Source organism: Collinsella tanakaei YIT 12063 (genome assembly GCF_000225705.1).
In the GTDB taxonomy this organism is placed as follows: domain Bacteria; phylum Actinomycetota; class Coriobacteriia; order Coriobacteriales; family Coriobacteriaceae; genus Collinsella; species Collinsella tanakaei.
In genome coordinates, this window is the sequence record NZ_JH126470.1 from 113,927 (window position 1) to 171,597 (window position 57,671).

A 57,671-nucleotide genomic window follows, 5' to 3' on the forward strand; every position below is an offset into this window, starting at 1 on the left:
TCCGGGGATTTATCGTTCGGCTAGAATAGAGCCACCGGATAGCGCGATGCTGCTCGAAGCGCTTTGGGCTGCGGGAGTGCAACGTTCGGCGGATGCAAAACGGGTTGACGGGGGAATGGGGGTGTTCGATGGCGAGCATGAATAAACCCCTGGGGTCTTTTGTGGCTGCGGACACGCCGCTTGCCCGCGTCGATGCGCGCGTCAAGTTGCTTTTGCTGCTTGCGCTTACCGTATTGGTTTTTGCAGCGGACAAGCTATGGGCCATCGCGTGTATCTACGCCTTTTTGGCCCTTGTTATGCGTCTATTGCGTATGAGTCCGCGCGCGATAGCGTCCACGGCTAAACCGGTCTCGGTAATCCTGGCGTTTACGCTGATGGCGAACCTGGTGTCATGCGATGGCACGGGTGCCGTGGCGTTGGCTGGGCCGGTGTCGCTTGACCCCGCGGGCGGCGTACGCGGGCTTTTGGCGGTCCTTCGCATTGTTGCCCTGCTGGGCTTTTCGCTGTGCGTCTCGGCATCTACCACGCCGCCGCAGCTTAGCGACGCCTGCATCCGGCTCATGTCGCCGCTTGCGCACCTGGGCGTGCCCGTGGCGGATATAGGCTCGGTGTTGTCGCTGGCGCTGCGCTTCATCTCTGTTGTGGGCGAGGAGTTTCAGCGCATCCAGCTGGCTCAGCGCGCCCGCGGCGTCGAGTTTGACCAAGGGACCCTGCGCCATCGCATCAGCGTGTGGACGTCTGTGTTCACGCCGTTGATTGTGGGGCTGTTTAGGCGCGCGGACCGCCTGGCGGAGTCCATGGCCGCCCGATGCTATGCTGAGGGTTCCACGGCCGCTCCTCGTCCCGCCCCGCTTGCCGCGCGCGATCGCGCCATCTTGATGGGCGGGCTGGCATCCATGTTGGCGCTGGGCGCCGCGAGCCTGCTTCTCTAGTGTCGCGGGCTGCGTGCCGTAACGCGCGCCGCGCCCCGCGCGGGGGCATGCGAAGCCCATGCGCGCGGCCAACCTTGTAGTATTCTCGTCCAAAACGCGAACGCCCATACGGGCGGCATCGCTTGAGCTTTGGAGCTGTTGATATGACGCAAACACCCATTACCCAGTACCCCGAGCGCGAGGTTTTGGATGGAACCATCGTGCTGTGCGTGGGCTATGACGGCGCGCGCTTTAGCGGGTATGCCGAGCAACCCGGACAGCTGACCGTGGCGGGCGAGATCCGTCGTGCCCTGCAGGTCTTTTTGCGCCGCGACGTGGAGCTGACGTGCGCGGGCCGTACCGACGCCGGGGTTCATGCCATATCCCAGTACGTGAGCTTTCCTGCCTATGAGAGCGAGCTTGAGATTTTGCGAAAGCGCTGGATGAGGGCCATGGCGGCGCTGCTTCCCTCGGACATCTCGCTTAACCAGGTCTATCATGCCTCGCCCGGCTTCTCCGCGCGCTTCGATGCCCGCGCCCGCACCTATACGTACCGCATCGCCACGGGCGAGTCCAAGCCCTTGTTGACGCGAAACTATTGCTGGTGGCATCGCATGCCCCTGGACGTGGGCGCTATGGAGCGCGCGGCGGCGTGCTTGGTGGGCGAGCATGACTTTAAGAGTTTTTGCAAGGTGGCGTCTGCCGTGGGCAAGCCCACGTGCCGTTTTGTGCGCGAGGTATCGTTTGCAAGCGAGCGTCAGCTGGGTGAGGAACTGATTGCGTTCACCATTACGGGCAACGCGTTTCTGCACTCCATGGTTCGCACCATTGTGGGCAGCCTGGTGGAGGTTGGATCGGGTCGCAGGGACGAGGAATGGCTTGCGCAGGCGCTGGCTGCATGCGACCGCCTTGCCGCCGGTCCCACCGCTCCTGCCCAGGGATTATGCTTTATGAACGTCGAGTATGATGACGGCGTGCTGCTGCCCTGCCCCGTTGCGTAGGAATCCGGGACGTTGCCGAGTTCTGCGCGCCTGCGCTGGGTTGCGCCCGCATCCGCTCGCCCGCATTCGCTCGCGGGCGCTTCGCATGGCGCGGGGCGTGCTTTAAGCGACGCCTGTTTACCGGCATGAGACGAATTATGGTGCATGGGTGTTGAGCCTCTGTACTTGCCGTGCACGGGAGAGTTCATGATAAAGGGACGCGCACGCTGAGATACCATGACCAAAGACATCAAATGCTCAGTCTCTAACGGAGGAATATCCTTGGTTCGTCGTGCTCCAAAGCGTCCCTGCGTCTCGGTGGTTCTTGCGGCCCATAATGCCGGAGAGCACCTAACGCGCGCTATAGAGAGCGTACTTAACCAGGACTACGAAGACCTTGAGCTTATTGTTGCCAACTGCGCTTCGAGCGATAGGACCGCATCGGTGTGCGAACGTTTTGTTGACCGTGATATACGCGTTGAAGCGGTCTCGGTGGACAACAATTCGATGTCGTGCGGCCGCGCCGCCGCATGCAGCGTCGCCCGCGGGCGCTATCTGCTGTTTGTGGGGCAGGACGATTGGCTGGGTGCGGGCTTTTTGGATGCGATGGTCGCCGCCGCGCGCGAGCATGATGCACAGATGGTGACCCCCGAGTTCTCCGTTGATACCGAGCAGGCAGATGGCAGCCGTGTATTTGCAACCCTGTCTCATGAGTCTTGTTTTTGGGATGGTGCGGAGGCGTTTCATCAGGGCGCCGCCCCTTTTGTAGAAAACGGCGTGTTGGCGTTTGCCGCGGGGAAGCTCTTTGCGCGCGAGTGCATAGAGGCCATGGCCGAGCTACCCGATATGTGCCATAACGAGGTCTCCTTTATGACCGGGTGCGTTCGAGACCTTGAGCGCGTCGCCGTGGTAGAGGGCGCCCGCTACCATTTGCTTCAGCCTTCCACCCCCGCGCACGCTGCTTTTGATCCGGGCATGTTCGCTCGCTGCCAAGAGGATTACCGCCGTCTGCGCGATCTTTATGAGTATTGGGGCTTGCTGGATGACGCCGCTGCCATGAGCGCCGTGCACCGCAGGTATCTTCGTGAGCTTATTCGCTGTATTGAGAACGTGTGCGCATCGAGCAACCGCCTTTCCGCTGCGGAGCGTCGAGATCGCGTGCAGGATATGTTGGATGCTGCGCCTACGCGCGAAGCAATCGAGGCCGTCAAGGAATCGAGCCACGAGTTTGGCATCATGTATGCGCCGATTGCCCGCCGCAGCGTCATGGCGTGTTTCATGGGCGCGCGTATCCAGGATATTGTGGGCAGGGCTCTGCTGCCGTTTGTGTCTTATGCCGAGGCGCGCCTATAGCCCTTGCGTTGAGTCACTATATGCATGTTTGTGCATGCACCGCTCGTCCACAAGATAATCACTTATACAAATAGGTTGCAACTTCGGCCTACGGTTATGCACCGCCTACCGACATATCGCCAAATGATTGCCCACTTTAAGTCATCTTTGTAAAATGAATGGGATGAGGACTAATTCGTTTTAGTAATCGTTAAGCTTGAAACGATACACAAGCTAGGTGATCGGGGTGAAGCAAGATGGCTAAAAAGCGCAACGGGCGCCAAGACGCCATTCGCGATATTGTACGCAACAAGGATGTTCGCACCCAGCGCATGCTGGTAGACGAGCTGAAGGCGTGCGGATTTGATTGCACGCAGGCAACGGTGTCGCGCGATATCGCGGACATGGGTTTGCGCAAATTGCCCGAGGGCGTTTACGTGCTGGCAGAGGACCTTCACCTGCAGCGTATGGTCTCCGAATTGGTGACTGGCGTGCAGCGCACCGATAACCTGGTATTGGTTAAAGCGCAGCCCGGCACCGCGTCTGGCATTGCGGCTGCGGTCGACGCAGCGGAGCTGCCTGATGTGTTGGGTTCGTTGGCGGGTAATGATACGATTCTGGTAATCGCCCAGACCGCTGAGGATGGCGAGAAGTTCGAAAGCCTGATTACCAAGTTGAGGAGCGTACGCAAATAGTATGGTCGCCTTTGCACACATCGCAATGATTTCGCTGGTTATATTGCTGCCCATCGCCCTGGTGGCACTGTTGGTGGCGTATTGGATGAAGTCGCGCCGTTCGCGCGGGTAGCGAGGACCTTGCATCTCGCGATGCGGACGTCCCCGCGCGGACTGAGGCAACGCAGAAGTTTAAGCCGGGTTGGGATTGTTCCTAGCCCGGCTTTTTGCGTGCGGCGCGGATTTGCGCGCGGTGTTGAATCCGGGCCGAATGGGCGGGGCGCCGTGTGCGGTTTTGTCCGTAGCTGCGGGCGTGGCCGCGTTTGCGGCGTCGACGCTGTTTTCGAGCTTCAGTTGGACTTCGCCCTCTGCTGAAATGGGCCTCCGATTCACTCCGCTTGCTATTAATGCGGTCCAGTTGGAGTTGCGTGGATTGCGGAATACAAAGAGCGTGGCTTCTACCTGCGCTTTCTCGCAAGAGATTGCATTAGCCCGCTGGGAGAAGTCCAACTGGACGTCATTTTCAGCATCCCCAAGTCCAACTGGACCTAAAAAGTAGCATGAGGGTGCGCACGGACCTCAATTTCAGCAGAGGACGAAGTCCAACTGGAGCTCGAAAATAGCGTGATCATCGAATGCCCGCCAGCGAGGCGAAGAGAAGTCGAGTCCAGGCTTGTCGACGGCGCCGGTGGTGACGACGTCGATGTTGCCGCGCCGCCGTGCAAGTAGGGCCCCGCGCCGGCGTAGTAGGCGCCATGGTGTGGCGGCGAGCAAAGATAAAGAAGAAGGCCCGGGAAGCTCCGAGCCTTCTTGAGTCACCGTATGTATGCGTATTAATGCGGATTAGGATGTGGTGCCACCCGTGCCGCCGCCGGTCTCACCGCCACCGGAGGGAGGTGGAGTTTCGCCACCGCCCGTGTTGCCGCCACCGGTGCCGCCGCCGGTGCCGCCGCCGGAAGGAGGTGTGGTCTCGCCGCCGCCCGTGTTGCCGCCGCCGGTGTCGCCACCGCCAGTATTCCCTCCGCCGGTGTTACCACCACCGGCGTTGCCGCCACCGGTGCTACCACCGGTATTGCCGCCAGTGTTGCCACCGGTGGTACCGCCCGTGTTGCCGCCGGTTGAGCCGCCCGTGTTGCCGCCGGTCTCGGTACCCTCGCTGGGAGTCTCGGTGCCCTCCTCTTCCTCTTTGTTCTCGTCCTCTTCTTCCTCATCCGGGTCCTTGTACTTGCTACCGGAGAAATCCCAGGACGAATTCGCCTTGTAATCGGGTGTGTCGCCCTCGGGGAACTCCTCGCGGGCAACGCCGGAGAGCGCCTGGGTCATAAACGCCTTGAAGATGGGCAGGGGAAGGTCTGCGGTGCCGTAGCCGGAGAACGAGGCGTTGGTGCCGGAGCGCCCGGTCCAGATGGAGCAGACCAGCTCGGGGGTGTAGCCGACAAACCACAAGTCAGAGGTGCGGTTTGCGGTGCCCGCGGTACCGGTCTTGCCCGCGACGGGTTGGTCGATGTTGGGACGGCCGTAGTAGCCGGTGCCGCCGCTGGACATAACGCCCTTAAGAACGTCCGTCACGGCCTCCGCCTCGCCGGTGGTCATGATCTGGTCCGGATTATCCTCATGCTGGTAGATCACCTTGCCGGTGCGGGATGTGATCTCGGTGATGGCGACCGCCTCGCGATGGTAGCCGCCGTTTGCCAGCGCCGTGTAGGCCTCGGCCATCTCCAGCGGGGTGATGCTGGCGGTGCCCAGAGTGAGCGAGGGCACGTCCTGGAAGTTGGCGATCTCATCGGTGGTGTCGATGCCCATGCTGGCGCACATGTCGATGATCTTCTGGTTGCCAATGGCCTCTGCCACCTGCACGTAGCCGGTGTTGGAAGAGACCGCTGTGGCGGAGGCGAGGGTGCGCTCGCCGTAGTTGTGGTTGCCGTAGTTGCTGAACTCGGTGCCCCAGACCTTGAGGGGGGAGGAGCAGTTGAGCAGCACGTTGGGGCTCATGCCGGCCTTGATGGCGGCGGCAAGCGTGAAGGTTTTGAACGAGGAGCCCGTGGAGCGGCGCGACAGGGCGTGGTTCACGTGGTTCTCGTCCGCGTAATAATCCTTGCCGCCCACCATGGCCTTGATGTAGCCGGTCTTGGGGTCAACAACAACCATGCCCACCTGGAGCTCGTCGGCGCCTTCGGCGTTCATGCGCTCGACGGCGGTCTGCTCGGCCAGCGCCTGCAGGTTGGGATCGATGGTGGTCTTTACGGTGAGGCCGCCCTTGAAGATCATGTCGGAGGAGAACTCCTCCTGCAGTAGCGACTTTACGTAGTCGACGAAGTAGGGGTGGGCGAGCGTGCCGCTCTCGGGGATGCTGTTCACGTTGAGGGTGAGCGGCTCTGCCTGCGCGGCATCGCGCTCTTCCTCGGTGATCTTGCCGTTGGAGCACATGCGGTTCAAAACCGTGTTGCGGCGCTGGACGGCGTAGTCGGGGTTGACCGTGGGGTCGTAGCGCGACGGGGCGTTGGGCAGGCCCACAAGAAGCGCCGCCTCGGCCAGGGTGAGGTCCTTTGCGGACTTGCTCAGGTAGGTCTGCGCGGCGGTCTCGATGCCGTAGGCGCCATGGCCGTAGTAGATGGTGTTGAGGTACATCATCAGGATCTCTTCCTTTGAGTACACCTCTTCCATCTTGATGGCGATAAAGGCCTCGCGGACCTTGCGCTCGATGGTGTTGTCGAACTGCTCCTCTGAGAGGATGGTGTTGCGTACCAGCTGCTGGGTGATGGTGGACGCGCCCTCCGAGCCGCCGGTGAGCTGCACCATGACGGCGCGCGCGATGCCGATGAGGTCGACGCCGTTGTGCTCGTAGAAGCGCTCGTCCTCCGTGGCGACGGTGCCGTCAAGCACGTACTGCGACACCTGGTCGATGGTCACGCTCTCGCGGTTCTGCACGTAGAGGGTCGCGATCTCGGTGCCGTTGGCATCGAGCACCGTGGTGGGCTCGCTTACCATGTACTGGTCCGGATCCGTGTAGTCTGGCAGGTCGGACAGCCAGCGGTTGATGTTTCCCAGCATGCCGACGCCAAAGGCGATGCCGGCGATGAACAGGAATCCAACCAGCGAGACGATGATGAGGGGAATGGCGTGTGTCTTTGAGCGTTGGCGCATGTGCCGCTCGCGAGAACCCATAGAAACCTCCAACCGGTTGCGCGGGGCGAAACCTCCCTGCGCGCGGGTACTTACCAAATGAACTACAAATAGATATAGATTAGCGCAAGTGCCAGGTGCGGGTCCGTTGTATCCTGTGGCTGCTACAAACAACAGACGCGCTGCATACGCCGTGCAAGGGGGAGGTTCGCGCACCACATGGCCTCATCGTCCACACCTATACGCTACCGCGCGCCGGAGCTGCTGGCGCCCGCCGGCACGCTCGACGCCTTTCTCGCCGCGCTGGATGCCGGCGCCGACGCTGTCTACACCGGTGCCGGCGCCTTCAACGCCCGTGCCGCGGCAGATGACCTGACCTGCGAGGAGCTTGCCTGGGCGTGCGAGGTTGCGCACGGGATGGGCGCGCGGGTCTACGTGACCATGAACATCTTTGTTCGCGACGATGAGCTGGGGGAGTGCGTCGCCCTTGCCCGCCGCGTGCTCGACGCCGGTGCCGATGCCTTGATTGTGGCCGATTTAGGATTGTGCCGCCGCCTGCGCAGGGAGGTGCCGGACGTCGAGATCCATCTGTCGACCCAAGCGGGCGTGCATGCCGCCGCTGGCGCCGTGCTGGCCGCAGAGCAGCTTGGGGCGTCGCGCGTGACGTGCGGTCGCGAGCTTACGGTGAGCGAGATTGGGGCCATGGCGGCGACGGGCGTCGAGATCGAGGCGTTTTGCCACGGCGCCATCTGCATTTGCTACGCGGGGGCGTGTTCGTTTTCCGCGCGCCGGCGGGGCCGCTCGGCCAATCGCGGCGATTGCACCCAGCCCTGCCGCGTGCCTTACCAGCTGGTAGACGGTGTGGGCCGGCGCGTGGATGCGCGCGACGGCGACCTGTTGCTGTGCCCATGCGACTACCTGTCTGCCGGGCATTTGGACGAGCTGGTCCGCTCGGGCGTCGGGGCCCTCAAGATCGAGGGGCGCATGAAGAATCCGGATTACGTCTACAACGTGGTCTCGTGCTACCGTGAGGCGCTGGATGCCGCGGTGGCGCGCGTGAATGCCGGTGAGAGCGGTGCCGGGAGCGTCGCTGCCGGCGCGACCGCGAAGGCCGTCAGACGCTTGGCGCGCTCCTTTAACCGCGGGTTCACCGACGGCTATTTGACGGGAAGGACCGGGGCGAACCTTATGAGTTGGGAGCGTTCTTGCAACCAGGGCGTGCGCGTGGGCAGGGTCATAGACCGCCGGCATGAGGAGGTGCTGGTGGCATTTGAAGACGCGGTCGACGCCGGCGACACGCTGGAGGTGCGCTTTATACCAGGGCCCAACACCGCCAAGGATGCGCCCAAGCGCTGGCCCATGGTGCCCGCCCCGGTTGATGCCGCAGCCGGCGATAGCGTGTGGGTTCGCTGCAAGCGAAAGGTCGAGGTGGGCGCTCAGGTCAACCTTGTCCGCAGCGAGCGCTTGATAGATGCCGCGCGCGAAAGGGTGGCCGCCCTGCGCGCCGCCGGTCCGGACCCTGCCTCTGGACGCGATGACGCCGCGGGCCATCGCGCCGCCGAGCGGTCCTTGTCCAAGAACCAGGGGGCGAGCATACGAGGGGAGGCGGGCGACGCGGCTTGCGACGCTGCGGCCTGCGACGCCGAGTCGGTGCGAGCCGTCTGCATTGTCGACGACCCCCAAGCGGCGTCCGACCTGCTCGATGGATGTTATCCAGATGCCCTTTTAAGCTGGCGCCCGCAGGGGTTGGACGTGGTGCCTGCGGTGTTTGAGCACCGGCTGCTGGAGGCTGATGCCGACGCGTGGACGCGGCTTGTGCCGGCGCTGGGCGTGGTGCTGGACGAGGTGTCGCGTGAAGGCGATGCCCGGCGCCAGCGCGATCTGTGCCGCAGGGCCGCGTTTGTGGTGTGCCGCAACCTGACGCAGGTCGCTTACGCGCGCGAAGTTGGATGCGCCTTTGAGGTGGCCTCTCCCGTGACCGCCGCCAACGGCGAGACGGTGCGAGAGCTGTCCCGTCTTGGCGCGCGGTGCGTATGGCTTCCCGAGGAGATGGGGGAGGAGCGCATCGAGGAGATCTCGCGGACCCTTTCCGGTGGGGTCCGCCTCGCCGTGTGGGCGCACGGAGAGGCGCGCCTGATGGTGTGCGAGCACTGTGTGCTTACCGCCGAGGGGCCCTGCACGGAGACGTGCCTTGTCTGTCCGCGCCGCCTGGCGCCGCGCCTTTTGGTGGAGCGCGACGGCTCGCGCCTGCCGGTGGCGGTGGACGCCTTGGGCAGGACGCGCATCTTCGACGAGACGCCGCTCGATCTTGCGCACGCGGTGCCCCGGGTGATTTCGGCCGGCGTGACCGAGCTGGTGTATGACCTCACCAAGCTTCGCTCCCGCGTCGAGCTGTGCGCAAAAGAGGGATGAGGTAAGAAACTTTGGAAAGCTCACCCGCATAATTCGCGGCGTGGGCTACACTAAACAAATTGTGTATTCAAGCACCGCCGCGGGGCGCGAATCCCCTTTGGCGAGTATGCCGGGCGAGGGTGCTATTCGATTTAGCAGGAGGACAGAGTCTTGTTGCCAGTTGACGAGCAGATGCGAATCATCACCTCCGGCACGGCGAAGATCGTGCCCGAGGCCGACCTCAAGAAGAAGCTTGAGAAGGGCGAGCCCCTGAACATCAAGCTGGGCGTCGACCCCACCAGCCCGGACCTGCACCTGGGCCACGCCGTGCCGCTGCGCAAGATGCGCCAGTTCCAGGACCTGGGTCATCGCGTGACCTTGATCATCGGCAACGGAACCGCCACCATCGGCGATCCGTCCGGCAAGAACACTACCCGTCCGCAGCTTTCCCAGGAGCAGGTCGAGGCCAACGCGGAGACCTACGTCGCCCAGGCCATGAAGATCCTGGACCCCGAGAAGACCACCATCGTCCATAACGGCGACTGGATGTTCCCCATGGGCCTGAAGGAGCTGCTGGCCGTCGCGAGCAAGTTCACCGTCGCCCGCATCCTGGAGCGCGACGACTTCACTAAGCGCTACCAGTCCCAGACCCCCATCGCCCTGCACGAGTTCCTCTACCCCGTGATGCAGGCTTATGACTCCGTCATGATTAACGCCGACGTGGAGATGGGCGGTACCGACCAGCTCTTCAACCTGCTTGCCGGTCGCGAGCTCATGGAGAAGACGGGTATGGAGCCCCAGGTCGCGCTCACCATGCCGCTGCTCGAGGGCACCGATGGCGTCCGTAAGATGTCCAAGTCCTACGGCAACTACATCGGTCTGACCGATGCGCCTGCAGACATGTTTGGCAAGACCATGTCCATCCCGGACGAGATGATCGCCAAGTACTATCGCCTGGCTTCCTCCAAGTCCCTCGACGAGGTCGAGGCGATCGAGGCCTCCCTGACGGACGGCACCGGCGATCCCTACCAGCTCAAGCGCGCCCTCGCCCGCGACCTCATCACCACCTACCACTCCGCCGAGGACGCCGTGGCGGCAGAGGCTGAGTTCGACCGCGTCTTCAAGGAGAACCAGCTTCCCGAGGATATCGCCGAGGTCTCCCTTGACCTCACCCCCGGCGAGGACGGCACCGTGTACCTTGCCGGTCTTTTGAAGGATGCGGGTCTAGCGCCTTCTGCCGGCGAGGCCCGTCGCCTGATCGACGGCGGCGGCGTCAAGATCGACGGCGAGGCCGTGGCTCCCAAGAGCTATAACATCGATCCCGCATGCCTGAAGAGCGGCGTGGTGCTCCAGGTTGGCAAGCGCAAGTTCGCCCGTCTGGCCTAAAAGCCCCCGTGCCCGCGCGGCATAGAACGCAGATAAGCCGGCGATCGGTTCCCGTAAGGGGCCGGTCGCCGGCTTTATTCATGTATCGGTCCGTATTGTGCGGTTTTATACATGGGTTTTGGAGCATGGAAAACCGTCCTCCTTCGGGTTGGTCAATGAGTGCCACGAGGTGGGTAGGGTTTCTGCTATTAGGCGGTTTATAGGCATGCCTTTAAGGTGGTCCAGCGCTTCCGATGACGTGTGGGGCCGTTCTTGAGCGGCGGTTTAGTCAAGTTGTTAAACACCTGTCGCAAAAAAGTACAGGATAAGGAGGGTTTTGCCTTTCTCAAACGCGATAAGATCGCAATTTTGAAATGTATAAAGAAAGCAGTCCCCGCCTGAAGCGTTTCAATTGCCAAACCGATCGGTTGCGATATAAAAACGCCCCGGAGAAAGGTCCCCGGGGCGTTGCGAAATCCCTATCAGGGTGCAGCCCGCGCTCTAACGGCGATGCGTGGCGCGAGCGGGCACGCGCGCGGTGTGCGGTGCGATCGAAGCGCTACAGCTGGCGAAGAAGCGCGGGTAGCTCCGCTAAGGTGCCGATGACGGCGTCTGCCCCCGCCGCGCGGAACACGGATTCGACGCGCTCGCGTGCAGCGGTCTGCTCGTCGGTGCCGAGTGCCTCGAACTCATCCTGCGTCATCGCCATCTCCGAGGATCCCTCGATAACGCCGATGGAGATGCAGCCGGCGTTTTTACCCTCGCGGATGTCCGAGACGGTGTCGCCCACCTTGGCAACGCGGCGCGCGTCGATGACGCCCAGCGCTTCCATGTTGCGGAACATCATGTAGGGGTAGGGGCGGCCGTGGCCACCCACGGCGTCCGGCGTGATGATGAGGTCCGGCTCATAACCGGCTTCGCGCGCGGCGGGCGCCACAATGGCCATCATCTTATCGTTGTAGCCCGTGGTCGAGCCGATGCGAACGTCCGCCACCCTCAACTGGGCAACGGCGTCCAACACATGCGGCTTCGGCTCTGCGAAGTTGTGCAGAATCGAAAGAAGGCGCTGCTCGTAGGGCTCGTAGAGCGCATGGACGTCGTCTTCGCAAGGGGCCGCGCCGTGCACGCGCTCCCATTCGGCGGCGATGCGGTCCATCTTAAGCATGGTGCGGATGTGGTCGATCTGGAGCATGCCCATGGGCTCGCGCGTTTCCTCCATGGTGGGCTCCACGCCTGCCGCCTTGAAGGTCTCGATAAACGCTTGCACCGGGGCAAAGCACCCATAGTCCACCGTGGTTCCCGCCCAGTCAAAAATCACTGCCTCTACCATGTGTATCTCCTCACCAATCGTTGCGTCGTATTGGATGGCACGCGTTCCTACGCGCTGTGCTGCGCCAAGAAGTCGGCGAGCGCGTCGGTGACGTTCATGATGTCCTCTTCGTAAATCTCGCCGATGTTGCCCATGCGGAACGTCTCCTCGTCCGTGAGCTTGCCGGGATACAGCACGTAGCCGCGGTCCTTGATGTAGTCATACATCTCGGCAAAGCTAAACGTCGCGCCTTGCGGATAGTAGAACGTGGTGATGATGGGTCCCTGATGGTGGTCCAGGTACGCTTTGAAGCCCATGGCCTCCATGCGCCGGGTCAGCAGGCGCTGGTTGGCGGCGTAGCGCGCGGCGCGAGCGGGGATGCCGCCCTTCTCCTCGAGCTCGCGCAGGGCCTGGGCAAACGCCAACACCACGTGGGTAGGCGAAGTGTAGCGCCACTTGCCGTCGCGCTCCATGGGGACCCACTGGTCGTAGAGGTCCATCGACAGGCTGCGCGCTTTGCCCGCGCTGGCCTCCAGCTTGTCGCGGCGGCAGATGATGAACGAGAATCCGGGCACGCCTTGAATACCCTTGTTGGCGCTGGACACCAAGAAGTCGATGTGCCAGTCCTCCACGGGCATCTCCACGCAGGCGAAGCTGGACATGGCGTCGACAATAAAGGTGAGCCCGCGCTCATGGCACAGCTCGCCAACCGGGGCGATGCCGTTCAGCAGGCCCGTGGTGGTTTCGGAGTGCACCATGCACACGTGGGTGATCGCCGGGTCGGCGTCCAGCATCTCGCGGATGCGCTCCACGTGCGGAATGTCGCTGTAGGGCTCGGAGTACACCGCATGCGGCACGCGGGCGTGGCGGCATACCTCCACCATACGGTCGCCGTAGGCGCCGTTGGAGCGCACTCGTTCGGGGTATAATAATCAAAGGAACGGCATGCCGCCCTCTACTGTTGAGGTTTTCGGTGCCGTTCCATTTTATTTGATGGTCAGATAGTTCCCAGATTTAAGTAATAATCGAATCGACTTTACGTCTCGCGCGGGACTGAGGCAACGCAGAAGTTTAAGCCGGGTTGGGATTGTTCCCAGCCCGGCTTTTTGCGCGCGGGGCGTCGCGTGCGGTTTTGGCCATGGTTGCGGGTGTTGCCGTGTCTGCGGCGTCGACGCTGTTTTTGGGGTTCAGTTGGACTTCGCCCTCTGCTGAAATCAGCCTCCGTCTCACCCTGCTTGCTATTAATGCGGTCCAGTTGGAGTTGCGTGGATTGCGGAATACAAAGAGCGTGGCTTCTACCTGCGCTTTCTCGCAAGAGATTGCATTAGCCCGCTGGGAGAAGTCCAACTGGACGTCATTTTCAGCATCCCCAAGTCCAACTGGACCTAAAAAGTAGCATGAGGGTGCGCACGGACCTCAATTTCAGCAGAGGACGAAGTCCAACTGGAGCTCGAAAATAGCGTGATCATCGAATGCCCGCCAGCGAGGCGAAGAGAAGTCGAGTCCAGGCTTGTCGACGGCGCCGGTGGTGACGACGTCGATGTTGCCGCGCCGCCGTGCAAGTAGGGCTTCGCGCCGGCATAGTAGGCGCCATGGCATGCCTGAAAGACGATGTTGAAGCCGCGCTTCTCCATGGGCGTGCGCGTGATGTCGTCGCCGTTCCACAAAATCTGGCCGTCCGCGGCGTCCGTGATGTCGAGCAAGATGTTGAGCAGCGTGGTCTCGCCGCCTCCGGACGGTCCCAGCACCGAGACGATCTGTCCGTCCTCGATGGCGAGGTCGATGTCGTCCAAAACGCGGTGGTCCGCATACGTCTTGCCGACATGCTCGAGTTCGAGCATAGAGCCCCCTTAGTCAATTGGCCTTCTAGCAAACGCGCGCCGCGGGTGCGCGCATACACGGGTACGGCGCGCATGCGTGGGGCGGGCGGGTGGGCGTGAGCGAGTTGCGAGCCATGGCCGTGGGAGGTCGCGTTTGCAGGGCCCCGGGTCCAGCCCGGGTCTGAGTTGCGGGAAACGCGGCAAGGCGAAATTGATTATCCTAGGCGTGATTTATGGGACTGAAAGCCGTTTGTAAAGCGCGGGCAAGGGATGGGCATGAGGTGTTACGCGTCTGCAAAGGGAGCCAGCCGCAGTGTAAGGAAATCAGAGGGATTCTAGTCCAAAAACAAGATTGCCAAATGTCGCTAGCGTCAGATGGGTACCAGCAACGTATTGGGGCGTGTGCGCGCCGGCTCTTTAATGGACGCCGCCGCCCCCGGATCGCCTGTAACCGCAAGTGGCCCTACAAGGGGGAATGCATATGATTAAACTGATCGCATCTGATATGGACGGTACGCTTTTGGACGAGAACGGCGAGGTGCCGCCGGAGACCTTCGACCTTATTGTGGCGCTGCGCGAGAAGGGGATCCATTTCGCCGCGTCGTCTGGTCGCCGCTATGACCGCCTGTGCCAGTTCTTTGCCCCGGTCAAGGACAAGATGGATTTTGTGGCATCTAACGGCGCGCAGGTTTACGTGGAGGGCCGGCAGGTGGGTCGCGAGGTGTACTCGCACCTGTCCGTTAAGCGCCTGGCCCGCACGGTGGCGATGTTCGACAACATGCACCTGGCCCTGTTCGACCGTACCAAGAGCTACCTGCTTGATGATGAGAGTAAGTTTGTGCGCGAGATCGACAAGGACCTGCCCAACGCCGAGCGCATCTGGGAGCTGCCGGACGCGGGCGTGAACATCATCAAGGCGTCTATTTTCTGCGATGACGGCAACGTGATGGACAACGCCTACGTGCTTGCCCGTGAGCTGGGGGACGAGTTTGTGTTCGCGCCCTCGGGCAACGCGTGGATCGACGCCATGCAGCCGCATGTGAACAAGGCGACGGGTGTGGCCGAGTTGATGGACCACTACGGCATCGCGCGCGAGGAGGTCATGGCGTTTGGCGATTCCATGAACGACTACGAGGCCATCCGTTTTGTGGGCACCGGTTGCGCCATGGCCAACGGCCGCCCCGCCCTGCGCGCCGTCGCCGACCGCGTGGTGGGCTACAACTACGAGCAGGCGGTGCAGCAGGAGATGCGCAAGCTGCTGGAGGCTGCCGAGGTATAGCGGCGGCGTAGGTGGACGAGGATCCCACCGAGAAACCCTATGCGCATGGAAGGGCCCGCCGGCCTTTATCACGGAAATGTGTTCGGCACGCTTCGCGCGCCTCAGAGCATTTCCTTAGATAAAGGCCGGCGGGCCTGTTGCCGCGAAAGAGCGTCTTGTTCTGCGCGTGCCAGGTGGGTAGCGTGCGTAGTCGCTAATTAGCTTGTGGGTAGATACGTGCGCTCGCTGGTCGAGGCGTCTTCAAGCTTGATGCTTGTGATGCTGTTTACCTGCTCTGGGTCAACCAGCCCGCTCATTACCAGTGCTTCTCCTGGTGCATCTGGATGGGAATCAACGCCTGACTGCACGTAGGTGTTGAAGATGTTGACGTCCTCCGCGTTGAGTAGGTCATCCTCTAGAACCGTCCACGATGATCCGTCGGAGAGGTTCAGCTTTAGCGAATCTCTGATTCCGTAATGGTCTTTGAACCAGATGCTGAAGGGGCTTACATAGCAGGTATTGCCGCTTTGCTGATCGCGAAATTTACGCGTTTCCAGCAGTCCGCTTGGGGTGAAGACCTCGCTGTAGACCCTGCCTTCCCGTGGTCCGTTTAGATACCATTTCACACCGCTCATAACGGTGGCTGCTCCGGGGGTCTCGTCATCAGCTCGGTCTATGTCGCCAATGGGGGTGAAATACATGGTGCCATCGAGATGGGTGTCGCTGAGCGTTTCTTCGTCATAGAACGAGTAGGTATTGAGGTTTACGCCGTTTGCGCACTCCATGTACATGCCGCCAACGTAGCAGTCGTTCGACCCATCAAAGACAATTTCATTTTTAGCCCCGTATTGCGTGGCAAGGTGCAGGCCGTCTGGGTTGTCGAGGGAGAAGCGCGCCACGCCGCAGCCGTTCTCGTCCGCAATCATATCCCTAATGGTCATGGTATAGCCCCAGGCGTGCAGCTGCTTGCCTACGGCCTCGACCTCATTCTCCATGTCTGATAAGACATCTTCCGCGACTATCGTGCGGTATTCCTGCTTGCACGGGATCCTTTTCGAATCGTCTGCGCCCCCGATGGCATCCCAGGTTACTTGGCTGGATCCGTTGTCGCCGCGTGGCGCGAATGCCTTTGCGAAGAGCTCCGAGTTCGAAACGGCGCTCACCGCGATGCCTCCCATGGCGGCGATCGCGATACCTATGGCTGCGACCACGGGGATGGAGCGTAGCGCCAACCGTCCGGGCTTGGGGACCCCGTGTCCGCGGACTCTCCCCACTCGTTGCCGCGACTCGGCGAGTACGCGGTTGTAGAGGTCGTCCGATGCATGCAGCGTGTGCATGGCCTTGTCGATCTTGTTACTCCTCATGGCGATCAATCCTCCAGATAATCGGCTTTTAGCTTGGCACGTCCGCGCGCAAGGCGGGTTCTGGCAGTTGCCGGAGGGATTTTGAGTAGCGCGGCGACCTCGTTGGTCGAGAATCCTCCGTAGTAATACAGGACCAAAGGCACGCGGTATTTTTCCGGCAGCTCCAGCAGCGCGGCAAGCACATCGCGGACCTCTTGCTTGTCAGGAATAGATAGCGACCGCGCATGGTCGTCGATGTTTTCGATCCAGCGCCAAGACATGCGAAAAAGCGATTTGCATCGGTTGATGGCGACGCGAGCCAGCCAGCGGCGGACGTGCTCGTCGCTCTCAAAGGCGACGTCGCACTTCATGAGTTGGACAAAGACGTCTTGCGTGACATCGTCCGCGTCCGCGGGGTTGCGCAGGTAGGTGTAGGCGATGCGGTATACCAGGTCGCGGTAGCGACCCATGACGTCTTTCAGCTCTGCTGCGTCCATGATGGCGGGTCCTCCCTTCGCTTGGTCGTGTGCGTTGCTTGTAAGGATCCTCAACCAATCTACGTTTGAAGGCGCCCACATGTTTCATGCTGTCCTGAAAAAGCTTGCCGGCACTATCTATGGAAAAGCTCTGAGGCGCGCGAAGCGTGCCGAACGCATTTCCGTAGCTAGTGCCGGCGGATTCAACGGGGTTGCCCAGCGATGTATGGAATGACTGTTATCCCACGCAGGAGAGTATGTAGGCGGGAACGCCGTCTTCGTCGTTGCTGGCCAAGATGACGTCGGCGGCGTCGCGGACCTCGCGCTCTGCGTTGCAGACTGCAGCGCCGCAACCCGCGAGCTCGAGCATGGAGATGTCGTTGTGGTTGTCGCCAAAGCACGTGGCCTTTGAGGGGTCGATGCCAAGGTGTCCGCAGAGCCAGGTCATCGCGGTGCCCTTGGAGGTGTCTGCTTCCATGACCTCGATGTTTTGGGGATAGGAGCGTGTGATCTCGATACCGTCCACGGAGGATAGGCGCGCTAGGATTGCGTCGCGGTCCGCCGGGTCCTTCCAGTACATAGCCACGCGCTCCAGAACGTCGACGCGCTGGATGGTCTGCTCGGGCTCCTCGTCCACGGGCGTGCGCGTGTTGCGCATGGACTGCAGGATAAAAGGGTCATCCATGAACTCATCCAGACGGTTATAGAGGTCGCGGCGCAGCAGGCAGTTGCCGTCGGCGAAGAGGTCGAAGGTGACGTCGTACTCGCGGGCGATCTGGTGAACGGCCAGGGCCTTCTCGCGGGAGAGCGGCGCGCTGTAGATCACGGTTGCGAGATCGGTGTTCTGGGGGTTCTCCGCATCGAGTTTGGCTGCCACGGCGCCGTTTGCGCTCACGGCGTAGTGCACGGATGGGTGGGCGAGCACCTCTGCGGGAATGCCGGAGAGCGGGCGACCCGTGCAGGGGACGAACTCGATCCCTGCCGCTGCCAGCGCGTCAAGGGCTCGCCAGCCCATGTCGCTCACTCGCTTGGTGGAGGTGAGAAACGTGCCGTCCATATCTGAAAAGAAGATCATGGGTGAACTCCCCGGTTTAGCGTTTACAAGGTTTTAGGCAAAAAGTCCGCCCTCACAGGATACATCGTGAAGGCGGGCTTATGGTTTTTATCGGCGATGTTTAACGCGTGCGAGGTGCTCGCGGGTGCTTGGCGACGTGGGCCGACGCGGGCGATGGAGGCGGGGCGTGCGCGTTAGCGCTGGCTTAGGGGCACGTACTCCATCTCGTCGTAGACGGTGTTGTATGCCGGGCGGATGATGCGGTGCGCACCGAAGAGCTCTTCCATGCGGTGGGCCGCCCAGCCGGCGGTGCGGGCGACGGCGAACATGGGCGTGAAAAGCGTCTGCGGGATGCCGAGCATGCTGTAGATGAAGCCGGTATACAGATCGATGTTGGCGCAGATGGGCTTGGAAGTGCCGCGCACATCGCGCATAACTTGGGGCGCAAGGCGCTCGACGCTCTCGATCAGGCGGAACTCATCGCCCAGGCCCTTCTCGTCCGCGATCGCTTCTGCGTAGTGGCGGCAGATCTTGGCACGCGGGTCCGAGAGGGTGTAGACGGCATGCCCCATGCCGTAGATGAGGCCGGAGCCGTCGAAGGCCTCGCGGCGCAGGATCTTCTCGAGATAGGCCGCGATCTCGTCGTCGTTGTCCCAGTTTTTAACGTGGTTGCGGATATCCTCGTGCATGTGCACCACTTTGGAGTTGGCTCCGCCGTGGCGCGGGCCCTTGAGGGAGCCGATCGCCGAAGCGTAGGCGGAGTAGGCGTCCGTGGCGGAACTGGACAGCACGCGGCAGGCGAAGGTGGAGTTGTTGCCGCCGCCGTGCTCGGCGTGGAGCATGAGCATGACGTCGAGCAGCATGGCTTCGCCGCGGGTGAAGTTGTCGTCCCCGCGAAGCACCTGCAGGATAGTTTCCGCTGTGGAGAGCTTGGGGTCGGGCGTGGGGATGAGCGCGCGGCGGCCCTGCTGGCGGGCGATCGCGAGCGCATGGGCCATGGCGGCGATGCGCGGCAGGCGGGAGAGCATGGAGACGGCGACGTCGATCTCGTGCTCGGGCGAGATGTTGTCCGGCTCGGCATCGAAGGCGTACAGCAGCAGCACGGCGCGCATGAGCACGTTCATGATGGAGCTGGAGACCGTGGTGATGGGGAACTGCGCCACGTAGCCATCGGAGATGTGGCGGTATGCGCCCAGGCGCGCCTGGAAGTCCGCGAGCTCGTCTACGTTGGGCAGGGCGCCGGTGATGAGCAGGTAGGCGACCTCTTCGTAACCAAAGCGGCCCTCCGCCTGCGAGCTATTGATAAGGTCCTCGATGCTGTAACCGCGAAGCGTCAGCTTGCCCTCGTCCGGAACCAGCTTGCCGTCCACGATGTTGTAGCCGTGGACGTCGCAGATGCGGGTGAGGCCGGCCACCACGCCGGAACCGTCCGCGTTGCGCAGGCCGCGCTTGACGTCGTGCTCTTTGTAGAGGCTTTCGTCATAGGGCTCGCTAGGGGCACCGTGGTAGAGGCGCTCGCTTTCGGGGGAGACCTGGCGGCTCGCTTCATAGTCGATGACCAAGCGGCTCAGCGCATCGTCGAAGCGGTAGTAGATGTTTTGCGTGGTGTAAGCCATGGGGTGCCTCCTATTCGCAGGGGGATGCGTCGATGCCGCGGGGCCGCCGGCGCGGTGCGGGGCGACGGCGCGGCATCGAGGTCGCGGAGAGCGACTAGAGTCGATACATGAAGTTGAAGACGTCCTCGCGCTGGATGGTGACGGTGACGCCCACCGCCTCGCCGCCGGCGGCCAGGGCCTCCTGCAGGGCGGTGAAGTCCATGGGGCTCTCGGACATATCGGCCAGCATGGTCATGGTGAAGATGTCCTCGATGATGCTCTGGGTGATGTCGCGGATGTCGACGTTGGCCTCGCCCAAGATCTTGGAGATCGCGGCGACGATGCCGGCGCGGTTCTTGCCCAGGACGGTGATGACGATGCGATGGGAATCGGTCTGTGCCATGGTGGGACCCTTCTGGTTGATGCGACGCCGTCTGTCTGTTGGGAGCGTCGCGTGCCCGCGCTCGAGCGGCCGCGCGCACTTTGACTAGGTACAGTGTTCACCATTGTAGCGTGTGTTTTGCGTCACCTGTTGGATAACCGTGAGTATTACAGGGATGTCACGGGGGGCGCGGGCGCGGTCGGCCGCGAGGTCGGCCGCGAGAATTGCTGCAATTTGTAGTTCTCGTGCACGGGCTCCGCCTGTGGTAGACTGTCAAGGCTGTTTTGCCTTGGTCGGAAACCAAGGCACCCCTTAGTTCTGGTCGGTAACCAGAACGCGAGTAATAAGAGGAGCCCTGCCATGAAACAAGGTATCCATCCCGAGTACGTCGAGTGCACGGTGCGCTGCTCCTGCGGCAACACCTTCAAGACCCGCTCGACCAAGCCCGAGATCACCGTCGAACTTTGCAACGAGTGCCACCCGTTCTACACCGGCCAGCAGAAGTTCGTCGACACCGGTGGACGCGTCCAGCGCTTCGCCGACAAGTTCGGTGGCGCCGCTCAGGCCGCCCTCGAGCGCGAGGCCGCCAAGAAGGCCGCCAAGGCTGCTGCTGCCGCTGAGGCTGCTGCCAAGAAGGCCGCCGAGCGCGAGGCCAAGGCCGCCGAGAAGGCCAAGCGTGCTGAGAAGTTCGCTGCTGAGGCTGCCAAGAAGGCCGCCGAGGCTCCCACAGCTGAGGCTGAGGTTGCCGAGACCGCCGAGACCGAGGTTGCTGCTGAGTAGCACCTCGCTGTAACAGGCATTGAAAACCCCGTATCGAGTTTGAAGCTCGGTACGGGGTTTCTTTTTTCTCAGTCGATGTTCGTTGGCGGCGCGAGCGCAGCTGTCTGGGCGACGTGAACGACCCTTTCGCGCATCATCGCCCTGCCGTCGTCGGTGGGGCGATCGTCCTATATATGCGTGCGTGCCTTGCCCGTGAACTCGTCTACGTCGATGCGCCACACGTGCGTGCGGTCGATGATACCCGGGCCGTAGGCGGTGGGGGCGTCCGGCGCCAGGTGTTCCATGATGAGGTCAAGGCCGTAGACCTTGTCTTCGCCGCTGGTGACAGGCCGGAGCGTGCCGGTTCCCATGATGCTGCGATACGCGAACGAATAGTCGCAGGCGTGCTCGCCGGAGATCACGCCGTCCTCGATGTCCATCTCTATGGCGACGGGGCGGCCGGCGTCGCCCGCACTCTTCCATGCGGCGGCCTTGCGTCCTTCGCCGGCAGAATGCAGCCACAGGCTCAAATGGCGCGTTTCATCATCGAGTTCAAAACCAAAACTCATGGGGACTATGAAGAGCCCCTGGTCATCAACGCACGCGATGCGGACCGTCTTGCATGCTTCAAGGATTTCTCGCAGTTTGGCGATATCCGTAACCTCGCGTTTCGACAACCTCATGATGGAGCCTCCTTGGCCGGTCCGCCCACGCATGGGTTCATCCGCGCGGGGCGCGGTAGGGCGCGAACGGGCGCTTTTTTCGAACCACACCATAGTATCAGAGCGGCGCCCGCATCTGGGCACTCGCACTTCGCGTTTCCTTATCATGCGTCTTTCTAAACCCGCATGTTGGTTGCTCTTCCGTGGTGTGGGAGCCGCACGCAGATGTGCGCAAACCGTGTACATGTGTAGACGTTTGCATGGGGGCGCTTGTGGGATACTCCGTTCGGGAATAGTATGAACAGCGTTCAGTTGAACATAGTTCATTATTTGGAGGAGTAGGAATCGGCTGTGACCTGACCGCGAGGCAGGCGGGTGGGGCGCTGCCGGCCATCGTCCACATGCGTATACAAGGGAGGCTCCCCATGAGCAACAATACTGAGAAACAGGCGCGTTCCGCCGGGAAGCGCGTCGTCGAGATCGAGAACTCCATGAGCCCTAAGGCTTTCTACGTGACCAAAGAGGTTCTGCTGGGCATCGCGGGGTTTGTGTGGTGCGCCGCGGGCTTCAACATCGTCCGCATCGGTGTGCTCGCCTACGCCGAGCAGTCGGGCGCGCTGCTGATCGCGGGCCTGCTCGCGGCCAGCGTCGCCGTGTTCCTGGTCTTTTGGACCCGCATCTTCTCCAAGCTGCTGGGCAAGCATACCGACCGCATCGTGGGCTACGGCAACGCGCGCCAGCCGTTTTGGCGCTTCTTCGACCGCCAGGCATTCATCATCATGGCGGTCATGATGACGGCTGGTATCTCGCTGCGCGCCTTCTCGCTGGTTCCCAGCTCGTTCATCGCCTCGTTCTACACCGGATTGGGCATCGCGCTCTTTGGCGCGGGCGTGGGATTCCTGATCAACCTTGCTCGTTTGCTCAAGGCATCGCGCAGGACAGGCACGCTGGCATAAGGGTTATTGGCGCCGAGTTGCTCGCCCTTTATTTGCCGATGACGTGAGGCCACGGCGCTTCCTCGTATGAGGGGGAGCGCCGTGGTTTCTACGTGTTCGCTCACATTAACCGATGGAATGCGCGGGCAAATGGTTAGAGTTATGGTCGTCTGAGTATCTACCGTGGAACGCAGCGCGCCCGTCCGACCTTTGGGGCCCGCTTCGACCCACGTCAGCCCGTATCGCACGGGTGAGGATCATTGAAGAGGAAACCACATGGGATTCGTTTCTAAGCTGCTTTCGTTTGGCTCTGATAAAGATCTCAAGCGCTACTACAAGCTGGTTGATAAGATCAACGCCCTCGAGCCCACCTATGAGAAGATGGACGAGGAGGAGCTCAAAAAGCAGACGGACCTGTTCCGCGAGCGCTACGCCAACGGCGAGTCGCTCGATTCCATGCTTCCCGAGGCCTTCGCCGTCACCCGCGAGGCGTCCAAGCGCGTGCTGGGCATGCGTCACTTCGACGTCCAGATGATCGGCGCCATGGCGCTGCACGAGGGCCACATCGCCGAGATGAAGACGGGCGAGGGCAAGACCCTGGTTTCCACGCTCGCCGGCTACCTCAACGCTATCGCCGGCAAGGGCGTGCACATCGTCACCGTCAACGACTACCTGGCGAAGCGCGACTCCGAGTGGATGGGTCGCCTGTACCGCTATATGGGCATGAGCGTGGGCCTTCTGCAGAACGGCATGCCGCTGGAGCTCAAGGGTCCGGCCTACCAGGCCGACGTCACCTACGGCACCAACTCCGAGTTCGGTTTCGACTACCTGCGCGACAACATGGTCACCTATGCGTCCCGCCGCGTGCAGCGCGGGCATCACTTCGCCATCGTCGACGAGGTCGACTCCATCCTGATCGACGAGGCCCGCACCCCGCTGATCATCTCCGGTGCCGGCACCAAGTCCGCAAGCACCTATAAGGACTTCGCCCGCGCCGTCCGCGGTCTGGAGCGCGGCGAGGAAGTGGTCTACGACATGCTCTCCGATCCCGAGCCCAAGGAGCCCACGGGCGACTACGTGATGGACGAGGCCAAGCACACCATCGCCGCCACTGAGCGCGGCCTGAAGAAGATCGAGCAGCGCCTGGGCATCGACGACATCTACGCCGACCTTTCCGGCCAGCTGGTCAACCACCTGCAGCAGGCCCTCAAGGCCCAGTACATGTTCCATCGCGACAAGCAGTACGTGGTCACCAACGGCGAGGTCAAGATCGTCGATGAGTTCACCGGCCGCATCATGGAGGGCCGCCGCTACTCCGAGGGCCTGCACCAGGCCATCGAGGCCAAGGAAGGCGTGCTGGTCCGCGAGGAGAACCAGACGCTGGCCACCATCACCCTGCAGAACTACTTCCGTCTGTACGAGAAGCTCTCCGGCATGACCGGTACCGCGCTTACCGAGGACGCCGAGTTCCGCGAGATCTACAAGCTGCCCGTCCAGGTCATTCCGCCCAACCGCCCCGTGGCGCGCAAGGACAACGAGGACCTGGTCTACCGCACCATCGACGCAAAGTTCAACGCCGTCGCAGACGAGGTCGAGGCACGCCATGCCAAGGGCCAGCCGGTCCTGGTGGGCACCGTCTCCATCGAGAGCTCCGAGCGCCTGTCCCGCCTGCTCAACAAGCGCGGCGTCAAGCACCAGATCCTCAACGCAAAGTTCCACGAGCGCGAGGCCCACATCGTCGCCCAGGCGGGCCGCGAGGGCGCCGTCACCATCGCCACCAACATGGCCGGCCGCGGTACGGACATCTTGCTGGGCGGTAACGCCGAGGAGCTGGCGGACGAGATGATCACCTCCCAGGGTATCGACCTTGAGGAGGCCACGCCCGAGATGCGCGCCGAGGCCCTGGCCAAGGCAAAGGAGACCTGCGCCGAGGAGCGCAAGAAGGTTCTGGCCGCCGGCGGACTCACCGTCATCGGCACGGAGCGCCACGAGAGCCGCCGTATCGACAACCAGCTGCGCGGCCGCGCCGGCCGTCAGGGCGACCCCGGCGAGACGCAGTTCTACCTGTCGCTCGAGGACGACCTCATGCGCCTGTTCGGCGGCGACCGCATGGAGAGGGTCTCCAACATGATGGTCTCTGCCGAGATGGACGACGATATGCCCATCCAGCACAAGATCATCTCCAAGGCCGTCGAGGGCGCCCAGCACAAGGTCGAAAGCATCAACTTCGCCATGCGCAAGAGCGTTCTTGAGTACGATGACGTTATGAACAAGCAGCGCCAGGTTATCTACGCCGAGCGCAACAAGATCTTGGACGGCAAGGACCTTTCCGAGCACGTGGACGAGGTTATCAACGACACCGTCCGCCGCTGCGTGGCCGAGTTCTGCCCGGTCGACTCCCGCGAGGGCGAGCGCGATATGGAGGGCCTGCACAAGTGGCTGGTCGAGCTCACCGGCAACGTTTCCGCTCCCGAGTTCGAGGAGCAGGATTACGAGCAGCTGTGCGCCTCCGTCCTGGAGTACGTGCAGAAGGTCTATAACGAGAAGGCCGAGCGCCTGGGCGATGAGCTTATGCGCAACCTCAACACCCAGGTCATGCTCCGCGTTATCGACACCCGCTGGATGAACTACCTGCAGGAGATGGATTACCTCAAGCAGGGTATCGGCCTGCGCGGCTTCGGCCAGCGCGACCCGTTGGTCGAGTACAAGACCGAGGCCTTCGCCGCCTTCCGAATCTTGGTCGACACCATGTACGAGGACTACCTGCGCACCGTTCTGCGCGTCGAGCTCAAGCAGGCCCCGGCTCCCATGGAGTCCCAGGCTCTGCGCGGCGCCACCTATTCCGGTCCGGACCAGGTTGATGGCGACTCCGGTTCCTCCACCTTGCGCCGCCAGGCAGCCGAGCAGGCCGCCAACAGCGCCGGTCACGCCCCGCAGGCAGCCGCCAGCGCCGGCGTCCGCACCTATCGCAAGGACGAGTCCGATCCGTATGCGGGCGTGGGGCGCAACGACCCCTGCCCTTGCGGTAGCGGCAAGAAGTTCAAGAACTGCCACGGCAAGGACCGCTAATGGCATCGGCGAACGAGGGCGCCGTCGTGTCGCAGGCCGACCTGACGGCGCTTGCCGAGCGCCTCTCCCAAGTTGAGCAGTATCTGCATGTGGACGAGAAGCGCCTGCGTGTGGCCGAGCTTGAGAGCAGGAGCACCGAGCCCAGCTTTTGGGATAACGCCGACGCAGCCCGCTCCGTTATGGAGGAGCTCGCCCGCTGCAGGGAAGACGTGAAGCTGGTTGAGACCGCGCGCGAGCGCCTGGCGGACGCCTCCGCCGCTCTTGAGCTCGCCGACGAGCTCGAGGGCGATGAGGCTGCCGAGCTTGTGGCCGAGGCATCCTTAACGGCATCCGAGCTCGAGGCTTCTATCGACCAGATGGAGCTCTCCAGTTGGTTTACGGGCGAGTTTGATCACGGCAGCGCAATCGTCACCATCAAGCCCGGACAGGGCGGCCTGGAGGCCCAGGACTGGACCTTCATGCTGTTCAAGATGTACATGAAGTACTGTGCTCGCCGCGGTTGGAAGGTCACCATCAACGATTGCCCCGCTGCGGAGGTGATCGGCATCGACCGCGCGACCTTTACGGTCGAGGGGCGCGATGCCTTCGGCATGCTGCGCGCCGAGGCCGGCGTGCACCGCCTGGTGCGTATCTCGCCCACGGACGATAAGAAGCGCCGCCAGACCACCTTCGCGGGTGTGGAGGTCATTCCGGTTCTGCCGGACGATATCGAGATCGAGGTCGCCCCGGACGATATCCGCGTGGACGTCTACCATGCATCCGGCCCGGGCGGCCAGGGCGTCAACACCACCGACTCCGCCGTCCGTGTCACCCACCTGCCCACCGGCATCGTCGTCACCTGCCAAAACGAGCGCAGCCAGATCCAGAACAAGGCCGCGTGCATGCAGATTCTCAAGGCACGCCTATACGAGCTCGAGCTCGAGAAGCGCGAGGAGGCCCTCGACCAGATCCGCGGTCCCAAGCACACCATTGGCTTTGGCAACCAGATCCGTAGCTACGTGCTGTATCCGTACCAAATGGTTAAGGACCTGCGCAGCGGCGTGGAGACGGGTAACGTCGAGGCCGTGCTCGATGACGGAGACCTCGACCCCTTTATTGTTGGCTACCATCGTTGGGCTACCGGCAACGCCGAGCCCCTTTCGCTGAGCGAAGACGACCTGGACGAGTAGGAGCGTATGGCTAAGAGGATCAATATCCAGGCGATCATTCAGTCCCAGTTTATGCGCGACGTCCCCCTGGTTATGGCGGGCTGTGCTATCGCCGCTTTGGCGACGGACATCTTTCTCATTCCCAACGGCCTGGCTGCCGGCGGCCTGACCGGTCTTGCGACCATCATCGCCGAGCTGGGCCGTCGTTCCGGGATCAACCTTCCGGTCGGTATGCAGACCATCGTTATGAACGCGCTGCTGCTCCTTGTGGTGGTGCGCGCCGGTGGCTTGCGCTATGCGCTGCAGACCGTGACGGGATTCGTGTTCTTCGGCTTCTTCACGGATTTGTTCGCGCCCTTTGTGCTTCCGCTCGATGCAGCGGACCTCACGCTCTCCGCGCTGTGGGGTGGAATCATCTCCGGCTTAGGCTACGGCTTGGTCTTTCGATGCGGCGCGAACACGGGCGGCTCGGACACCATCGGCCAGATCATCTCCCGTAAAAGCTCCCTACCGGTAGGCGGCACGGTCATGGCTATCGACGTGGCGGTCTGCGCGGCGTCCGCCCCGGTGTTCTCCGTGGCCAACGCCCTCTATGCGGCGCTCGCCATGGTGGTCATGGGCTACGTCGTCGACATGGTGGTCGACGGCGGTAACCGCCAGCGTGCCGCGTTCATCATCTCGGACTGTTTCTCCGATATCGAGTACGACATCTTGCATGAGATGGACCGTGGTTGCACGCGCCTGATGGCCCAGGGCTCCTGGACCGGCAAGGACCGCCCGGTGCTGTTCTTTGTGTTCAGCAAGCGCGAGATCTCCATCATCAAGACCATCGTCTACCAGCATGATCCCAATGCCATCCTGGTGATTACGGATGTGAACGAGGCGATCGGCTACGGTTTCAAAAAGGCGGGGGAGTAAGGCCCTTTCGCTGCTTCGACGGGGGTTGCGCCCGCGTTATTTGGGCGGGGCGATTGCGAGCGGCGGCCGCCCCGTTTATTTTGTTTGTATCCCACTGTGCTTTCTGCCCTGTAGCCTGCCCGTCTTCGTCCCCTGCACTCCATTGCCGGACGGGTCGTTCACGAGGCCCTCCTGCTGCCGGCTTTTGCAGTGGATTGTTCGCTGCCACTTTTATGAGAACGCCTTTTGGTCGTTTTTCGATGGGTGCAGGGGTGGAAAAAACGACCAAAAGGCGTTCTCACCAATTTTGAGCGTCGGGTGGCACTGCGCGCGGCAACAGGATCGCAAATTTGGGCGTCGGGCAGGCGCCCTGCGAGCCCGCACCGCGCCCGCGCCGCCTGTCAGACGCGCATCGTTTCGCGGTACTTCTTGGGTGTCATTCCGTAGGCGGTAGAAAACTTCTTGTAGAAAAAAGTCTGGTTCGAGATGCCTACCTTCTTCGCTATGGACTCGATAGATCGTTCCGTATTCAGCAGCAGATACGCTGCTTCGGAGAGTTGCTGGCCAAGTTTTATCTGGCTAAACGTTTCACCCGTCTTGGCCTTCAGCATATTGGAAAGATAATTTGGACTGTAGCCAAACTCTTCCGCCGTCGATGTCAGCGTGCACTCCTTGTAGTGGTGTTCTATATAGTCGAGCACGCGCGCGGTGCCGTCGTCGATACGCGATGCCCTTCCGGTTATCTGGCTTTGGTAGTACAGGCCCCTTATCAGCTCGATAAAAACCAACGTGGCGTAATGCTCCAACATGTTGGGCGTGTAGATGTTGGGAAACATATACTCATTCGTCAGCAGCATGAGCAGTTCAAAGAGGTTGCCGGTATGTTCCGCCTCGATGGTGATGTAGTGCATGGAGCGCCGCCTGTTGGCAATTGCCTCGAACAGGAATGTGGTGAGTATGCCTCCGCCCGGAAGGCGCGAGAGGAATACGGAATCAAAAAAGTCGCGCTCGAACGTGAGGGCGATCACGATGTCGTTTTCCGCCTTGGGCACCGGCGAGGACCTAACCGCCTCTGTGTCGATAAGGATGGCATCGCCGCGCTGTAGGATCACTCGCTTGCCGTCTATTTCGAGCTCGCAGGTTCCATCATAGACAAAATCTAGCTCCATGTTGCTGTTTACGTGGGGAGGAACGGTTGCGAAACGCGTCTCTTTGATCATGCCTATGAAGTTGCGCTTGACAGTGTTGCGCCAGTCGAAATAGTAGACCTCTATTCCGCCCGCATTCACCTTCGGCGTGGTCTCGTAGATCGGGCTGGGTTCGCCCGGATGTTCAAGATGCCATCGCTCGCTTTTTGTGATGCTCCTCATGCGCTTGTCTAACACGGCGCGGTCCATCTGCCGTCCTCCTATCCTGGGCGAGAAAATACGGCTCGTAAAACCACATTACAATCTGTAAAAATGACAGTAAACATACGATCTCATGACATTATATAAAATCGTTATTCACCGTAGACTGTGAATCAGTAAAGCGCGCTGGGCGATGTAGGGCGACGTGCGAATCGGAGCATGCATACGCTGCAAAGATGTCACCTTCTACGGATTGGATTGCATCATGACCAAACTCAAGGCAGGATTTGATGACGGATTCTTGTGGGGCGGCGCTATCTCATGTTCCCAGGCGGATGGCGGCTGGAAGCAGGGCGGCAAGGGTACCTCTACCCAGGACCTGCGCTATCTTGACCCCTCTTGGGACCACGAGCAGGTGGAGCTCAAGCACCATGGAAACCCGTTCTCCCGCGAGGAGTTCGAGGCGGCGCTTGCGGACGAGGGCACCGAGTTCTATCCCAATCGCAGGGGCATCGACTTCTACCATCGCTATAAGGACGATATCGAGCTGTTCGGCGAGATGAGCCTCAAGCTGTTCCGCACCTCAATCTGCTGGAGCCGCATCTTTCCCAACGGCGATGACCTGGAGCCCAACCGCGAGGGCATCGAGTACTACCGCAGCATGTTCTCCGAGTGCCACAGGCACGGCATCAAGGTCTTCGCGACCATCCTGCACTACGACATCCCGGTGAACCTGGTGCTCAAGTACGGCGGTTGGAAGAGCCGTGAGACCATCGAGTTCTTTGTTCGCTACGCTGAGACCCTGTTCTCCGAGCTGGGTGACCTGGTTGATTTCTGGCTTCCGTTCAACGAGTTCAACGCTGGGCGCTTCGCGCCGTGGGACGGCGTCTGCCTGATTCCCGGCGATGAGGAGTGCACCAGCCAGGCGGTGTTCCAGTGCCTGCACCATCAGTTTGTCGCCAACGCTCGCGTGGTCGAGCTGTGCCACCGCATGCTGCCTGGCGCGCCGATCGGTGGCATGATCGCCCGCTTCTGCACCTACCCGGCAACGTGCAAGCCGGAGGACAACATGCAGGCCCTCCAGGATGACCAGTATTCCAACTGGTTCTACACCGACATCATGGCGCGCGGCGAGTATCCCTCGTATATGAACCGTTATTTCGACCGTTTCGATATCGACATCAAGATGGAAGACGGGGACGAGGAGCTCCTGGCTGCAAACACCGTCGACTTCCTGGCATTCTCCTACTACTTCTCGCAGGTTTCCACCACCGAGCAGGGATGGGAGAAGACCGCCGGCAATCTTGTCATGGCAAACAAGAACCCCTATCTGCCGACGTCCGAGTGGGGCTGGCAGATGGATCCCGTGGGCCTGCGCGTCACCCTCAACCAGATGTACGACCGTTACGGCCTGCCGCTCTACATCGCGGAGAACGGCTTGGGCACCTCTGACGTGCTCAACGAGGACGGCACCGTCCACGATGACTACCGTATCGACTACCTCCGCTCGCACATCGAGTGCCTCAAGGAGGCCGTTATCGACGGCGTCGACGTTCGCGGCTACATGGTCTGGGGCTTCATCGACGTCGTCTCATGTGGGCCGCTCACCATGGATAAGCGCTACGGCTTGATCTACGTGGACTACGACAACGGCGGCAAGGGCACGGGCGAGCGCTATCGCAAGGACTCGTTCGCCTGGTACAAGAAGTGCATCGAGTCGAATGGCGAGGATCTTTCCTAGCGCGAGAGAAGGGGAGTGTACCCATGAAAACCAACAAAGAGCTTGCCGCCGATATCTTGGAAAAGCTTGGCGGCGCAGATAACGTTACCCATGCGACCCACTGCATCACCCGCCTGCGCGTGAACCTGGCGGACGATTCCAAAGGCGACCTGGAAGCCCTGAAGCAGATGGAAGGCGCCATGGGCGCCCAGATCAAAGACGGGCAGTGGCAGGTCATTATCGGTCCCAAGGTGGGCGATGTGTTCCTGGAGTTCGAGCCCCTCCTGGGTGCGAAGAGCGCGGGCGACATGGACCTTGATGCTGGCGGCAAGGCCAAGGTGCTCGACATCCTCACCGGTATTTTCTCGCCGATCATTCCGGCGCTTGTCGCGGGCGGCATCGTCAAGGGCGTTCTGGCGGTCATCGCCGGCTTCGGTATCGATACCGGATCGGGGGACTGGGCCATCTTCAACATGATGTCCGATATCCCGTTCTACTTCCTGCCGTTTTTGCTGTCCGTCTCGGCTGCTAAGAAGTTCAAGGTCAACCCGTTCCTAGCCCTGTGCGTCGCGGGATCGCTTATGTATCCCACGCTGGTTTCCGCGGTCGGCACCGGCGAGTCCCCCTTCACGCTGTTCGGCATCGCGCTGCCCGTGTTCAGCTATGCCAGCTCGGTGTTCCCCGTCATCTTCGGCGTCGCGGGCCTGTCTGTCGTGTACCGGGTCATCGACAAGTTCATCCCCGACTTGTTCAAGTTGGTCGTGGTGCCCGCGCTGTCGCTCATGATCGTCATTCCGCTCAACCTTGCTGTCCTCGCTCCCATCGGTGCTTGGTGCGGTATCGGACTTGCGAACGGCATCGTCTGGCTGTTCGACACCTTCGGACCGTTGGCGGGTTTCCTGCTTGGCTTCTTCATGCCGTTGATCGTTTTGTTCGGCATGCACCAGTCCACCTCGCCTATCCAGATCTCCAACATCGCTACCCTGGGCTACGACTATCTTCTGCCGGTTTCCTTCTGCCATAACCTCGCCGAGTCCGGGGCCGCCTTGGGCGCGTCGCTCAAGATGAAGGACCCCGCCATGCGCTCCGCTGGCCTCACCTGCTCGTTCTCTGCCTTTATGGGCATCTCCGAGCCCGCGCTCTTCACCGTCCAGGTTCCCAACAAGACCCCGCTGTTCGGCGCTATGCTCTGCTGCGGTATCGGTGGCATGCTCACGGTCATTCTGGGTGCCAAGTGCTACGGCTTCGTTATGCCCGGCATCACCTCGCTGCCGGTCTACATGGATCCCAGCGGCGCCATGGGCAACCTCCTCTCTATCGCGGCCTGCCTCGTTGCGTCCTTCTGCATAGCTGCGGTCACCTCTTATATCCTTACCAAGCCAATCGAGGCGTAGGAGGTCGCTGGGCGAGCGCGCCGCACGCGACGGCTCTCATCGATCGCGATATCCCTTCACCGCGCCGGTGTTCCCACACTGCTTGATACCGATGAATCGGGCGCCGGCGATATATCCTAGAGGCGCGTCCAGGCTCGTTTGCCCGGGCGCGCTTCTTGTTGGCTTCGTCTTGCCCTCGTTCACATATACAGCGCAACCGAGCGACAGCGTCTTCATCAATCTGCTTTAAAATGTCCCCGTACCCTTGATTGTTTGGAGTCACTATGAGCGACCCGCGCAACAGCGATCGCGATGCGATAGATTCGATTGAGCCTTCCCTGGCAAGCAGCGCGCTGGACCGTACGTTCGGCGCGCATTTCGGCACGTCTACCCAGGTCTTGCCTGATGACCTGGCGACGCGCGAGGCAATGCGTCAGGCAGCGCATTTCGCGCCCCCGTCGCCCCAGACGGTTTCCAACCGTATATCCCGCGTTCCGGAGATATCCGACCCGGTGCCCGCGCCCGGCCAGGTGCCCGCTTCTAGCGAGGTGCCCGCGTCGGACCAAGTGCTTGCTCCCGGCCAGCCGCCCTTGCTCAACCAAACCCCGGCGCGTGAGCTCGCCAAAACCGCGACCTCTACCTATGCTGCGGCGTGCGAGCTGGTCGCCATCGCCCGCAGGGACCTGGCCGAATACAACCAGGCGGTGAACTCGCTCACCCAGGTGCTGCCCACCGCTACGGCGACCCTGCAGCAGGGCGGGCGCGACGGCTGGACCCAGGCCCTGCATCGCCCGGTGTCCGCGGATGCGGTGGAGGCGGATTCTCTGGACGAGAAACCCAAGAAGCGCCGCATGCCTCGCTGGGCCATCGTCCTCATAGTGATTCTGCTGGTGGGCGGCGCGGGCGTCGGCGGCTTCTTCGCCCTGGGCGGCCCCGCATACATCGCGTCGATGCTGGCGGAGGTTGACGAGTCCGCGGTGCGTGCCGTCCTGGAGCAGGATGACGCCTTTATGCGCGGATTTGCTTCGGCCGATTACGTGGGCGAGAGCACCTATCAGCTCTCCGACGTCCGCATCACCCAGGCGGTGACGGAAGATGACGGATCGGTCCTGGTCGATGCGGAGGCCGTGCTTACCAACGAGTTCTTCAAGAGCGAGTGCCTGGTGCACCTGATCTTTGTCCACGCGTCGCAAGCGGACCGCTATCCCAGCATGCAAGACGCCGAGACCGCCACCAGCCCGGACGGCGAGTGGCTGGGCACGCTGAGCCAAAGCTCGGCCACCACGCGCGCCATCGCCGGCGTGACCAATGACCCGGATTTCCCGGAGGGCTTCTCGCCCACGTTTGACGAGGCGTCGCAGACGTGCTCCTACACCGGCGTGGGCGCACTTGACATGTGGTTTGGCTCGCGCAAGACCTCGACCCCGTATACCTATACATTCGATGGGCAGGCGTGGACGAGGAGCGCCGGCGAGGTGACGGAGGAGTTCTCCTACAACGCCGACGCGCTGGCGGGTTATTACTCCGCTCAAGACGGCGACGCCGGGCGCATGACTTCCTTTAGGATCGTCGACTTCGATGCGTCGACCGGCGCGTTCTCCATTGAGTACAAAGCTGCGAGCAGCGGCTTTAACCCCCAGACCATATCCGGTGTCATCGCTTGCCAGATGACCAGCGAGGCGGCGGGCGAGGGCAGCGGCTCGTTCCGTCAAGCGGACGGCTTTGTGTACGCGTTCTCAGGTGACGGTCAGAGCTCTGGCGGCGACGGTGCCGCGCACATCGAGGGCGTTCTGGGCCTGGACGGCAGCATCTTGTTCGATTTCTCGGGCGACTACACCAAGCCGGCGTTTTTGTTTGGCAATCCAAGCAACGAGTCTATGGAGATCTCCGGTTCGGTAGTCAAGCAGCAGGGGTAGGGGAGGCCCGTGCGCAGAGGAGCGCGGCGGCCCGGGGCTCCGCTCATCAACGGGAACCGCATCCTGTATTGCGACCGTTCGCCGGCCTTTGCGTGCTTGCGGCAAAAATGTTCCGTACATCCGTGTTGATTGATTGTGTTCGCCCGCCGTGTTCCCCCACATGGCTGCTATAGTGAAAACCGTTCATCCAACCACCCCGCACATGAAGGGAAAGGCATGTCAACTGAAACGCTCAGGAGCGCGTGCGCGCGCACGGATGATGAGATAGCGCTCATCGCCAATTCTATGCGCCACGACATCATCGCGATGCTCGAAGCCGCGGGCTCCGGTCATCCCGGCGGCTCGCTGTCCGCGACCGACGCCATGGCGACCCTGTTCTTCTCCGGCGTCCTCGCATGGGACCCCCAGGATTCCTCGTCCGCAGACCGCGACCGTTTCGTCCTCTCAAAGGGACATGCCGCTCCCGCGCTGTACGCCCTGCTGGTCCAGCAGGGATTCTTGCCGCATGATGAGATTGTCACCCTGCGTCACATGGGCAGCCGCTTGCAGGGCCATCCCGATAGCAACCTGTGCCCCGGCGTAGAGGTGGGCACCGGCTCGCTGGGTCAGGGCACTTCGATCGCCGCCGGCATGGCGCTGGGCTTGAAGCTCGATGCAGCCGCCGCGGGTACCGACCCCCAGCGTGTCTTCGTCCTCACCGGCGACGGCGAGCTGCAGGAGGGCCAGAACTGGGAGGCGGTCATGTTCGCCGCCCACAACAAGCTGGATAACCTTGTCCTCATGCTTGATAACAACAACCTGCAGATCGACGGCCACGTGACCGATGTCTGCAGCATCGAGTCCGCCGCCGAGAAGTTCCGCGCTTTTGGCTGGAACGTCCTTGCCTGCGACGGCCATAGCATCCCGGCTATCCGAGAGGCCCTGACTCAGGCCGTTGAGCACACCGGCGCCCCTACCGCCATCGTCTGCAAGACCGTCAAGGGCAAGGGCGTCTCCTTCATGGAGGACCAGGTGGGCTGGCACGGCAACGCTCCCAGCGCGGAGCAGGCCGCCGTCGCCCTGGCAGAGATCGATGCGGCGCGCGAGCAGCTCGCTGCGAAGGAGGCGTAAAGACCCCATGGCAAAAGCAACGCGTGCCGCTTTCGGCCCCACCCTTCTCGAGCTTGTGGACGAGGGCATCGACGTCATGGCCGTCGACGCCGACCTCGCCGGTTCCACCACCACCGCCAAGCTTGCTGCAGCTCATCCGGACCGTTTTGTCGACGTGGGCATCGCCGAGCAGAACATGATCGGCGTCGCCTCCGGCCTGGCGCTTACCGGCCGCACGGTCTTCACCGGTTCCTTTGCAGTCTTTGGCTCCGGCCGCTGCTGGGAGCAGATCCGCAACACGGTGTGCATCTCTAACCTCAACGTCAAGGTGTGCCCCACCCATGCCGGCATCACCGTCGGCCCGGACGGCGAGACCCACCAGGCGCTCGAGGACATCGCCCTCATGCGCGTTCTGCCCCATATGCGCGTGCTGGTTCCGGCTGACTACAACGCCGCCCGCGCCGCCATCAAGCTCGCCGCAAAGACCCCCGGCCCCTTCTACGTGCGCATGGGCCGCGAGCCTCTGCCCGAGGTCTACGGCGAGGACTTCTCCGTGGACACCGAGGCGTTCGCCAACGTGGTCCGCGAGGGCTCCGACATCTCCATCATGGCATGCGGCGTCGAGCTGGCCCACGCCCTGAAGGCTGCCGAGCTCCTCGCTGAGGAGGGCATCTCCGCAGAGGTCGTCGACATCATGAGCATCAAGCCCCTGGACGAGGAGACCATTCTCGCCAGCGCTGCCAAGACCGGCGTGGTCCTCACCGTTGAGGAGCACAGCGTCTACGGCGGCATGGGTTCCGCGGTCGCGGAGCTGCTGGCAGAAAAGCATCCCTGCCGCGTGAGCCGTCTGGGCATGACCGGCTTCGGTCAGTCCGGTAACGCCGCCGAGCTCTTGGCCCATTACGGCTTGGACGCCGCTGGCATCGTCGCCCGCGTGCACGAGGTTCTGGGCAAGTAGGGGGCGAAGACGGGCGGGTGCCTGCACGGCTTCTCGTCCAACTAGTCAACTAGAGCTAGACAACTAGAACTGCTTCCAGGGGGGGGTTCTGCGTACGCGCGGACCCCCTCTTGCTATTTTTGGCCTTCAGTTGGAGTTGCGCTCTGCTAAAAAGAGCCTTCATGTTGCCTGAATTGCTAAAAATCACCTCCAGTTGGAGTTGATGTCAATCAGCGATAAGGGATGCGGCTCATCTACCTGCAGATTCTCTAAACCATCGTATCCATGAATCCGCGCCAAGTCCAACTGAAGGTCGATTTCAGCAGTGCCAAGTCCAACTGGACCGTAAAAATAGCATCCAACTCCAACTGGTCCGCGATTTTAGCAAGCCAACTCCAACTGAAGCTCGATTTCAGTACAGCCAACTCCAACTGGAGGCTGAAAATAGCAGGACGAAGCGGACGGCGCAGGTGAAGCGGACGAAGCGGGCGACGCTGACGAGGCAGGCGAAGTAGGCGACGCTGACGAGAAGGACGAAGTGGGCGAAGCGGGCGACGCTGACGAGACGGGCGAAGTAGGCGACGCAGGCGAGGCAGGGCGACACGGGCGAAGCTCTATTTCGGCATGTCGATAACGCGCCTTATCGTGCTTGTTCTGTGCATCTGCGCAGGTCTTGCTAAAATAGCAAACGCATATGTAGTTCAAACGCACGACACGAAGGAGCTCTAGTGGGTAACCACTTCCGTACATCCGGAGACGAGCAGTCCGCGTCTCAGGCGCCTATGCCCCAGGCAAACGGCGTTGAGAGCAAGGATTCCGTGCCGGATTTCCAGAGCGATCCGCTCGCACAGCACGCAGCTTCGGCAGGCGATGCTTCCGCCGCTCAGTCCGCGGCAAACCCCATGCTCAACATCCCTTCGCCCGCCGCGCCCGCGCAGCCGCGCGTCAACGTGCCCGACCCTTTGGTCGATCCCGTTGGTCCGTCTACGCCATCGCTGGCAGGCATTCCCGATCCGTCCGCTCCCGCAGCGGCCCCCGCGGCCACCGCAGCTGCCGTGACTGCTCCGGACGTCTTCATGACGCCTGCGGGCGCCGCCGGTCCCTCCACGGACGCGGACGAGGCCCGTCAGATTCGCGACCTGGACGCAGCGCTCCAGAATCCGGACTTTACCTCGGTGTTCGCCCCGGCGGACCTGGACCGTGCCCAAGAGCGCAAGAAGATTGCGCGTCAGGCGGGCGTCGAGCCCGTCATCCTGACCGAGCACCTCACCAAGATCTATCCCGCGCAGCCCAATAAGCCCGCGTTGGACGATGTCAACATCGAGATCTATCCCGGAGAGTTCGTCTTCCTGGTCGGTCACTCCGGCTCCGGCAAGACCACGCTGCTCAACACCCTGCTGCGCAACGTCAAGCCTACTTCCGGCCGCGTGCTGGTCGCCGGTCAGGACCTCATGCGCATCAAGAACCGCCGCATTCCGTACCTTCGCCGCCAGATCGGCGCCGTCTTCCAGGACTACAAGCTCCTGCCCAACAAGACCGCGTACGAGAACGTGGCGTTCGCCCTGCAGTGCATCGGCAAGCCCCGCGGCGTTATCCGCGCCCAGGTACCCGAGGTGCTGCGCCTGGTGGGTTTGGCGGATCAGATGGATTCCCTGCCCGACCAGCTTTCCGGCGGCGAGCAGCAGCGCGTCTCCGTCGCTCGCGCCATGGTCAACCGCCCGCCGCTGCTCATCTGCGACGAGCCCACGGGCAACCTCGACCCGGCGATCTCGCTGGGCATCATGAAACTGCTCGAGCGCATCAACCGTACCGGCACGACCGTGATCGTGGCCACGCATGACCGCGAGATGGTCGATTCCATGCACCGTCGCGTTATCGCCCTCGAGGGCGGCCGCGTGATCCGCGACCAGGAGAGGGGAGGCTACGGCAACTATGGCTCCTTCTAATCTGGGCTACTCCCTGCGCGAGGCAGGCAGCCACTTCACCCGCAACTGGACCACGTCGTTGGGCGCGGTCATCACCATCTTCTTGTCGCTGTTCATCATCGGCTTGTTCATCATCGGCTCCGCCATGATCAACTCCATGATCGGCAGCGTTCAGGACACCGTTAAGATCTCCGCCTTCATCTCGGACGATGCATCGGACGAGGACGTCGAGGCCTTCATGGAGAAGATCGAGGGCTGGGACAACGTCAAGAACGTCGAGTTCAAGACCAAGGACGATGCCCTGGAGGACTTCCAGAGCAGCTCCAGCGACGCCGACGCAACCATCTCCGCCCTGGACGGCGAGAACCCGCTGCCCCGCTCGTACACCATCGAGATGAACGAGCCCAGCCAGGTCGAGGAGATGGCCAACAAGATCAAGCAGGACTCGGACTTCCAGCAGATCGTTGATGGCGGCAACGTGGACGAGTCGGTCCTCTACGGCCAGGAGGAGGTCGCGCGCCTGTTCCAGTTCACCGATTACATCCGCCTGGCGGCTGTGGTGCTGGTGGCTCTGCTCACCTTCGTAGCGTTCATCTTCATCAACAACACCATCCGCCTGTCAATCACCGCGCGCCGTCGAGAGATCGCGATCATGCGCCTGGTGGGTGCCTCCAACGGCTTCATCCGCGGGCCGTTTGTGGCCGAGGGCGTGCTGCAGGCGTTGTTGGGATCGCTTCTGGCCATCGGTTGCCTTGAGCTGGTCCGCAACTTCCTCATGCCTCTCATCCAGGAGAACCTCAAGTTCATGCCGTTCAACGTTACCATGGCGATGTACCTGGCAACCTACGGTTCGCTTATCCTGGTTGGTATTGTTATCGGTCTTTTTGGCTCGGCTATCGCCATGCGCCGCTACCTCAAGGTCTAGCGCCGCGCTATACTCGTCCAAAAGGTCCTTCGAGTTGGCCGTACGGCCATGACAGCTTGCACGTATATCCCGGGCGGGACTTCGGCAAGGTGAGTGCAACATATGCGCATCGCCATGTCCAAGTCCCGCCCGGGTTTTGTTTGGGTATAACAACGCCTGTTCGCGGTGCCCTTGTTTCTTTGGACGATGATTCGCACGAGGAGCCGCTTTTGATATATCGACGCGCCACCCGCACGCTGCGGCGGGCGCGAAAGGGGGTGCGTCGGTGGGACGCAAAAAGAAGGGGCGCGGCGGTCGCAAGGGTCCGGCGCGCACCCAACACCAAGCCGGCCTTATCGGCACGGTTCATATTACGGAGCGATCTGGCTATGTTGAATGCGCGGAGGGCGAGTTCAAACTCACCAGCCGCGGGCTTCGCGAGGCCATGAACGGCGACCGCGTTCATGCCAGCCTATGCCGCGGACCCCACGGTGAGCGCCGCGCTATTATCGAGAGCGTCATCGAGCATGCCGCCACCTCCGTGATAGGTACCTTTGTGCAAAACGGGCCGCTGGGCGTGGTCCATCCGCTGGACGCGCGCATTAGGCAGGATTTCTTTATCCTCCCTACGGACAATAGCCCCAAGCACCACAAGGTCAAGCCTGGCGACATCGTGTCCGCCCGTATCGAGACCTATCCGTCGCGCTATGAATCCGGCGTGGCGACCATCGAGCGCCGCATCGGCGATGCGGGCGCGCCGGACCTGGGCATCCAGTGCATCATGGCCCGCTATGATTTGAGTGACGGCTACAACCCTCGTGCGCTTGAAGAAGCCCGGGCGCTAGACCTGGATGTCGAGGCCGCTCTTGCGGACCCGCTGCGTCGCGACATCCGCGATCGCTTCCTTATCACCATCGACCCCGTTGACGCGCGCGATTTCGACGACGCCATCTCCGTTGCGCGCACGCCGGATGGTGGCTGGAACCTGGGCGTCCATATCGCCGACGTCTCGCATTACGTGACGTGGGAAAGCTCGATCGACCTTGAGGCGCGCACTCGCTCCACGTCCGTCTACCTTGCCGACCGCGTGCTCCCTATGCTGCCCGAGCGTCTTTCCAACAACCTGTGCTCGCTTGTTCCGCTCCAGGACCGTTTGGCCTTTACGGTCGATATGGTTCTTTCGCCCGCCGGTCGCGTGCGGTCCTACACTATGTTCCCATCCGTAATCCACTCGCGCGTGCGCATGGACTACGCCGCTGCGGACGCGCTGCTGCAAGATCCGCTCGCATTGGGCGATGAGCCTTCGTTCCAGCGCGCTCGCGCCTGCCTTGCCCAGGCGGAGGAAGCCGGCGTCGACCTCGCGGCTTTTCTGCGCGATGCGAACGACCTTGCCCATGCGCGCCAAAAGATTCGCCACGAGCGCGGCGCCATCGACTTCGAGACGGTCGAGGTCCATGCGATCTTGGACAATGAAGGCTATCCGGTCGAGCTGGTGAACCGCATCCGCACCGACGCGACCTCGCTCATCGAGGAAGCCATGTTGCTTGCCAACGAATGCGTGGCGGAGCGTTTGGCGGACGAGGGCGCGCCCGCGGCCTTTCGCGTGCACGAGCCGCCGTCTCCGGACAACCTGGTGGCCGCCGCGCGCGTGCTGGCAGATCTGGGGGCGATCTCGCCGCAGCAGGCATCTGAGATCGAGTTAGGCGACCCGCACGCCATCGAGCAGGGCGTCGAGGCAGCGCATGGCACGCCTTTCGAGGAGCTCACCAACGCCCTGTTGCTCCGCGCGATGCAGCGCGCCGTCTACAAGCCGCACAACCAGGGTCACTTTGCCTTGGGCGCACCGGCCTACTGCCATTTCACCAGTCCCATTCGCCGCTATCCGGACCTGTTGATCCATCGTGCGCTCAAGCTTTCGCTCGCCCGCGAGCATCTGGGTAAAAAGGCCGCGCGCGAACGCACGGACGCCCTGGTGGGCACCGGACGGCAGGCGCTCGACCAGATCGCCCCGCAGCTCTGTCGCCACGCCAGCGATCGAGAGCGCTTGGCAGACGCCGCCGCGCACGCCACGCAAAAGGTCAAGGTGGCGCAGTATTACGGTGAGCGCATAGGCCAGCGTTTCTGCGGCACCGTGTCTTGGATAGACCGCATGGGCGTCTTTGTTCGCCTGGATGATACCGGCGCCGAGGGCCTGGTGCGCATGAGCAGCCTTGGAGTCAACGGCGATTGGTGGGAGCTGGACGAGGACGCGCTCACGCTTGCCAGCTCGTCCACGGGCGATGTCATCGAGCTGGGCCGTCGCATGGTGATCGAGGTCTCAAGCGTCAACGTCATACGCGGGCACCTCGACTTCAAGCTCGTCCACGCGGTCACGCCCTCGAGCACGTTGGCGCTCCGGCAGCCTGCTCGTCCCTAGCAGCACGGCTTGCGCTACACTGGTGGCTGATTGTTTTTACAGGAGGAACCATGGATCTACCTATCGATGCCCATGATATCGAATACGCCGAGAACTTCCTTGTGACCGGCGATCTGGCGACGGCCGTGCCGCTGCTGGAGAAACTCGTCCAAATGCTTGAGGAATACGTCGAGGCCGAATGCTCCGATACCTCCAAGACGCAGTGGTTCAGCTTCGCCGACCCCTTTGAGCGCTTGGCGTACCGCCGCATCGAGCGCGACCCGCGCGAGCTGGTGCAGATGGAGGCGCCGGTCGACCGCCTCTATGGCGCCCTTGGCTTCGCTTACATTCGCCAGCAGCAGTGGGAATCCGCTCGCGACGCCCTTATGCAGGCAGTGCGTTGGAATCCCATGAACTGCAACTACCGTTTGGACCTGGCGGAGCTCTTCCGCGTGCTGGGCGACGTGCAGGAGTGGGCTGCGCTGAGCAATTCCGTGATCGAGCGCGCATCCGACAACCGTTCCGCGGCACGCGCCTACGCCAACCTGGGCCAGTTCTTTTTGGATGAGGACCGCGCCTCCGCCGCATCTGGCTGCGCGCGCATCGCCCAGCGCCTGGCGCCAACGGAGCAGCGCGTGGTCCGCTTGATGAGCCGCCTTATGAACGAGCATCCAGAGGTCGCGGAAGAGACGGACGACCATGTTATGGGCGAGCTGGTACTTGAGGGCGTGCCCACCACACCCAATGCCGAGATCGCGGTCTGCCTGCTCATGTGCGCTTCTGACGCAGCAGCAGAGGGCGATACCGCCATGGCGACCGATCTCACCGTGCGCGCGCACCACCTGGTGGGCGAGGAGGCTTGCAAGGCGCTTATCAAGCTCATCTATGAGTCGGATGCCGAGCTCAAGGCCGAGCGCGCTGCCGGCTCCGTCGATCCGCGTTCCGACGAGGCGGGGGAGTAGCCATGCCCAGCCGCAAAGAACGCAAGACCATCGCCAAGAATCGCTCCGCGCATCACGAGTACTTTATCGACGAGACGTTTGAGTGCGGCGTGGTGCTCGCGGGCACCGAGGTTCGCAGCCTGCGCGAGCGAGCCTGCCAGATAACCGACACCTTCGCCCTTATCCGCAACGGCGAGTGCTGGCTGATCGGCGTTCACATCCATCCGTATTCGCACGGTTCCATTTTCAATCGCGATCCGGATCGTCGTCGCAAGCTGCTGCTCCATCGCAAGCAGATCGATTACTTGGACGGCAAGCTTCGCAACAAGGGCTACGCCCTGGTGCCGCTGGAGCTCTATTTTGATGACAACGGCCGCGTCAAGCTGCTGCTTGGCCTGGGTCGCGGAAAGAAGCTCTACGACAAGCGCGACGATATGGCCAAGCGCGATATGCAGCGCGAGATCGACCGCGCGCTCAAAACCCGTAGCCGCTAGGCTGCGCCGAACAGCCTAATTTGCACAGCGCTGCGCTTTGGAGTCCATGTGCGCGGGTAGAATCTTTGATGCAAATGTCGCGACGCGCGGGCACCATGTTTCGCCTGGCAACACGTCCGCGCGGCGCGGCGACATCTCTACGTTAAGAGGGGACGTCATGGATCTAACTGCCTTCTTCACCATGAGCTACGGCTTGTACGTGGTCTCGTCCGAGGCGGACGGCCTCAAGGCGGGCTGCATCATCAACACCGCAACGCAGGTCACCGCTGAGCCGCCGCGCATGATGGTCGCCGTGCACAAGGACAACGTCACTGCAGACGTTATCGCTAGGGCCGGCAAGTTCGCCGTCACCGCGATCGATAAGACCGCGGACATGCCCTATATCGGCAACTTCGGTTTCCGCAGCTCCAATACGTTCGATAAGTTTGAGAAGTACGGCGAGGAGCGCACGGGCAACGGCTGCCCCTATAGTCCCCAGCATATCTGCGCCGTGTTTTCTTGCGACCTCATCGAGACCGTGGACGTGGGCACCCATTATCTATTCATCGGCGATGTGGTCGAGGCGGAGCGCGTTTCGGACGAGGAACCTCTGACGTATTCTTACTATCACTCCACCCTCAAGGGCAAGACGCCTCCCAAGGCCTCGTCTTACCAGGCATAGCCCCGCTATGGAGGCGCCGCGCCGCGTCGCCCCGTGCTGCGCGGTTGCGCCACCTCGAGGCGTGCGGCCCGCATGCGCAAGGCGCGTGTAAATCCTTATTAGGATTCTGTATTGTTACTTGCAAGGCATCCCATCGAATGGTATAAGAATGGTAGCAAAAGAGGGCGCCGCGAGGGGATTCCGGTGCGACCGCCCGCTTGAGAAGATTCCAATTTCGCGCATGCACCCGCGCGGGATGGATATACTTCTACTATTGTTCATTCGCCTGTGAAAGGAAGGTTCGCCATGAGCGACGAGAAGACCTACAAGTTTGTTTGCGTTGTCTGCGGTTTCGAGGTCGAGGTCGACACCCCCGAGCTTCCCAAGGACTACATCTGCCCCGTTTGCGGCGTTGGTCCCGACCAGTTTGAGGCCGTCGAGGAGTAACCTCGCTTCAACCAGATGTCTGGAATCGCCGGGCGGACCGTTTCGCATATGCGTCGGTTCGCCCGGTTTTTTACCGCGGCGTCAAAGCGATGGCGTTTCTAATGCTGCCGGATGGATTGAGAAGTCGTAGAACATGATTGCTCCGAGGGGGCAATCGGTCCCGAATAGCGAACAAGCCCGCTTCATGGTCCTATGCAACCCCTACGCCGTGCGCACCTTCAGCGTGTCTTGATAGCGGCCGTCGGGAGAGAGCAAGTCGCGAGCCAGGCGGATAAAGTAGCTTGCCGCCTCCAGCTCCGGTCGCGTCTCGTGATCCTCGGGATGAAACTCGCCCGGGCCGTCGGCAGAGGTGGCATTCGGCGCGGCGCGGTCGTACATGCGCACCTGGCCTACCATCTGCCATGCGCCGTCAATGCATCCTATGCGCTCGGCTATGGTGCCGTTCTTCCAATGCTTTACCTCGCATAGGTGCTGGTCGTATACGTCGTAGCAGCGGCCGGTCCGCACGTCTTTGAGCGTGCTGACGCCCGTGGCGGCATCCTTTTTAAGAATGGCAAAGCGCGAGAAGAACTGCGTGTCGCGCACCTGGAGCAGACGGTCCAAAGCCTGCTGCGATACGCGCGCGGGGCGCTCGTTCAAATAGAGCGATAGCGGGGTAAGGCCGTCTCGCAGCGGGCATTCGAACAATAGCCACTCGGTAAAGCACATACTCATGATTACCTGTTTATCATCGTCCAGTTTATCGAGCTCGTTGTGCGGGTCTATGTAAGAAAAGAAGACGTCATTGGTCCAGTCTAAAAACTGGAACTTCCTCAACAGCCAGTAGTTCGCCATCTGGCGAATATCGCGCTCAACGTCTTGGTATGTACTCATCGCTCGTTCCTCCATGACTTCGCTGGTTCAATGGCTCGCCCCCGCGGACGGGCACGGCATAGCGAAACACGGGCGATGCACGGTTTTTATACGCTGCATCTTCCAAAAGTCAGCGCGCAATCTATCCAAGATGTGGCCGCGGCAGGTACAGGGGCCGCCTCGGTCCTTCATCGTCCAAAAACAAGGGTCCGCGCACACAAAGAAACCACCCTGGGGCGCCATGGCCCTTAGGGTGGTTTGGACGATGAAGCGTATCGATCACCGGCTATCGCCGGGCGGCATGAAAGCCGCGTTCGCGTTAGCGGACGATGAGGTTGGCCGGCTGTTCCATAATCCAATCCAGCTCGGCATCCAGCTCGGGCAGGTGCTTGACGCGCAACTTGTCCGCCAATACGCCGCGCGCCATCACATGGGTCACCTCGCGTAGGGTCGAGAGGTCGTCAAGCGGGTTGCTCTTCACCGTGATGATGTCCGCCTCCTTGCCAACCTCGATGGTGCCGCAGACGTCGCCCAGTCCCAGCAGTTGGGCATTGACCTGCGTGGCGGTGTGCAGGGCGAACGCGTTTGAGACGCCGGCGTACTTGGCAAAGTAGGCGACCTCGCGCCACATGTCGTACTGGGTGACGTAGGGGCAGCTCGAGTCCGTGCCCAGGCCCACGGGAATGCCTGCGGCAAGTGCCTGCTTCGCGCTCTCGATAATGCCCGAGCACACAATGTCGCCGTTGATCTTCTGCACTTCGGTGGAGTGGGTCTTTTCCGGATCGAGCAGCGTGAACGGCAGGGCGGGCGAGATGGTGCAGGTGACCGATGCGGGGCGTTCGGCAAGCTGCGCGCCGTTGCGAGAAAGATAGAGCTCGCGAATCTCATCGTCCATGGGCGCGCCGTGTTCGATGGTGTCGACGCCGGCTGCAAGAGCGATGCGCACGCCTTCGGTGCTCTCCACGTGCGCCATGACGGGTATGCCGAGCTTGTGGGCGGCCTCGCAGGACGCTTGGGCGACCTCTGGAGACATGCGCACCACGCCGGGCTCGCCGGGCTCCGTCGCGTCGAAGACGCCTCCGGTGACAAAGAGCTTGATCACGTCCGCTCCGCGCTGGGCGAGCGACCGCACCATGGAAGCGGCCTCCTGCGGGGTGTTGGCCACCTGCGCGAAGAGCCCCGCGCCGTGTCCTCCGGGCACGGTGACGCCGGTGCCGGGCGAGACCAGGCGCGGGCCGGGGTATTTGCCGGCGTTGATGGCGTCGCGCACGTCCAGGTCGCACAGCAGCGGGTCGCCCGCACCGCGCACGGTGGTGACGCCGCTGGCCAGCTGCTGCTGGGCGCTGCTTTTAAGGATGCGGCGGACGATGGCGCGGCCCACGGGGTTGTCGAGCTTCTTCATAAGGCTTCCCGCATCGCCCGCGGAGACCGGCTTGCCCGATCCGCACAGGTGCACGTGCATATTGATGAGGCCGGGTAGCAGGTAGCCTCCGGCAAGGTCGATGACGCGCGCGCCGTCCTCGATGCGGGCGATGGCATCCGGGGCGATGCCCGTGATAACGCCGCGGTCCACGGTGACCGTCATGTTGGGACGAGGCTCCATGGAAGCGGTCCCGTCTAGAAGGGTGGCGTTGGTGAACGCGATGGAATTATTGGTTGCTGACATAACCTCACCTGCTTGTGCTCTGAAACCCTGCGGCCGCAGGCGGGTGCGGCTCGCGCGATTCGCCTGCGGATAATGAGGCAAGTGTACACCCGCGCGTGCAGGGAGGATGTGCGTGCGGGACGGGCGGCCGCGCAGCGACAGCGCGCGGGAAGGGCGCACGGGGCGCGCCCGGGTATCCGTTCGGTTATAGGTCGAGCTGCTGCTCCGCATTCGTTTCGGGGCGCAGCGCGGCTGCCAGGGCGTCGCGGCGCCTCTTATGGAGCGGCGTCAGCTTCAGCTCGTCCAAAGACGCGATAATCTGCAGGGCGCGGTCACGGTCGCCGTGAAACTGCTCCCAGGTGCATTCGTCCAAAAGCCAGCTGGCGTATTCCAACGGGCTCTGCGCGCGGTCGACTCCATCGCGGATGAACGCGGCGTCCTGCGACGTCCATGCCGCGGGGTCCTTAAGTATGACTTGGTAGCGGGCGTGCAGGCCGTCGAGCTCCTTGGCAAGGGCGCTGCCCGCCGACGCTTTGCGCCCAAGCTCATCCAAACGCGACAGCGCGAGGGATTCGCCGGCGGAATCGCCCACGTCATGGCGGCACATGGTCTCGATTGAGAGGACGGCGAGCCAGTAGGGGTTCTTGGGGGATTTAAACCTGACCTGCGAGAGCAGCTGCAGCGCACGCATGGACTCGCCTTGGTAGTAGAGGCCGCGTGCCTGCTCGGTTGCAAGGATGCTGCGGGAACGGTCGTGCACATCGCTGGCGACAAGCGCTTCCATGACGGCGCGGTACTTGGCGGGGTCGCATTCGAGGCTGCAAATCTGGTGCAGGGAGCCAAAACGATTGATCGCCCGCGTTCGATGAAGGAAGGATATTGCAACGGCGGAAGCCAGGAGCGCCAGATAGATGATCCCCGCGGCAGGGGGTTTGAGCGCGATGACGGCGAGCGCCGCCGCGAAGACGGCGATCTCGGTTGGGATAAAGATGAGGCAGCGCTTCTTGATCCATGCGACATGTTGGTCGGCGACCTGTTGCGCGTTCAGGTTCTCGTAAGGCGATCGCTGCCATGACGGGCGCGTCCGGGTTGAGGGCGCGCAGGCGTAAGTTGTGGGTGGGGGCGAGGACGGCTTGGAAGTGGGGTCGTGCATGAGCGCTCCTGTCCTGCAAGGTTTCACTAGCCGCTCGCTGCGTTGGATTGCGTGATGAGGGAGTGTGCGGCAAGGGGTCGGCGGAAACGTTGCCGCATATTGTAGCGCATGCGGGGGTGCTGCCACAATGTTGCCCGTAGGCGCGACCCTCGCCGGTCCCCCACATCGCGAGGCCAGCTAAAAGGACACTGGGGCAGCTGCCTGCTCCGGCGCGTCCGTCAGCTTTCCAGCGCTGCAGCGGTTGTGGTCGTCTTAGCGGCTGTTGCCCCTGCAGCCTCTGGCGATGCCTTCGGTTTTGTCGCCGCCAAAGGCGTCGCTTCATTACGATGCTTGGTTGGTCTGCCGGGATTGCGCGGGCTGTTGAACCGGTCCATAACATCCTGAGCGTTGAGCAGGCGGGAGCTCCCCACCTTCTCCGAGCGGATCGCCCCATCCTTTACCAGCGTGTAGATTCTTGCGCGGCTTACGTTGAGGATGTCGGCGGCTTCCGCTACGGTCATGGTTTCAGTTCGCTCGCACCCCACTTCAACAAGGGCCATGATGCCCATTGCGATGCTGCCGGCGGGTAGGGCCCCCGCAGTTCCAAAGGACCCAATATGGGGGACGTCCTCTCCAGCCTCAAGGCGTTCGGCGATGTCCATGGTAAGTAGGTCTTGTGCCATATAGGCAGCGTCGGCAAGGCTGGTTCCTTGGGTATAGAGACTGAGTTCTGGGAAGTAGACTTCATATATATCGCCGTATGGGGTCAATATCGCCTCGTAGAGATATCTGTCCACAGCTGCTCCCTTCTGCATATCGATTCGGCGCACGTCGCGTCTTGGCGCTCATCTTCTGAGGCCGTCTGCCCTTTTCTTGATATCGTATTCCACGCCGGGCGACAGGTCGCCTCGATGGCGTGGAATACGAATTTTGGTTCCCCAGGGCATAATGAATGTGTCATGTTCTCGTCCATGGTTGAGGAATACGCCCTCCCTTGCGAGAACGTATTGGACGGCGTCTCGATAAGTCATTGGCATCGGACGCCCCTTTAATAATAAATATTATAACTTGTAATGGTTTTTAGCTAGATGATCGTGAGACCCACTAAAAGGACGCTTTTTGCCGAGACGTCGGGGCAAAAAGCGTCCTTTTAGTGGGTTTCGTCAAAACGCCAAGGAAGGAGAGGGCTCGGGGTGGCCCCGCCGAACACCCGGCACGGCAGCACGGCGGCGCAGCGCCTCGGCGCATGCCGAAAAACCCCGCCGAACGGCAGGCCCGCGCCGTAGCGAATTCGGTTACGCGCGCGCCCTTTGGTACAATCCGCCCTATCTGTTCGCCGTCGGTTGCAAGGAGCGCATATGGCGATCGTGGGCATAGACCTGGGCACAACCAACAGCCTGGCGGCGGTATACAAAGACGGGCGCGCGCAGCTGGTGCCCAACCAGTTTGGCGAGTTCCTTACCCCCAGCGTGGCGAGCGTGGACAAGGACGGCCGCGTCGTGGTGGGCCGTATCGCCCAAGAACGGCTGGTGACGCAGCCACAGGACACCATCGCGCGCTTCAAGCGCAAGATGGGCACCGACGCGGTGTTATAACCTGGGCGGGCGCCGCTTCACGCCGGAAGCGCAGGAGTTTTTGGGCGAGCGTGTGGACGAGGCGGTGGTGAGCGTTCCCGCCTACTTCGACGTGGCGCAGCGGGCGGCGACCAAGCGCGCGGGCGCGCGTGCGGGCGTTCGCGTGGAGCGCTTGGTCAGCGAGCCCTCCGCCGCGGCGCTGGGGCATCATTTCTCAAGTGAGGGCGCCGTGGCCGCCGCCGCGGCGGACGGGTACCCGCCGGACGAGACCTTCTGCGTGTTCGACTTTGGCGGCGGCACGCTCGACGTCTCGGTGGTCGACTGCTTCGACAACGTGGTGGGCATCAGCGCGGTGGCGGGCGATAACCATCTGGGCGGGGGCGACTTCGACCTGTTGATCGCGCAGGAGGCGTGTCGCATCAACGGTATTGGCCTCAACGCGCTAGGGGCCTCCCGGCGCGAGACGTTGCTGCGCGAGGCGGAGCGCGCCAAGCGCGAGCTTGCGGACCGCGATTCCCATGCGTTTCTGCGCAGCTCCATCCCCGCGCTGCCCCAGGTGCTCCATCTAACCAACAAGGGGCTCTTCGAGCTCGCCGTGCCGTTGTTCATCCGCATCGAGCGCCCGCTCAAGCAGGCGGTGTATGACTCGGACGTGCCGGCAGAAGAGATCTCGCGCGCGGTGCTGGTGGGCGGATCCAGCCGCATGCCCGTGGTGCGCGACTACCTCGAACGACTGCTTGCGGTTCCCGTGACCTGCGAGGAGGATTGCGATGTGGCCGTAGCGCTTGGCCTGGGCACCTACGTTGGCATCAAACAGCGCGCGCGGGGCGTCGACAGCTTGGTGCTAACGGACATCTGCCCGCATTCGCTTTCGACCGACGTGCGCAACCCTCATCCGCCGTTTGAGCCCCTGGCATCTGTCCTCATCCCACGCAACACCACGCTGCCGGCGAGCAGCTCGCAGGTGTACGCCAATTCGCAGGTGGGTGCGCGCGAGGCTCGCGTGGCGGTGTACCAGGGCGAGAACGTGTACGTGCAGGACAACAAGCAGCTGGCGGAGCTCATGGTGCCGCTGCCGCGTAACAACAAGAGCCATGAGCCCTTTACCGTCACGTTCACCTATGACATCAATTCTATTTTGGGCGTGGAGGTGCGCGTGCATTCCACGGGCGAGGTCACGCGCCGTGTCTACAACGGGTCGAGCTAAGATGAGGGCGAGGACGCGCTGGCGACCCTGCAGGAGGTTCAACTGAGCGCGCGCATGGAGCCGGCACGGGTCGACGCGGAGCTGGCCCTGGAGCGCGCGCTGCGCGTGGCGGCCGAGGGCAGCGATTATGTTCGCGACTATTTAAGCGTTTTGACCTGCGATTTTGCAAGCAGCTTGAATTCTAACAGCTTAAAGCTATTGATTACGAAAACACGCCAGCTCAACGCCGTGCTCGATCGCATCGAGGCTGACAAGGCGGATAACGCGTTCTTTAGGCATGGGGACGAGGGCGATTGCGGCGAGCTCGGTGGTCCTGGCGACAGCTCGGGCAACGAGGCGGGCGACGGTTCGCATGGTTTGGACGATGGCTTGGACGAGGAGCGGCTGTGAATATCTGGGACGTCTTGGAGATCGAGGCAACGTCGAGCGCCCGGGCGATAAAGCGTGCCTACGCGCGGCAGCTTACCAAGCATCACCCCGAGGATGATCCGGAAGGCTTCCAGCTGGTGCAGGCCGCCTACGAGCGCGCGCTGCTTATCGCCCGCGGGGGCAAGGGCGCATCCGAGGACGTGTCGCCCGCGCTTCGTGCAAGCGTCGAAGCAGGAGCCGTCGCGCCGGAGGCCGTAACCACGGCACCCGCAGCGACGGCATCCGCTGTGGGGGAGCCTGCGGCATCGGAGCCCGAAGCGGTGCCGTCCGCCGCTAACGCCACCGTCCCGCGTCCGCGTATCGCGCGCCCGGGCGGCGTTTTTGCTGACGTCAAGGCCGAAGCTGAGGCCGAAGCAGCTGCCGCGGCCTCAGCAGGCGACCCCGCGGGCGCCAGCGCCGGCACCGAGTCCGACTTCATCCGCGAAAAGATGCTGGGCGACATCCGGCATCGTGAGGACGCGCTGCGCTGGATCGACGACCTGGACCGTGATCTGAACAGCAACGGCGACGCGCTCGCGGCTTTGCGGCGCCGGCCTGCAGCGCAGTACATGGACGTCGACGGCGCGGACCAGGCTGCGGCGAACCTTCTTCGTCCATACGTAAGCCGCATGCGCCAGCGCGATTTGGACCAGCTTGAACAGGCGCTGGGAGCCGCGGCAGAACAAGATGCGCTGCGTGCGCTGCTGGCGCGGCGCCGGGCGGAGCACGCGAAGCATCGGCGAGATGTGCTGAGCGTGCTGGCGAGCGTGGTGGTGCTCGCGGTGTCCTTTTCGCTGCGCATGGGGCAGATAAGCCGTAGGGCGGAGCTGCGACAAGAGGCGCAGCAGAGCATGGAGCAGATGAGGCAAGAGGTCTTGAAGCGCCGTGATTCGCTGGATTTAGAAGGCCCATCGTTTGGCGCGCCCATTGCCAGTGAGGATGAGAAGCGCGCGCTCGAGGCGGCGGCAGAGACAAACCGTGCGGCGATTCTGGACTACCTGCGGCAGGCGTTTGGGGCTGAGTTCACGCTGGAGGAAGACCCATCGTTTGTTCCCGGGCATACCGACACGGTGATGGCGATAGCGACCGATCCGGCAGCTGCACGCTATGCGGTGATGGCAGATGTGGACGAGGAGTGCCGCATAACCGAGATTCGCTCCGCCGTGGAGGTGGATGAGAAGGCCGTGCCTGCGCCTGCGGGCGATGCCAGCTAAAGTAGGCCACCGCGCGGGACGCAGGTGCGCGGCTGCGCTAAGGCGCCGGCCATAGCGACTGCGGGCGAAGCACGGACAAGGACCTTCAACCACGGCCGGGCAGTAAAAAGGGGCCGCGGGCTTATCCGGGGATGCTCTGAGACGCAGCGCGTCGAACGCATCCCCGGATAAGCCCGCGGCCCCTGGTTTGTAGCCGACGGCGAGCAGGGCTCCTCGTCCACCTACGCCTTACGAGCGCGACGACGGCCCATGAGATAGGTGGCGACCGCCAGCGTGATGATGTGCGCCGCCACAAACGGCCAGCGCGTGGGGTTGGAGATGCTGGAGAGGCCCACGGCCAGCGAGCTCGCAATGGCGATCACGGGCGCGATGGCGCGGCGAATGCGCGTGGCGCGGTTGGGCGCGGGGCCGGCGGGATCGTGGACTAAGGCCTGGACGTAGAACAGCGGCAGCACCAACAAGGTGAGGCTTACGCTGACTTCCGAGATGTCGCCGTTGGGCAGCAGGTTGAAGGTGGTGACCACGGCGTGCACGGCCATCCAAAACAGGGTGGTGCCCAGCGCGATCGCGGCAGACACCAAGGGGAACTTGAGCGTCTTGTTCATGCGCAGGACGGCCTTGGAGCACGGAATCTCATCGTGCAGGGCAAGCGCGTAGGGCATGCGCAAAAGCGACAGCACCAGGCCGTTGGCGGTTCCCACCACGGCGATAAGTGCGATAAGGTTGGGCAGGGTTGCGGCGCCCTCGCCAAAGAGCTCCACAAAGAGCATCGACAAGCTGGCGTCGCCGGCGGCCATGACGGTCTGCGGGCCCAGCGTGCAAGAGACGCCCAAGAAGTAGCCAACGTAGAGGACCAAGATGATCGCCGGTCCGATGGTGAGCGCCAGCGGCAGGTTGCGCTTGGCGTTCTTGAGCTCCGGCGCGATGCTGGCGGCGGCGCTCCAGCCGTCGAAGGCGAAGGCGATGGGCGCGGCGGCGGCGATCCACCCGGTGCCGGCGGCGCCCGCGGTCTCTATGCCATGGACAATGTGCTGGGCGGGCTGGCCAAAGACGAGGCCCACCGCCAGCACCACCACCAGCGGGGCTACTTTGGCGACGGTGGTGGTGTTCTGCACGTAGCCGCCAAGCGTGGGCCAGCAGACGTTCCATACACAGCAGGCCAGTAAAAACACCAGGCCAATGGCCATCTGCTGGGCAAAGGTGCCCGCCAGGCCAAAGGTCATGCAGGCGTAGACGCCCACCACCCAGCAGATGATGGCGGTCACCATGGGCAGGTACAAAAAGGTGAAGTGCCAGCCAACAAAGGTAAGGCGGTGCGGGCCCAAAAAGCGCTCGGCATAGGCGATGGGGCCGCCGGCGCCATCGGTGCGCGAGGCGAAGCGAGCCAGGGTGAGGCCGCCAAAGACAATGGTGGTCGCGGCCAGTAGAAACATCGCCACGCCTAGGGCGACGTTGCCGCCCGTGGCGATCAAGATGTTGTCAGATTTAAAGAAGATGCCAGACCCAATGCAGATGCCAACGATCATGCACAGGGCGGTAGTGAGCGTGTAGCGCTCGACGTGAACGGTTTGGTTTTCCATCGCGCGGTGCCTCTACGCGTCCTTGGTGGCGACGCCCAGGATGGAGCACATGATGCTCACGATGATGGCGCCCACAAACGCGGACCAGAAGCCGGAGATAGAGATGCCCGAGCCCAGCAGGTTGACGGACAGCCAGCTTGCGAGCTCCAGCATGAAGCTGTTGACCACCAGCTGGAACACGCCCAGCGTAAGGAAGGTGACCGGCAGCGAGATCACGGTGATCAGCGGTTTGACCAGCGAGTTGACCAGGCCCAAAAACAGGCCGACAAAGGCAAAGCTCAGCCAGGCGTCCGTGGGGCCAAACGGCGCGATGCCCGGAACAATGAAGGTGGCGATGGCGATAGAGATGGACGTCAAGAGCCAGTTGAGAAGAAAGCGCATGGGGATCTCCTGTCTGTGGACGAGAATCATCGAATGGTCCGCCAGCCCGTTGGCGGTGCGAGTTGGGGTGAGCCGGGGCGGGTGCGGGCGGACGCGTGGGTACGTGGGTGGACGCACCGAGACCAAGCGGTTGCGGTCTCGAGATTTCAAAGCCTATCACGCCTTTTGTACCCAATCCTTGTCCGAGCGCCCCTCAAACGGAAATACATGAGTGTCCGCAGAAGGGCGGTCGCGCCGTTGCCACGTTGCCGCCTTCGCCCTGCGCCCGCGTGGTTGCGCGGACACGCAAGGGGGATAAGATGGTGGTGCCCCAAGCGTTTGGACGCCGCAAGCGCCCGCGGGGCCAACGTGGCAGCCTAGCCCGCCGCGCCACGCCGCGCGCTACTGTACGACGAAGCAAAAAGAGCAAAGGGAGAGCATGGTGCAGACCTATACATATGGCGATGCCAAAACGGCGATGCCCGCCTGGGCGCAGGACGGCTCGCGCTGCATTTCCTTCTTCCTGTTCAACACGCAGGTGCATATGCACGCGTATGCCGCCGCGCGCCCCACGGGTCGCCCCGCGGCCGCGGACCCAAACGCCGCTGCCGGTCCAAGCACCGCCGCGGGCTCTGAAGCCACCGCGCGCCTGGACGCCGCCCTCGTCGCCGCCCGAGACCGCTGCCTATTTTTCGAGCGCGCCTTCTCGCGCACCCGCGATGACTCCGATATCGCCCGCGCGCACGCCGTCTCGCCCAATGCCGTGCCCGTCTCGCCCCAAACGGCCCATCTGGTCCGACAGGCCCTGGGCTACTGCGAGCGCAGTCGCGGCAAGTTCGACATCACCATGGGCACGGTGACCTCGCTGTGGAACTTCCACACCGGCGAGGTGCCCAGCCGCCTCGCGCTGGCGCGCGCCCTGCCCCATGTGGACTACCGCCATATAGTTTTGGACGAGGAGCCTTGTGAGAAGGAGCCTTTGGGCGAGGAGTCTCTGGATAAAGACTCTCCGGTCCAGGGTTCTCTGGACGAGGATGCTTTGAACGCCGACGTCTCCCGCGTGCCCTCGTCCAAATCATCCCAGCCCACCCTTGCCATCACCGACCCCCAAACCATCCTCGATCTGGGCGGCGTCGCCAAGGGCTACATCGCCGACGATCTCGCTGACCTCTTTATCGCCCATGGCGTCGGTCGTTTTGTCATCAACCTGGGCGGCAACGTGGTGGTGCGCGGGGGCCGACCCGCGGACGCGTCCGCCCGGCCTCCCGTGGCCGCCGGCAGCCCCTGGCGCATAGGTATCATCAACCCGCTCGACCCCGCGCACAACCGGGCCATCGTGGACATGGCGGATGGCTCCGTGGTCACCAGCGGCATCCATGAGCGGCGCTTTACCAAGGGCGGCGTCACGTACCACCACATTCTCGACCCCGCCACCGGCATGCCCGCCAAGACCGATCTCACCAGTGCAACCATTATCGCCCCGCGCTCCATGGACTGCGACGGCTACTCCACCACCGCCCTCATGCTGGGCGCGCGCGACGCCATCGACTTTGTGGAGTCGCTGCCCGGTATCGAGGCCGTGCTCATAGATGAAGCGGACGAGGTCTGGTGGACGTCCGGCATCGAGGAGCGGTTGTCGTTGGTGCCCACGTTGCCCCGGTTCTAGGTCGTAGCGTTTCAATTGCATATGTGGACGAATGATCTGCGCGCCGCCTCGGCTTCCTCCAGGGTATGTTCGCCGCATGCTGCGGCTCAGAACACCCTGGAGGAAGCCGGGGGCGGCTGCTGCTATTTCTCCCGCTGCGACTTGAGGGGTGGCCCGTGCCACGGTCGGCACCCGATTTGGCATGCTTCTCACGTATGAGTGCTGGGGCATGAAGGGTGGCCATCTTATATCATCGGTAGCCGCTGTGGTAGATTGATTCTTGTAAGGGGCCTGCCGACATTTTTGCTAGGCGGGTTTACCGCCTCGCATGTTTGCAATTCTGGGGTTATGCCTAGTGGAAGGAGATTGGACATGACCGGCAAGATTGGGCACGCTTGGGTTCGCGGCAGCGCGACCGCCCTGGTTGCGACCGCCATGGCATTTGGCGTCGTTCCTGTCGTGGCGGCATTTGCGGAAACGAGCGTCGAGGTGAACGATTCGGCTCAGGGGAGTGCCGCGGAGATCCCCGAGAACGCTATCAAAGTGGGCGAGGGACTTACCGGCGAGGGAGCCTTTTCCTCTTTGGCCGCGGCCCTCGCCAGCGATGACGTTGCCGACGGGGCGTATATCGTCCTCGAAAGCAACCTGACCGAGGATGTGACGATTTCCAAAAATGTGACGATTGACGGACAGGGAAAGTACTCGGTTACAGGTCACACTCGGCTGCAAAACGGTGCTCTCAAGAACATGACGATCGCTTCGGAGACGACCTCTCTCCTAACCATTGGCAGCGCACAGGAAAACTCCATCCGCATGGACAACGTCACCGTTAAGTATTCTGTGACAACGCGTGCTGCTGGTTCTGCGGTAACGGTAAGTGGCAACAAGGCCGATATCGTTATCAGCGGCTGCCGTTTTGTGAACGAGCCGAAAAACGACGGGCAGACTACTGACGCCCTACAATGGTCATACGGTCTATATGTCAACGGCCAGGCGGACGAGGGTAGCATCCAGTTTGTGAACAATCGGTTCGATGGCGCGTTCCGCACCATGTTGCCGAATATCAGCGGCAACGTGACCATTCAGGATAACGTGTTCGTGAACTCCGTGTATAGCGTGGTGGACGGTCCCACGTCTGGTGCCGGTGCGGAGGCAACGTGCATCACAACCGCGCAACCTTCTGCGAACGACAATTTCGTTATCACGGGCAACACCTTCGACAACGCCGGAGCGTTCTACTTCCAGCAGACGGAAAAGGCCAATGTCCAGGGCAATGAATTCAAGTTCGATACATTCGAGCACTATATTCAGGCGAGGGGTGCCGCTGCACACCCCCTCGATTTGACTGATAACACGTTCGTGATGGGCGAGAATGATCTGGTGGTTGTCGACACGACCGCGGCTCCCGTGAAGCTGCCTGCGGGGCAGCGGGCAGTCAGCTTCTATCCTTGGGTGGAGACTCCCGAGGCGACCAGGCCCGCTGATTACAGCTCTTATGGGTACGCTTACAATGAGGACGGAACGGTAACCTTTTATCCCGCTTCCCAGGCTGCGCTTAAGGCGTTTCTCGCTCCGGGTGACGGAAACATCGGTGTGAACGACGGGGACACCGTCTCGCTCGAATGCGACCTGACAGATACCGGGAGCCTGTCCCTTTCATCCGATATTACGTTTGAGGGTAACGGGCACATTGTCAGGGGCGACTCCTCCATTTACATCGGCGCGGACGCCCATGCAACTCTGAACGATATCGAGTTCAATGGTATTCACAACGCCGGCGGCAAACTGTCCGCCGTATACGCCACGGGCGCGTTCTCTGGCTCTTTGACGGTTACGAACTGCACCTTTGATAGCTGCGATTGGGACGCGATTCAGATCACGCCCGATAAAGGCCCGTCGATGGCTGCCGATATCACGATTACGAACAACGTATTTAGGCGCTCGGACGCCGCCATCAACCAGCAACGCTACATCCACATCGAGTCCGACATGGATAAGCAGATCGATTTCAAGGTGCTTGTAACGGATAATAAAATGTACGACAACGTGGCGCAGGAGGCTTTGGCGGTCTACAGCGTCGCGAATCAGAGCATAGCGTCTTTGTCGGGCAATTACTTCGCGGAAACGGTGAGCCATCCTACTTGCATTGCGAATTACGATCAGCGCTGGGTCATCCTAAACAAACTCGCATATCCAATGGCGGACGAGAACCTGGAGGAGCGGACGGACCAGGTTGCGATTGTCTCTCGAGACACGTGGTATGCCGACTCTTATGGGACGTTGGTAGAGGCGCTTGAGGCGGCGGGCGATGCCAAGGCGATCGCATTGGTTCGCGATGCGGCCGTCGATGGCGACGCTCTAATCAAGAACCTGAGCCTGTTCGACTTCAACGGAAAGTCAATCACCCTCAAGAGCGGCGCCTCTATCAAGGCGCCTGCGGA

General features: G+C 62.2%; 48 protein-coding genes (2 of these 48 running past the window's edge). 31 read left to right on the top strand and 17 right to left on the bottom strand.

Annotation, left to right across the window (positions count from 1 at the left end; genetic code table 11):
• The 5 genes from HMPREF9452_RS12280 to HMPREF9452_RS07265 form a co-directional block, all read left to right on the top strand.
• Positions 1-145, top strand: the 3' end of a protein-coding gene (locus HMPREF9452_RS12280; protein WP_009141483.1) for an ABC transporter ATP-binding protein. The gene continues 1,613 nt to the left of window position 1, outside the view; 145 of the gene's 1,758 nt are visible here — the last part of the coding sequence; its start codon lies beyond the left edge, outside the window; its stop codon occupies positions 143-145.
• Positions 129-932 carry an energy-coupling factor transporter transmembrane component T family protein gene (locus HMPREF9452_RS11385; RefSeq protein WP_009141484.1) on the top strand — a complete coding sequence of 268 codons (804 nt, stop codon included), beginning with the start codon at positions 129-131 and terminating at the stop codon, positions 930-932. Before HMPREF9452_RS12280 ends, HMPREF9452_RS11385 begins: the two co-directional genes overlap by 17 nt.
• 143 nt (positions 933-1,075) lie before the next feature.
• A complete protein-coding gene (gene truA, locus HMPREF9452_RS07255; protein WP_009141485.1) occupies positions 1,076-1,912 on the top strand; it encodes a tRNA pseudouridine(38-40) synthase TruA in 837 nt (278 codons plus the stop codon).
• A 261-nt stretch (positions 1,913-2,173) separates the two neighbouring features.
• Positions 2,174-3,244, top strand: a complete 1,071-nt coding sequence (locus HMPREF9452_RS07260) for a glycosyltransferase family 2 protein (RefSeq protein ID WP_040362626.1) — start codon at positions 2,174-2,176, stop codon at positions 3,242-3,244.
• 236 nt (positions 3,245-3,480) lie between these two features.
• Positions 3,481-3,918: an arginine repressor gene (locus HMPREF9452_RS07265; protein ID WP_009141487.1), complete on the top strand. Its 438-nt coding sequence runs from the start codon at positions 3,481-3,483 to the stop codon at positions 3,916-3,918.
• Between the two features lie 822 nt (positions 3,919-4,740).
• Here HMPREF9452_RS07265 and HMPREF9452_RS07270 read toward each other — a convergent pair.
• Positions 4,741-7,062 (bottom strand): transglycosylase domain-containing protein, encoded by a 2,322-nt coding sequence (locus HMPREF9452_RS07270; RefSeq protein WP_009141489.1) that lies wholly within the window; start codon positions 7,060-7,062, stop codon positions 4,741-4,743.
• A gap of 177 nt (positions 7,063-7,239) precedes the next feature.
• Here HMPREF9452_RS07270 and HMPREF9452_RS11390 point away from each other — a divergent pair, with 177 nt between their 5' ends.
• On the top strand, positions 7,240-9,432 hold the full coding sequence (locus HMPREF9452_RS11390) for a peptidase U32 family protein (RefSeq protein ID WP_009141490.1): 2,193 nt from the start codon (positions 7,240-7,242) through the stop codon (positions 9,430-9,432).
• Positions 9,433-9,582: 150 nt separating this feature from the next.
• Positions 9,583-10,797 (top strand): tyrosine--tRNA ligase, encoded by a 1,215-nt coding sequence (gene tyrS, locus HMPREF9452_RS07280; protein WP_009141491.1) that lies wholly within the window; start codon positions 9,583-9,585, stop codon positions 10,795-10,797.
• 538 nt (positions 10,798-11,335) lie between these two features.
• Here tyrS and phnX read toward each other — a convergent pair.
• From phnX to HMPREF9452_RS07295, 3 genes are all read right to left on the bottom strand, one after another.
• Positions 11,336-12,106, bottom strand: coding sequence for a phosphonoacetaldehyde hydrolase (phnX, locus tag HMPREF9452_RS07285; RefSeq protein WP_009141492.1), 771 nt, complete (start codon positions 12,104-12,106; stop codon positions 11,336-11,338).
• 47 nt (positions 12,107-12,153) lie between these two features.
• Positions 12,154-12,999: a 2-aminoethylphosphonate--pyruvate transaminase gene (locus tag HMPREF9452_RS07290; protein WP_009141493.1), complete on the bottom strand. Its 846-nt coding sequence runs from the start codon at positions 12,997-12,999 to the stop codon at positions 12,154-12,156.
• 471 nt (positions 13,000-13,470) lie between these two features.
• Positions 13,471-13,926 carry an ATP-binding cassette domain-containing protein gene (locus tag HMPREF9452_RS07295; protein WP_009141494.1) on the bottom strand — a complete coding sequence of 152 codons (456 nt, stop codon included), beginning with the start codon at positions 13,924-13,926 and terminating at the stop codon, positions 13,471-13,473.
• 460 nt (positions 13,927-14,386) lie between these two features.
• Here HMPREF9452_RS07295 and HMPREF9452_RS07300 point away from each other — a divergent pair, with 460 nt between their 5' ends.
• Entirely contained in the window at positions 14,387-15,184 is a 798-nt protein-coding gene (locus tag HMPREF9452_RS07300) for an HAD family hydrolase (protein WP_009141495.1), read from the top strand.
• 197 nt (positions 15,185-15,381) lie between these two features.
• Here HMPREF9452_RS07300 and HMPREF9452_RS07305 read toward each other — a convergent pair whose 3' ends face one another.
• The 5 genes from HMPREF9452_RS07305 to HMPREF9452_RS07325 form a co-directional block, all read right to left on the bottom strand.
• Positions 15,382-16,527, bottom strand: coding sequence for a hypothetical protein (locus HMPREF9452_RS07305; RefSeq protein WP_009141496.1), 1,146 nt, complete (start codon positions 16,525-16,527; stop codon positions 15,382-15,384).
• A gap of 5 nt (positions 16,528-16,532) precedes the next feature.
• Entirely contained in the window at positions 16,533-17,003 is a 471-nt protein-coding gene (locus tag HMPREF9452_RS07310) for an RNA polymerase sigma factor (protein WP_009141497.1), read from the bottom strand.
• Positions 17,004-17,220: 217 nt separating this feature from the next.
• Complete coding sequence (locus tag HMPREF9452_RS07315; protein WP_009141498.1) at positions 17,221-18,057, bottom strand: HAD family hydrolase; 837 nt, start codon at positions 18,055-18,057, stop codon at positions 17,221-17,223.
• A 173-nt stretch (positions 18,058-18,230) separates the two neighbouring features.
• Positions 18,231-19,652: a citrate synthase gene (locus HMPREF9452_RS07320; protein ID WP_009141499.1), complete on the bottom strand. Its 1,422-nt coding sequence runs from the start codon at positions 19,650-19,652 to the stop codon at positions 18,231-18,233.
• Between the two features lie 94 nt (positions 19,653-19,746).
• Positions 19,747-20,034, bottom strand: a complete 288-nt coding sequence (locus HMPREF9452_RS07325; RefSeq protein ID WP_009141500.1) for an ACT domain-containing protein — start codon at positions 20,032-20,034, stop codon at positions 19,747-19,749.
• A gap of 339 nt (positions 20,035-20,373) precedes the next feature.
• On the opposite strand from HMPREF9452_RS07325, the gene rpmE reads away from it, so the two are divergent.
• On the top strand, positions 20,374-20,793 hold the full coding sequence (gene rpmE / locus HMPREF9452_RS07330; protein ID WP_009141501.1) for a 50S ribosomal protein L31: 420 nt from the start codon (positions 20,374-20,376) through the stop codon (positions 20,791-20,793).
• Between the two features lie 167 nt (positions 20,794-20,960).
• Here the strand turns inward: rpmE and HMPREF9452_RS07335 are convergent, their stop codons facing one another.
• Positions 20,961-21,455 carry a pyridoxamine 5'-phosphate oxidase family protein gene (locus HMPREF9452_RS07335; RefSeq protein WP_009141502.1) on the bottom strand — a complete coding sequence of 165 codons (495 nt, stop codon included), beginning with the start codon at positions 21,453-21,455 and terminating at the stop codon, positions 20,961-20,963.
• A gap of 404 nt (positions 21,456-21,859) precedes the next feature.
• Between HMPREF9452_RS07335 and HMPREF9452_RS07340 the strand changes: the two genes are divergently transcribed.
• From HMPREF9452_RS07340 to HMPREF9452_RS07355, 4 genes are all read left to right on the top strand, one after another.
• The gene (locus tag HMPREF9452_RS07340) at positions 21,860-22,390 is read left to right on the top strand and encodes a hypothetical protein (RefSeq protein ID WP_009141503.1); all 531 of its coding nucleotides are present in this window, start codon (positions 21,860-21,862) and stop codon (positions 22,388-22,390) included.
• 255 nt (positions 22,391-22,645) lie between these two features.
• A complete protein-coding gene (gene secA / locus HMPREF9452_RS07345; RefSeq protein ID WP_009141504.1) occupies positions 22,646-25,438 on the top strand; it encodes a preprotein translocase subunit SecA in 2,793 nt (930 codons plus the stop codon).
• Positions 25,438-26,607, top strand: a complete 1,170-nt coding sequence (gene prfB / locus HMPREF9452_RS07350) for a peptide chain release factor 2 (protein WP_009141505.1) — start codon at positions 25,438-25,440, stop codon at positions 26,605-26,607. Before secA ends, prfB begins: the two co-directional genes overlap by 1 nt.
• A gap of 6 nt (positions 26,608-26,613) precedes the next feature.
• Complete coding sequence (locus tag HMPREF9452_RS07355; protein WP_009141506.1) at positions 26,614-27,504, top strand: YitT family protein; 891 nt, start codon at positions 26,614-26,616, stop codon at positions 27,502-27,504.
• A 380-nt stretch (positions 27,505-27,884) separates the two neighbouring features.
• Here HMPREF9452_RS07355 and HMPREF9452_RS07360 read toward each other — a convergent pair whose 3' ends face one another.
• Positions 27,885-28,880, bottom strand: a complete 996-nt coding sequence (locus HMPREF9452_RS07360) for an AraC family transcriptional regulator (protein WP_009141507.1) — start codon at positions 28,878-28,880, stop codon at positions 27,885-27,887.
• Between the two features lie 217 nt (positions 28,881-29,097).
• On the opposite strand from HMPREF9452_RS07360, the gene HMPREF9452_RS07365 reads away from it, so the two are divergent.
• The 12 genes from HMPREF9452_RS07365 (at position 29,098) to HMPREF9452_RS07425 (ending at position 43,613) form a co-directional block, all read left to right on the top strand.
• Entirely contained in the window at positions 29,098-30,573 is a 1,476-nt protein-coding gene (locus HMPREF9452_RS07365) for a glycoside hydrolase family 1 protein (RefSeq protein WP_009141508.1), read from the top strand.
• Between the two features lie 23 nt (positions 30,574-30,596).
• Entirely contained in the window at positions 30,597-31,946 is a 1,350-nt protein-coding gene (locus HMPREF9452_RS07370) for a PTS transporter subunit EIIC (RefSeq protein ID WP_009141509.1), read from the top strand.
• Between the two features lie 263 nt (positions 31,947-32,209).
• On the top strand, positions 32,210-33,841 hold the full coding sequence (locus tag HMPREF9452_RS07375; RefSeq protein ID WP_009141510.1) for a hypothetical protein: 1,632 nt from the start codon (positions 32,210-32,212) through the stop codon (positions 33,839-33,841).
• Positions 33,842-34,057: 216 nt separating this feature from the next.
• Positions 34,058-34,951, top strand: a complete 894-nt coding sequence (locus tag HMPREF9452_RS07380; protein ID WP_009141511.1) for a transketolase — start codon at positions 34,058-34,060, stop codon at positions 34,949-34,951.
• A gap of 7 nt (positions 34,952-34,958) precedes the next feature.
• The gene (locus tag HMPREF9452_RS07385; protein WP_009141512.1) at positions 34,959-35,888 is read left to right on the top strand and encodes a transketolase family protein; all 930 of its coding nucleotides are present in this window, start codon (positions 34,959-34,961) and stop codon (positions 35,886-35,888) included.
• A 707-nt stretch (positions 35,889-36,595) separates the two neighbouring features.
• Positions 36,596-37,813: a cell division ATP-binding protein FtsE gene (ftsE, locus tag HMPREF9452_RS07395; RefSeq protein WP_009141514.1), complete on the top strand. Its 1,218-nt coding sequence runs from the start codon at positions 36,596-36,598 to the stop codon at positions 37,811-37,813.
• Positions 37,800-38,717 (top strand): permease-like cell division protein FtsX, encoded by a 918-nt coding sequence (ftsX, locus tag HMPREF9452_RS07400; protein WP_009141515.1) that lies wholly within the window; start codon positions 37,800-37,802, stop codon positions 38,715-38,717. The genes ftsE and ftsX overlap by 14 nt, the downstream gene beginning before the upstream one ends.
• Before the next feature lie 265 nt (positions 38,718-38,982).
• Positions 38,983-41,112, top strand: a complete 2,130-nt coding sequence (locus HMPREF9452_RS07405; protein WP_009141516.1) for a ribonuclease R family protein — start codon at positions 38,983-38,985, stop codon at positions 41,110-41,112.
• 50 nt (positions 41,113-41,162) lie between these two features.
• The gene (locus HMPREF9452_RS07410) at positions 41,163-42,053 is read left to right on the top strand and encodes a hypothetical protein (protein WP_009141517.1); all 891 of its coding nucleotides are present in this window, start codon (positions 41,163-41,165) and stop codon (positions 42,051-42,053) included.
• Between the two features lie 2 nt (positions 42,054-42,055).
• Entirely contained in the window at positions 42,056-42,526 is a 471-nt protein-coding gene (gene smpB, locus HMPREF9452_RS07415; RefSeq protein WP_009141518.1) for an SsrA-binding protein SmpB, read from the top strand.
• Between the two features lie 157 nt (positions 42,527-42,683).
• Positions 42,684-43,187 carry a flavin reductase family protein gene (locus tag HMPREF9452_RS07420; protein WP_009141519.1) on the top strand — a complete coding sequence of 168 codons (504 nt, stop codon included), beginning with the start codon at positions 42,684-42,686 and terminating at the stop codon, positions 43,185-43,187.
• A gap of 285 nt (positions 43,188-43,472) precedes the next feature.
• A complete protein-coding gene (locus HMPREF9452_RS07425; RefSeq protein ID WP_009141520.1) occupies positions 43,473-43,613 on the top strand; it encodes a rubredoxin-like domain-containing protein in 141 nt (46 codons plus the stop codon).
• Positions 43,614-43,814: 201 nt separating this feature from the next.
• Here HMPREF9452_RS07425 and HMPREF9452_RS07430 read toward each other — a convergent pair whose 3' ends face one another.
• The 4 genes from HMPREF9452_RS07430 to HMPREF9452_RS07445 form a co-directional block, all read right to left on the bottom strand.
• The gene (locus HMPREF9452_RS07430; protein WP_009141521.1) at positions 43,815-44,486 is read right to left on the bottom strand and encodes a hypothetical protein; all 672 of its coding nucleotides are present in this window, start codon (positions 44,484-44,486) and stop codon (positions 43,815-43,817) included.
• A gap of 298 nt (positions 44,487-44,784) precedes the next feature.
• The gene (locus tag HMPREF9452_RS07435; protein WP_009141522.1) at positions 44,785-46,131 is read right to left on the bottom strand and encodes an amidohydrolase family protein; all 1,347 of its coding nucleotides are present in this window, start codon (positions 46,129-46,131) and stop codon (positions 44,785-44,787) included.
• A 184-nt stretch (positions 46,132-46,315) separates the two neighbouring features.
• Positions 46,316-47,263 (bottom strand): hypothetical protein, encoded by a 948-nt coding sequence (locus HMPREF9452_RS07440; protein ID WP_009141523.1) that lies wholly within the window; start codon positions 47,261-47,263, stop codon positions 46,316-46,318.
• A gap of 218 nt (positions 47,264-47,481) precedes the next feature.
• Positions 47,482-48,039: a helix-turn-helix domain-containing protein gene (locus HMPREF9452_RS07445; RefSeq protein ID WP_009141524.1), complete on the bottom strand. Its 558-nt coding sequence runs from the start codon at positions 48,037-48,039 to the stop codon at positions 47,482-47,484.
• Between the two features lie 561 nt (positions 48,040-48,600).
• Between HMPREF9452_RS07445 and HMPREF9452_RS11395 the strand changes: the two genes are divergently transcribed.
• From HMPREF9452_RS11395 to HMPREF9452_RS07460, 4 genes are read left to right on the top strand one after another with little or no spacing between them, the layout of a single operon-like run.
• A complete protein-coding gene (locus tag HMPREF9452_RS11395; protein WP_009141525.1) occupies positions 48,601-48,837 on the top strand; it encodes an Hsp70 family protein in 237 nt (78 codons plus the stop codon).
• Between the two features lies 1 nt (position 48,838).
• Entirely contained in the window at positions 48,839-50,023 is a 1,185-nt protein-coding gene (locus HMPREF9452_RS07455) for an Hsp70 family protein (RefSeq protein ID WP_083821858.1), read from the top strand.
• A gap of 54 nt (positions 50,024-50,077) precedes the next feature.
• Positions 50,078-50,413, top strand: coding sequence for a hypothetical protein (locus HMPREF9452_RS11400; RefSeq protein WP_009141527.1), 336 nt, complete (start codon positions 50,078-50,080; stop codon positions 50,411-50,413).
• Complete coding sequence (locus HMPREF9452_RS07460) at positions 50,410-51,645, top strand: J domain-containing protein (RefSeq protein ID WP_009141528.1); 1,236 nt, start codon at positions 50,410-50,412, stop codon at positions 51,643-51,645. The genes HMPREF9452_RS11400 and HMPREF9452_RS07460 overlap by 4 nt, the downstream gene beginning before the upstream one ends.
• A gap of 221 nt (positions 51,646-51,866) precedes the next feature.
• Here the strand turns inward: HMPREF9452_RS07460 and HMPREF9452_RS07465 are convergent, their stop codons facing one another.
• Positions 51,867-53,225, bottom strand: a complete 1,359-nt coding sequence (locus HMPREF9452_RS07465; protein WP_009141529.1) for an APC family permease — start codon at positions 53,223-53,225, stop codon at positions 51,867-51,869.
• A gap of 12 nt (positions 53,226-53,237) precedes the next feature.
• A complete protein-coding gene (locus HMPREF9452_RS07470; protein ID WP_009141530.1) occupies positions 53,238-53,606 on the bottom strand; it encodes a phage holin family protein in 369 nt (122 codons plus the stop codon).
• A gap of 418 nt (positions 53,607-54,024) precedes the next feature.
• Between HMPREF9452_RS07470 and HMPREF9452_RS11405 the strand changes: the two genes are divergently transcribed.
• Both HMPREF9452_RS11405 and HMPREF9452_RS11410 read left to right on the top strand, forming a co-directional pair.
• The gene (locus HMPREF9452_RS11405) at positions 54,025-55,251 is read left to right on the top strand and encodes an FAD:protein FMN transferase (protein WP_009141531.1); all 1,227 of its coding nucleotides are present in this window, start codon (positions 54,025-54,027) and stop codon (positions 55,249-55,251) included.
• Between the two features lie 351 nt (positions 55,252-55,602).
• Positions 55,603-57,671: the 5' portion of an S-layer homology domain-containing protein gene (locus tag HMPREF9452_RS11410; RefSeq protein WP_009141532.1), read on the top strand. It continues 1,159 nt past the right edge of the window; only the first 2,069 of its 3,228 coding nucleotides appear in the window; its start codon is at positions 55,603-55,605; its stop codon lies off the right edge, out of view.

Coding starts and splice junctions, on each gene's coding strand:
- HMPREF9452_RS11385 (WP_009141484.1), top strand. CDS start 129: ATGGCGAGCATGAATAAACCCCTGGGGTCTTTTGTGGCTGCGGACACG.
- truA (WP_009141485.1), top strand. CDS start 1,076: ATGACGCAAACACCCATTACCCAGTACCCCGAGCGCGAGGTTTTGGAT.
- HMPREF9452_RS07265 (WP_009141487.1), top strand. CDS start 3,481: ATGGCTAAAAAGCGCAACGGGCGCCAAGACGCCATTCGCGATATTGTA.
- HMPREF9452_RS07270 (WP_009141489.1), bottom strand. CDS start 7,062: ATGGGTTCTCGCGAGCGGCACATGCGCCAACGCTCAAAGACACACGCC.
- HMPREF9452_RS11390 (WP_009141490.1), top strand. CDS start 7,240: ATGGCCTCATCGTCCACACCTATACGCTACCGCGCGCCGGAGCTGCTG.
- phnX (WP_009141492.1), bottom strand. CDS start 12,106: ATGGTAGAGGCAGTGATTTTTGACTGGGCGGGAACCACGGTGGACTAT.
- HMPREF9452_RS07295 (WP_009141494.1), bottom strand. CDS start 13,926: ATGCTCGAACTCGAGCATGTCGGCAAGACGTATGCGGACCACCGCGTT.
- HMPREF9452_RS07300 (WP_009141495.1), top strand. CDS start 14,387: ATGATTAAACTGATCGCATCTGATATGGACGGTACGCTTTTGGACGAG.
- HMPREF9452_RS07305 (WP_009141496.1), bottom strand. CDS start 16,527: ATGAGGAGTAACAAGATCGACAAGGCCATGCACACGCTGCATGCATCG.
- HMPREF9452_RS07310 (WP_009141497.1), bottom strand. CDS start 17,003: ATGGACGCAGCAGAGCTGAAAGACGTCATGGGTCGCTACCGCGACCTG.
- HMPREF9452_RS07315 (WP_009141498.1), bottom strand. CDS start 18,057: ATGATCTTCTTTTCAGATATGGACGGCACGTTTCTCACCTCCACCAAG.
- HMPREF9452_RS07320 (WP_009141499.1), bottom strand. CDS start 19,652: ATGGCTTACACCACGCAAAACATCTACTACCGCTTCGACGATGCGCTG.
- HMPREF9452_RS07325 (WP_009141500.1), bottom strand. CDS start 20,034: ATGGCACAGACCGATTCCCATCGCATCGTCATCACCGTCCTGGGCAAG.
- rpmE (WP_009141501.1), top strand. CDS start 20,374: ATGAAACAAGGTATCCATCCCGAGTACGTCGAGTGCACGGTGCGCTGC.
- HMPREF9452_RS07335 (WP_009141502.1), bottom strand. CDS start 21,455: ATGAGGTTGTCGAAACGCGAGGTTACGGATATCGCCAAACTGCGAGAA.
- HMPREF9452_RS07340 (WP_009141503.1), top strand. CDS start 21,860: ATGAGCAACAATACTGAGAAACAGGCGCGTTCCGCCGGGAAGCGCGTC.
- secA (WP_009141504.1), top strand. CDS start 22,646: ATGGGATTCGTTTCTAAGCTGCTTTCGTTTGGCTCTGATAAAGATCTC.
- prfB (WP_009141505.1), top strand. CDS start 25,438: ATGGCATCGGCGAACGAGGGCGCCGTCGTGTCGCAGGCCGACCTGACG.
- HMPREF9452_RS07355 (WP_009141506.1), top strand. CDS start 26,614: ATGGCTAAGAGGATCAATATCCAGGCGATCATTCAGTCCCAGTTTATG.
- HMPREF9452_RS07360 (WP_009141507.1), bottom strand. CDS start 28,880: ATGGACCGCGCCGTGTTAGACAAGCGCATGAGGAGCATCACAAAAAGC.
- HMPREF9452_RS07365 (WP_009141508.1), top strand. CDS start 29,098: ATGACCAAACTCAAGGCAGGATTTGATGACGGATTCTTGTGGGGCGGC.
- HMPREF9452_RS07370 (WP_009141509.1), top strand. CDS start 30,597: ATGAAAACCAACAAAGAGCTTGCCGCCGATATCTTGGAAAAGCTTGGC.
- HMPREF9452_RS07375 (WP_009141510.1), top strand. CDS start 32,210: ATGAGCGACCCGCGCAACAGCGATCGCGATGCGATAGATTCGATTGAG.
- HMPREF9452_RS07380 (WP_009141511.1), top strand. CDS start 34,058: ATGTCAACTGAAACGCTCAGGAGCGCGTGCGCGCGCACGGATGATGAG.
- HMPREF9452_RS07385 (WP_009141512.1), top strand. CDS start 34,959: ATGGCAAAAGCAACGCGTGCCGCTTTCGGCCCCACCCTTCTCGAGCTT.
- ftsX (WP_009141515.1), top strand. CDS start 37,800: ATGGCTCCTTCTAATCTGGGCTACTCCCTGCGCGAGGCAGGCAGCCAC.
- HMPREF9452_RS07410 (WP_009141517.1), top strand. CDS start 41,163: ATGGATCTACCTATCGATGCCCATGATATCGAATACGCCGAGAACTTC.
- smpB (WP_009141518.1), top strand. CDS start 42,056: ATGCCCAGCCGCAAAGAACGCAAGACCATCGCCAAGAATCGCTCCGCG.
- HMPREF9452_RS07420 (WP_009141519.1), top strand. CDS start 42,684: ATGGATCTAACTGCCTTCTTCACCATGAGCTACGGCTTGTACGTGGTC.
- HMPREF9452_RS07425 (WP_009141520.1), top strand. CDS start 43,473: ATGAGCGACGAGAAGACCTACAAGTTTGTTTGCGTTGTCTGCGGTTTC.
- HMPREF9452_RS07430 (WP_009141521.1), bottom strand. CDS start 44,486: ATGAGTACATACCAAGACGTTGAGCGCGATATTCGCCAGATGGCGAAC.
- HMPREF9452_RS07435 (WP_009141522.1), bottom strand. CDS start 46,131: ATGTCAGCAACCAATAATTCCATCGCGTTCACCAACGCCACCCTTCTA.
- HMPREF9452_RS07440 (WP_009141523.1), bottom strand. CDS start 47,263: ATGCACGACCCCACTTCCAAGCCGTCCTCGCCCCCACCCACAACTTAC.
- HMPREF9452_RS11395 (WP_009141525.1), top strand. CDS start 48,601: ATGGCGATCGTGGGCATAGACCTGGGCACAACCAACAGCCTGGCGGCG.
- HMPREF9452_RS11400 (WP_009141527.1), top strand. CDS start 50,078: ATGGAGCCGGCACGGGTCGACGCGGAGCTGGCCCTGGAGCGCGCGCTG.
- HMPREF9452_RS07465 (WP_009141529.1), bottom strand. CDS start 53,225: ATGGAAAACCAAACCGTTCACGTCGAGCGCTACACGCTCACTACCGCC.
- HMPREF9452_RS07470 (WP_009141530.1), bottom strand. CDS start 53,606: ATGCGCTTTCTTCTCAACTGGCTCTTGACGTCCATCTCTATCGCCATC.
- HMPREF9452_RS11405 (WP_009141531.1), top strand. CDS start 54,025: ATGGTGCAGACCTATACATATGGCGATGCCAAAACGGCGATGCCCGCC.